This is a genomic window from Enterococcus plantarum, from assembly GCF_001730295.1.
Lineage (GTDB): Bacteria > Bacillota > Bacilli > Lactobacillales > Enterococcaceae > Enterococcus_L > Enterococcus_L plantarum.
Genome location: NZ_MIKA01000048.1, coordinates 110,203 through 162,885, shown reverse-complemented (window position 1 = coordinate 162,885; position 52,683 = coordinate 110,203). Strand labels below are relative to the sequence as shown.

Here is a 52,683-nt window from a genome sequence, read left to right as displayed (position 1 = left end):
TGCCGTGGTTTTGATTTGAACTTACTTTTGCTTTGAAGTTGACAGCTCGCTCATATTCAATTGCATCATACTTATCGAAGCCTTTCGCATCCATCCAGCCGATTACTTTTCCACCTAATTTGAATTGGTACCATGTGGCTTTTACTGTTTTCGCTTCTTTAATGATTTCAACATCTTTTCCAGCGTACGTTGGGCTACTTGCTAGTCTTGGGTTGTTGCCTTCCGTGTAATAGATTTTATTATAGATGCCGTGGTTTTGATTTGAACTTACTTTTGCTTTGAAGTTGACAGCTCGCTCATATTCAATCGCATCATACTTATCGAAGCCTTTCGCATCCATCCAACCAATTACTTTTCCACCTAATTTGAATTGGTACCATGTGGCTTTTACTGTTTTCGCTTCTTTAATGATTTCAACATCTTTTCCAGCGTACGTTGGGCTACTTGCTAGTCTTGGGTTGTTGCCTTCCGTGTAATAGATTTTATTATAGATGCCGTGGTTTTGATTTGAACTTACTTTTGCTTTGAAGTTGACAGCTCGCTCATATTCAATCGCATCATACTTATCGAAGCCTTTCGCATCCATCCAACCAATTACTTTTCCACCTAATTTGAATTGGTACCATGTGGCTTTTACTGTTTTCGCTTCTTTAATGATTTCAACATCTTTTCCAGCGTACGTTGGGCTACTTGCTAGTCTTGGATTGTTGCCTTCCGTATAGTAAATTTTGTTGTAGATGCCGTGGTTTTGTTTTGAACTTACTTTTGCTTTGAAGTTCACTGCCTTTTCATATTCAATCGCATCATACTTATCGAAGCCTTTCGCATCCATCCAACCGATTACTTTTCCACCTAATTTGAATTGGTACCATGTGGCTTTTGTTGTTTTCGCTTCTTTAATGATTTCAACATCTTTTCCAGCGTACGTTGGGCTACTTGCTAGTCTTGGATTATTGCCTTCCGTGTAATAGATTTTATTATAGATGCCGTGGTTTTGTTTTGAACTTACTTTTGCTTTGAAGCTGACTGTTTTCTCATATTCGATCGCGTCATAAGTGTCAAATCCTTTCGCATCCATCCAACCTACGACGACACCGTTTACTTTGAATTGGTACCACGTCGCTTTTACTGTTTTCGCTTCTTTAATGATCTCTACATCTTTTCCAGCGTACGTTGGGCTACTTCCTAGTCTTGGATTGTTGCCTTCCGTGTAGTAGATTTTATTGTAGATGCCGTGGTTTTGTTTTGAACTTACTTTTGCTTTGAAGCTGACTGTTTTCTCATATTCGATCGCGTCATAAGTGTCAAATCCTTTCGCATCCATCCAACCTACGACGACACCGTTTACTTTGAACTGGTACCACGTCGCTTTTACTGTTTTCGCCTCTTTAATGATCTCTACATCTTTTCCAGCGTACGTTGGACTACTTCCTAGTCTTGGGTTATCTCCCTCAGTATTGTAAATTTTGCTATAAATCCCATGATTTTGTCCACTTTTTATAATCCCTTTAACGTTTACATCTTTCTCATAATCTATAAGATCATAGGAATCTCCTGAACTTAGAAACAAATTATTATACGAAATATTGACATCAAATTTACCGCCTATTCCAGTATTAACATTTGGGAAAGTTACCTCTGAGGACCATTGCCATGCTGCATAATTTGTATGAAGTAAATTTGTATTTACAGGATTGTATGGATACTGAGCGACCCAACTATTCTGTAAACCTAGAACAGCTGTATCTAATATTTTTCTGTTGAACCAATCAAACATAGAATAATGAGCAACTTTATTATAGCCCCAAGCATTTAATCTATTTCGAAAAACTACTGAATTAGCCGTTACATTTCCTTCCGCCATCTGCGTTTGTTCTGCATCGTTTACCATCACCGTATTCTTAGACAGCCCTAACGCCGAAGCTTGGCTTGCAAAAAAGTCAGCTTCTGCTTCAGCCATTTTTGCATCAGAAAACCAACTATAATGATATACCGATACAGATAAACCAGCTTGTTTAGCATTTTCAATCTGAGTTTTTGCATATGGATTGACATAGGTCGTAAACTCCGTTAATTTTACAACAACTCCCGTTACTCCATAACTTTTCATTATATTGTAATCATTAACTGATATATTACCGTTGTGTGAAGATACATCGACAAAGTTGATTGACGGTCTATTCGGTTCTGTTGCCGTAAAATAAGGAACTGCAAGTGCATAAGAACGGAATTGTGGTGTTGCAACTAAGTCTGAACGTCGGTTAGGATCTGTCGGCAAAAAATCTGGATTTTTTTGCGCTTGTTTGCCCATTGGTGAATTATTGTTCTCAGTGATTTCTATATCTTGTGAAGAGTTCAGCTCCTCTTCTTTCGATTGATTGTCACTCTCCATTTGTGTTGAATTACTCGACTCTTCTGTCTCACTAATACTGCTTGTTGTTTCCGTTGTCTGTTCAGTAGAGCTTACTACTTCGGCATTTTCGTTTGCCCAAGCTTGAGAATTGAAACCAGTAATAGCAACAAGTACTCCTACTAAAATAAAAATTTTTTTCATCAAATATTCCTCTCATAATTATTTAACATGCCCATCAACTTATTCAAAATCCAACAGTTCATGATTTTATTCTTAAAATTAGTCGTATCAAATTTTTCAACTCGATTATTGGGTTCATTAAACATATTTTAGTTTGTTAAAAATTTTCGTATAAATGATATGGTACGGTTATAACTCAATGTTCATATGTATGTAGATTGGTCTTTAAACTATTTTATGTACAAGTTAAAACAGCTTCTAGCTACTCATAACTTTATGGTCACAATAATTCAATAAAACGTTAAATATTTATTAAATTAGAATCAGGATTCCTTATAAACAAGTGTATATTTTACAAGGAAATCCCTTCTAAAATGGCTGATAACACAACAGCGAAAGTAATCTTCTTATTTTAGCAACTTCTATCTTTAATTTCTAAGTTGTTTTTGATAAAACGAGCCTCTTAGTTTATTCGGCATTAAACTAATGATTATATGGACTAAAGAAACAAATAGTAAATCATTGATTTTCCCCAGACCCTTTTTGTAAATAATCCATCTAGCTTTTAGCCCTGGAATCAAGTAGGAAACTCCACCTCTTCTAGAATACATTTCAGCCCCTGTTCTTGCATAGACAAGAGTCTGTTGTAAGTTTAAACTTACTGAATTCTCTTTCAAAAGACGCACCCATAAATAATAATCTTCAAATCCTGGCAAAGGCTGATAATTTCCAACTGCTATGACTGCCTCTTTTTTGAACATTATTGTCATATGATTAAATGGATTTCTTCGTTTTGAATAGGTTCTAATTGCTTCATTACTTTCAGGCATATGTTTTCTTGCAAGCTCATTATCAGGAGTTCCTTCAAATTCAATAATATTTGAACCCAAGATCGTTAACTTGTCATTCTTCAAAAACTCTTGATATTGTACTTCTAAACGATTTTCTACCATAATATCATCTGTGTCCATTCGAGCTATCAAAGAATTTCTACACTTCTCTACTCCAATAGCTAAAGCCCTACCAAGCCCTTGGTTCTCTTCCAATGAAATCACTGTGAGTTGTTCCCCAAGCTTTTCTTTGTACTGCTGAATGATTTCATATAACTCATTCGTCAGTGGGCCATCTTCGACTAGCAGAATTTCTTCTGGTTGAGCCGTTTGGTTGATCGTACTTTCCATAGCTTGAATAAAGTATTCTGGTTTCTCTTTAACATAGATCGACATTAATACACTAACAGCTATCTTTTGCATTTTTTTCACTCGTTTCATTTAAATAAATCGATTTTGTTTTCGCTTAAAAAAGAAAGATCTTTCTGACTACGTTCAACCTCTTCTACACCTTGCGAGGATACCTTATCAAATAAAATTTTGATTGTTTGCAATAGTATTTTTAAATCCAACATCAAGGAATAGTTCTTAATATATAATAAATCGAAATTCAACTTACTATTGTAATCTGATGCGTATTTTCCATACACTTGAGCATATCCAGTAATTCCAGCTCGTACATTATGTCTTAGATAGTACTGAGGATTTTCACTATTAAATTGGTCAACGAAAAATGGTCTTTCTGGTCTTGGACCAACAATTGCCATATCTCCACGTATAACATTGATCAATTGAGGTAGTTCGTCGATTCTTAGTGCTCTTAAGTATTTACCCACAACTGTAACCCGACTATCATTACTTGTAGATAATACCGGACCTGATTTAGCTTCTGCAGTTGCAGACATGGTTCTAAATTTTAAGATAGGAAATTCTTTTTGATTTAATGTAATTCTCGTTTGCTTGTAAATGATTGGACCTGGAGAAGTTACTTTAACAAGAATAGCTGCTATTAGCATCAAGGGCGAGGCAATTACTAGTAGAACAAACGATAGAACAATATCAAATAATCGTTTAATAAAGTTGTCTTCCCCTTTTATTCTAAAGTCAGAAACTTCAATGATACTTTCATCTTCAAAGTTCATCATATTAGGTTTCAACATGATCAAATTCTCAAAACTTGTATTTAAAAACAATTTCTTTTCAGCCTTTGTAACGAGTTTATAAATTTTAAATTTTTCATTTTCATCAATGTGACTAGAAATATAGACAATGTCGATTTGATCCAGCAACTTCGTCAAATTATCATAATAATGATCTACAATAACCGTTGTCACTTGATGTTTTTTATTCTTATGACTAACGAAATTTTGAGCTGCTGATACAACACTTTCTTCCGTCCCTAGAATGACAACTTTTTTTATTGAACTAACTTTCAAATATAAAAAGTATACTAGAATTCGCCAAAGGCTCAGCAATACAATACTGACAATAAATGTATAAATCAGTACCGACCTTGGAAACGTAAACCAGCGACCAGCAAAGGTTATCGTCATTATGAACAGAATCGTTAGAAATTGCCCGATGACAGTCACAAAAATAATGTCATTGATCGTTCGATTATAAAAAACATATGCACCCAATAACAAATTTAAAAAGATAAAAAATAGCGAAATGTAAATAGCAGACTTTTCATATGAGACAAAATTATATGAAGGAATGTTAAATCCAAATTTAATCCAAAATCCAACCAATACAGAAAAATTGAAGACTAAAACATCTACAATAATAATCGCAATTCGCTTTGCATTATTCCATTCATTTTTAGTTGACATTTTTACCTTCCTTCCTAATGACTTAAAGTGTTGATATATTATGACTAAAATACTGTCTTTCATACAAAACTTCAAGTTTTATGTTACCATATTGCGTCTTAAAAAAAAACAACAATCTAATGATCAAACCAACTGGCTTAACGATGCTCCCTTAAATAAAACTTTCCTATTCTAAAGGGCTCTCTTCCGATTTCTGTAGTGCAATTCCTACAAAAGCATAAACAATAGGTATCCAGTAGTTGGCTAATAATGTTTCTTCCATCGTAGACTGGACACATATCGCCAAGAATCCTAGAAATAGGCTGACTTGAAATAATGAAAGATTTCTTTTTTTGCGTATATTTGAACTTAACAAGTACAACAGTACGCCAAAAATCAAGATATAGCCAATAATTCCATAGTTCCCTAAAACATAAATATAGCTATTATGCGTACCTAATGACTTCCAAGAAGCGGTAAAAGGTTCCATACCAATCAGCATATTTTGACTACTAGAGAACCACTTTTCAAAAAACTCTGCCCAAATTCTTTCTCTTCCCGTAAATAAATTAAGTGTATCAGATTTTGAAAAAGCGTAAAAAACGATTGGTCCTAAACTGAAAATCAGGCTAAAACAAGAGAGTAATACATAATTGTTTTGAAGTAATTTTTTAGGGATTACATTATCGATGAGTATAAATAATACCAACGCCCCCAATGAAGCTTTTGACTGACAGACCCAAATAGCCATCAATCCACTAGCATAGATTGGAATAACAAGCAATTTGAAATAGCCTACATTGAATGATTTTATTAAACTCGTCAGCATTATCACAGATAAAAGCAGTGTCATTCCAATTGTGTTAGTGTTGATCCAAATAGCTTCTAACTTATTGCTATTTTTCCAAATAGCGTCTGCTGGTACTAGTTTAGGCAATTCTGTATAGATCCTATATAGTGTTACCCCTAAAGATATACCTGTGATCCCACCAAGCAAGCCGAAATCTTGCTTGGTAAATCTTGCCTTTTTAAAGCAAAGTAGAAAAAGAATAATCAAAGGAATTGATACATTAATAAATCGATTACTATGTCTTATTGAGGAGGTCACTGTATAAAATATAAAAATACCACCTGCTAAAAAAATAAGTATCCAGTCATTTTTCGTAAGTTCTTTAACTTTTAACAACAAAACGAATACAATTGCCGCTGCTAAAAGATACACACTGTTTTCATAAATAAATGAAGTTGTTTTTGTTCCAATTCCCACCACCCACATTAAATATGAAGCAGCAATAGTAACCAGTAAAACTAGGTTACTTACCCTATTTAGGATTTTGTCCATATTAACATCCTTTCAACAGACCACTCAATTAGTAAATAACTTGATAAATATAAGCACCATTTGTGTCTGGTCCGTATAACTGTTTCAACTGAATTGTTTCTGTGGCAAATTTATCGATATTCTCATACGTTACTAAATACTTGATATTGTATTTTTTCAAGTCTTCCAATCCTAACCTAACCACAAAGGCATCCGCATTCAGCAATTCAAATTGTTGCTCGTTATTGCCAATTTCAACATAAATATGAGAGTAGCGATTATAAATATCTTCATGTTTCCCAGTTGGATCAAGTGGTTTCCAAGAATCCAGATTAGGGGTAAAAGCCGTTCCATTAAAAGTATGAACACCTAACATCGGTAAGTAGGCATGCATCATACGTTCACCTGCCCACACCTGGTTTGGATCTTTCTTCTCTATTTCCATCACTGATTGCGCAAGTTCCTTCTCATAAACAGCATTTACGCCCCTAGCCACAGGATTTACACCACTGCCGGTGAAAAGAACAACACCTACTAATACTAGTGAGAATAGATATTTTCGTTTATTGAGCAGAAGAAAAATAAGTACTCCAGCTAATACTAATATCATGATAATTTCAAGCTTACTCAAATACAATCTTAAATTTCCTGTATATAAGGCAAAAAAGTACAAGCCAAGATTAAAACCAACGATCAAAATTTGAGGCAGCAATGCTAATTTTTTCTGTTCCCAGATATAGTGAATGAACCAAATGCTTAGTAAAATCGCGGAAAAGCTGAAGGCTAGATAAGCTCGTTCTTCTGGCACATATGACCAAAGCGTAATCTTCGCAAAAAAAGTTGGGAAGCGAACGCTCATCCATATTAAATTAAATACACAGAATATAAATAAGAGGAATCCATAACTATTTTCCTTGATTTTCTTGTAAAATAGTACAGGTGACATCAATAATATAACGAAAAAGAAGTGATAAAAACTACTTAATTCTGAATTATTATTGTACACAACATCTTGAAACTGCATCTTCCAATTCGTTAAGAAGAGAAAAATATCTTTTTTGGCAAAATCACCACCAACAGATACTCTATTTCCAGGATAAATTGTATGCAAAACACCCATAAGTGAGTCCCAAGATGTAATCAGAGAAACTATAACGATCAAGCCTGTTATAAAAATAGCTAAACCAATCGAAACAGCATCAAATTTATCAAATTTCACTTTATGACGAAAGTCCATAAAAAATGCAATCAAGAAAAGCAAGATCAGATACCCAAACGGCACTTGAAGGGCTGGATATAATACCAGAATAAAACCTGATGCACAAATACTTGCAAGCAATGAAAAGAATATCCGCCAACGTTTATTTTCATGATAATAAAAATAATTATAAATCCCAACCAGAAAACCAAAAGTAAAAAAGACCAAATCTCCAACTGGAGAAACAAACCACCATTGAATCGCGGCTGAGAAAGGAATCCAAACACTTGTTAAAAGCGCTAAGTACTTATTTCTCTTTGTTAAAATAAGGCCTATTTCAAAGGACAATAACATCAATCCTATCAATTTGAGGCCCCAATACCATGATAATCCTCTTTCTTTTCCAAGAAGAACATAGCCCCAAGTAAAAGGTTTAGCAAGGGTTGCTAGATTTAAAGCTGGAGAGTTGTACCCAATGACCATATTTTGGCCATCTATTGTTATCATTTCATTATGATTTTTTAACCCAGTTTGCGTTTGCGATAGACTATAAGGTGTTTGAACCATCCATTCATCTGACCTTATTGGTCTTGGCTTGCCAAAGATTACTCCTTGTTTATCTGCCCCTTCAGTATAATCTGAAACATATTCATCCCACATATTGATTGAGCTACCATGTAATTTGAAGATCAAAATCAAAATAAACACGAGTAAAGCAAGCCAAAAACGAGCGTTGATCAGTTTATCTATTATTGTAATAAACTGATGCTTTAGATTGTTTCTTTTTTTCTCTTCTACTTGATTGAATTCCATCTCTAACTCCATTTCATCGTCACAAAAATTATTGATCCTGTGTCTAGTCTCTATATGAAAAATTAGGTATTTCTCTTGTAAGATTAGGATTATAAAACGGATCATTTTCGATCAAAGTCGACCATTTACGTTCCATCATCGCTTTTTCTTTTTCAAAGCGTTTTTTCTTTTTCCCTTTATCATCATATCCTCTGGTTTGAGATTCAAAATGATAGAGTTCCGCTTCATGTAACCAAACATTGTCTCGACCTAGTTCTTTTACTTTTAAGCAAAGATCGACATCATTAAATGCCACTGTAAATTCTTCATCAAAACCAGAAACTGCTTCAAAATCTTGTTTTTTTATTAAGAGACAAGCGGCTGTTACAGCTAGATAATCAACATTTAAGGCTAGCTTTCCAAAATAACCTAAATCCCCATGCGGATAGCCATAATGTCCATGCCCTGCAATTCCACCTAATCCTAAAATCACCCCAGCATGTTGAATCGTGTTATTTGGATATAATAATTTTGCCCCAACACAACCAATTCGTTCTTGTTGCGCAAAAGAAACCATTCGTTTTAACCAATCAGCGTTGATCACTTCAGTATCATTATTTAAGAATAAGAAATACTTCCCTCTCGCTTCTTTCGCTGCGATATTATTTATTTTAGAAAAGTTAAATGGAATATCAATCACGACTACACGAAAACGAGCATCAAGTTGTTGTGCGAAAGAGTCATACAATTCGTTCATTTTTTCATCTGTACTACCATTGTCTGCAATAATGATTTCATAATTTTTATAGGTCGTTTTTTCGATAATAGAAGACACACAACGTTTGACATCTTTATACCCATTCTTAGTTGGAATAATGATTGAAACCAAGTCTTCTGATTCAATATCGTAATAGACATCGTACAACCCATTTGCCCGACCATGAGTAGCATGCCCTTTGATTCCACGACGAACTAAAGCGTCTTGAACTGCTCTAAGCCCTGCTTCAAATGCGTACCCTTTTGATGATTGGTCAACAGCAGTTGACGTCGGCAACATACGCCAGTGATACAGAACTTTAGGAATATGTTTGATTCGAGCTTCTGTCGTCTTCTCAGTGAATCGAAGAACTAAATCATAATCTTGAGAACCTTCATACCCTTTTCTAAACCCACCGATTTCTTCAAGTATCGTTCTACGGTACACCCCAAGATGAGAAATGTAGTTTGTTCCCAACAATAAGTCAGGCGACCAATCTGGTTTAAAAGAGGGATCTGAACGATTGCCTTCCATATCGATTTTATCTTCATCGCTGTAAATTAAATCCAATTCAGGATTTTCGTTCAAAGCTTTGATAATTTCATAAAAAGCAATTCTTGGCAGCTCATCATCATTGTCTAATAATGCCACAAATTCTCCAGTGGCTATTGCTAATGCAGAGTTCGTTGCTTCACTGATATGACCGTTTTTAGGTCTGAAAACAACCTTGATTCGTTCGTCTGCATTCCTGTAATCTGTTAAAAGTTCTTTTACTTTAGGGTCTGTCGAAGCGTCGTCCGCCATACAAAGTTCCCAATTTGAATAATCTTGGATCAAAATAGAATCAATACAGCGTCGCAGCCATTTTTCTTCGACATTATAAACTGGCATTGCGATCGAAATTTTAGGTTGATAGCCAAAGGTACTGATTTCAGCTTTGATTTGCTCAAAATCGAACTGTTCATTTCGTTCTAACCAACTTGGATAAGAAGATTGGTTTCTGATTTTTTCGATTTTTACTCGTTGTATCGTACTTTTGATACCATTTCTTTTTAGATAACTAATGCCTTTATGTACTTTTGTCATCAATCTTGCCATCTTATCTTCAGTACCAGGAATTAAAGGATATTTTTTAGCTAAGTCTATCCATTCTGTTCTACTTGACTTTGAATCCTCTGAAACAAAATGAACTTCCAGTTTGTTTTTCTTTTGGATACCATCTAATTTTAGTTCAAATCCTGCTAAAACATCTGGATTTGCCTCATAAATCTGATTGACATCTTCCCTTAAAACACGCTTGATATCATAAGACGTTACTTGCTCTTGATTGTTGATTGAAATAACTGGAGAGGACTTTGAAGTTGTATTCAAAGCCCAGCCAGTTACCGTCAAATTATTTGTTTGTTTCTCTCGATAGATACTATCAATAATGATTTTTATCTCATCGTTCATGTTTAGCTCTCCTTGTATTTAGAGGTCCGACCTTCAATGCTTTAGCATTTAGCAATTGCTGCGATCGAAACGTAAGTGTAGTATCCGTTGTCTCTACGCAACTAAAGTGGCAGGAACAATGGCTCTCCTTATATTTAAAGATCTGATCTTACTGTCGTTTTGGATTTCTATAACAATCAACTAACTCTTGTTCAGACCATTTATCTGTTAACGCTTTGAAATTACCTTTTTTATCAAAATTTTGACTTTTTTCTTCTGCTTTGAAGATTGCATAAGAACAATAGATAATTTTTTTGTCTAGCTGTTTCGCAAATTTCAAGGATAAATCTACGCCCATGACATCTTTACCCAACTCTTCAGTGATACCAGAAACCGCAAGATAATCGGCTTTTCTAAAGATCATACAGGTTTCTGATGCCGCTTGAACGTTTCTTGGTAAAGCGATTCGATAATAATAACCTAAGCTCTTACCAGGTGTTCCTTGTTCTGGGTAAATCAACCGTTTTTTCTCCATATCAATAGACATACCAATATTTTCGATACGATAACGATAATCTACTACTCTCCCTGTTACGATACCCGCTGTCGGTTGTTGCACCATATTCATCATCTCAACAAGCCAGTTGCTTTTTGTTGGAACGAGACCAGCGTCCAAAAGAACTGTGTATTCACCATTCGTCGATTCAACCAATTCGTCTCTTGTTTGCCCTTCACTAAAAACGATCTTGTTACTCGATGACTTAATTTTTTCTTTCATCGATTTCGGCAAGACGATCTCGTAGTTTTCGTAGATTGTTTTTTCAAGTAATTTTTTTAGATAATCATTGATATCTGTCGTATCATTGGTAATCACGATTGATACTTTAGGTATCGTATCATAAATATAATTAATTTTATACGAGCCATAGAATTCAGCAATTTCCACAGTTGCTTTGATATTGCGACGATCCATTGCTGCTTGTACTGCACGTTGCCCAGCAACATAGGCGTACCCTTTACTTTCAGGATTCAAAGCGGTTGATGACTCAATCGCACGCCAATGGTACATCATACCTGGGATATGAGCGATATTTTCTGCATTCTCCGTAGCACGTAAGACAAAATCGTAATCTTGAGCACCGTTAAATTCTGTTTTTAACCCACCTGTTTTATCCAATAAAGAACGTTTTATCACAACGAAATGTGTAATGTAATTATGGTTTAAAATCAGCTCAGAATTCCATTTAGATTTATAGAATGCATTGAAACGCTTGCCACTCTCCGTGATTTTATCTTCATCTGTGTAGATAAAATCGATTGTTTGATCTTCATTTAAAGCTTTAACAACTTCGTACAACGCTTGTGGAGCTAATTCATCATCATTATCCATAAATCCGATATAATCACCCGTTGCAATCGTTAATGCTGAGTTTGTTGCTTCTGAGATATGACCATTTTCTTCACGATAAATGACTTTGATGCGATCATCTGCATCCGCATATTTTTTAAGTAAAGGCTTGATGTAGTCACTTGGTGATGCATCATCGGCTAAACATAGCTCCCAGTTTTCATAGTATTGATTTTGAAGGGAAGACACACAGGCATCTAGCCATTTTTCTTCGACATTATAAACAGGAACCGCTACAGAAATTTTAGGCTGAAATTGAAATGTTTTGATTTCTTCTAAAATAGCTGAAGGATCGACTGGTGTTTCTTGTTGTTCTTGACGTTTAAAATACCATTTCATCGAGCCGATAAGTCCACGTGTCTGCACAGAGCGCAGCGCGCGTTGAATCTTATTCCCAGGTTGAACCATATTAGGTTTTTCTAAGCGATATTGTAATTTCCGACCGTTATTAGCTGCAATATTTAAGAGGTAAGTTGGTTGATCGTCCGGATCGATCACCTCAATCACGAAGCCATACTCTTGATCGCCTTTTAGTTCAAACATGTCGATAACATCTCTTCGGTATTCTTTTGTTACAGAATATTCAATAGCTACTTCAGCCGATACATTAAAATCAATAGGTAACTTATCTTCTTTAGAATATGCCCAACCGCGAATCACAGTCTTCTTCTCTTCAACATGACGCACGATATCATCGATATTCAGTGACACGAGTGAATCAAATTTACTGATGGATACTTTTTTATACTTTGTCATTGTTTTTCCACTCACCATTGATCCTGTATTTTTTGCCTGATTATTTCCTGCTTTTTGCTCAATTGCATAATCAATCAGTCCATGAACTGTATCAGAAAAATTACCTTCGTATTTGTAGTCTATTGTGATTGTCATTGTTTTTCCAGCAATTGTTTTTCCATCTACTTCCATGACAGGTACTTGAATGTCAGAGAAAAAATAGCGTGCTTCTTTGTTGTAAACAGCATTTGTCGCACTAGGCTGTATAGCTGTTCCGGAAACCGTCAATTCGATATCTATTACTGCTCCCGTCAGGCTTGGGAAAATTTTCAATAACTTGATATTTTTTGGAATATCGATCGTGAATGTTTTATTTTCACCTGACACGTTATTAAGTTGAACATCAAATTCTTTTTGCTCTTCTTCACCGCAGTCATATAGGAAATGAATATTCTTCCTATAGCTTGAATTTTCAGGCACTGTACGAATCGGATGTGCCACAGGTTGGGCAGAAAGTGCGTAAAAATACTGATAGACTTCCCCAAATGGACGCGCTTTAAAAGCAGCACGAACTTCCACTGGCAAGTCTTCATAGGTAGATTCAAGTTCATTATAGCCCACTTCATTGAGTGTAAAATCCTCTTTGGCAATAAACAAACCAATTTCTTCGAAAAGTTTTTCAAAGCCGCTTTGAACGAAGAAAGACTTATGTGTTGCATCAAGTAAGCCTGTTTCACGCCAATCTAATTTATTATTAAATAGATCGATCAAAACAGAATTATGTGCAATATTTGGGAATGTGATCAAGATTTGTCCTTCTGCACTTAAAAAAGGTTTCACTTTCATAAGTGCATTTTTAGGATCCATTAAATGCTCTAACACATCCGCAAAAATAATATAATCAAAGGTTTGCCCTTCAAAATGTTTCGTCCAAGCTTCTTCATCGATATTGCCATAAAAACCATCATTAGAAAACTCTTTGACGTGATTATATAGCTCTTTATCAAGTTCAACGATTGAGACATAACAATTTTTCTCTTCGATCAAATACTTCGTCATTCGACCATTTCCTGGACCGAATTCTAATACTCGACTATTCTCTTTAATTTGGGCAACGATTTTACCAACACTGGTACTCTCGTCAACTTCCATTTCAAAATCATATTTCATCTTTAATAGTATCCTTCCATTCATGATCTAAAATGACAATGCCTTCGCCTGCATAGCGACCACTAATAAACATGTTAATGTATTTCGTTTTGTAAACCAAAGGTACTGTGGCGTGTTCTTCAAAGAAGGCAATATCAAAGTAATATTCACCTGTCAAAAGAGACATTTTCCCGTATTCAAGATAAAAGACATTTTTGCCTTTTTTCCACGGGATTTTGACGCCATCCAACAATGTATTCAGTCCACAAACATAATTATTGTCGACTGTTCGAATCGCAACACCACAAACAGGTGATTTGATGGCATCATTTTTGACAGTATACTCTAATTTTACAATGACCTTCTCATCTTGATTAACAATCTCTAATGGCTCCAAAGCGTAATTCAATAAGGTTGCTTTATCGATCTCGATAATATCTGGAACTGTTTCTTCATTTTGGATTGTTTTTTCGCGGTCAACCGTTTTGATTGATTTTTTCTTCAAGAAGTTTTCGTAGTTTGTCGTTACATCCATCGTATCTCCGTATTCAACAACTTCTCCATTTTTCAACCAAAATGTGCGATCACAAAAACGACGAACAGAATTAACATCGTGAGAAACAAAAAGAATTGTCTTACCGGAATTTTTGATTTCAGTAAACTTCTCCATACATTTCAGTTGGAATTCTAAATCGCCCACCGCTAATGCTTCGTCTACGATCAAGATATCAGGATCAACATTGATAGCTACAGCAAAAGCTAAACGGACAAACATCCCGCTTGAATATGTTTTGACCGGTTGATACAAATGATCACCGATATCAGCAAACTTGATAACATCCTCTACTCGTTCTTCCATTTCTTCTCTAGAAAAACCAAGAACCATTCCATTTAGAAAAATATTTTCATAACCAGAATACTCTGGATTGAATCCTGAGCCTAATTCCAATAATGCTGAAATTTTCCCGTTGATTTTCATAGAACCAGAAGTCGGTGTTAGGACACCTGTAATTATTTTAAGAATCGTTGATTTACCAGAACCATTTTCTCCAACAAATCCGATCATTTCGCCTTTTTCTATTTGCATCGTCACATCTTTTAACGCATAAAAGAGTTCGTGATATGTTTTTTTCATTGGATTCAGAGCTTCTTTAAAACGATCAGATGGTTTTTTGTACATATTATATGTTTTAGTTATATTCTGTATATCGATTGCATATTCTGACATTGTTTAATCTCCTTGTGTTTATCGATCACATATTTCAGTATGTTTTAGCTCTACTGGGTCCTGTTTATAATACATCTGAAAAATGTGGTTTCAAACGTCTAAAGACTGTAGACCCAATTAATAAAAGAACTATTGTAAAGCCCCAGAAATACAAGCCATACTGCCAATGTTCCCAGAACCAAGCTCCACCTGTAAAGGAATCACGATAGCCTTTGATAATATAATATAGCGGATTTAGTTTTAGCACTTGCTCAATCCAACCAGATGGCTGCCATAAGATTGGCAAGGTCCACATAATTGTTTGCATCGCTACATTAATAAATTGCATAATATCTGGTAAAAACGGTTGGGTAGAAGCTGTCAGCCATGTTACACCTGTCAAAAAGATAATGAGACAAAATAGATAATAAATCAACTGTAAGCTTTGCAACGTTGGGTAAATACCACTTAGTGACGTAATCCCAAAACCAATTACAATAAAGAATAGGTGTGTATATAAGCTAGATAAAATCTTTGATGTTGGTAGAATCTGTACGTTAAAAACTACTTTTTTTACAAGGTAGCTGTATTCCTTAAACACGTTGGTTGCAGACAGCAATGAATCCGAGAAAAAGAACCATGGAATCAAACCTGTAACGAGATAGACAATAAACGGAAACTCTTCATTAGCTCCCCGAGGTCGTATTTGCGAAAAAACAAACCAATAGGTCAACACAGTTACTAAAGGCGTAATAAATGCCCAGATGATCCCTAGTGCAGAACCTGCATATTTTGATTTAAAATCGTTAAACGAAAACTGTATTAATAGCTTTCTATTTTCAAAAATATTTTTAAAAATGGATAGTGTTTCTCGTATCATTGACTCTTTTCCTTTCCTATTCCCATCGCTTTTATATTTCTACTAAAAATAAGCTGCATAACATTACTAGTTTAAAGAATATGCGCACTTTTTTCAAGTTATGTAAGTATTTTCTTAAGATTTAAACTCTAAACGTTCATTTTAAAGGCTTTTTACTTGGCGATTTGAATAATAACAATCCCTAAAATAATCACACATGTCCCAATAACGGTCCCAAGGGAGACTTGTTCTTGCAGGATAAGTTTAGAACCTATTAACACAGCAATATTGGTAAAGGCAACGCCCATAGGAACAATATAAGATACTTCTGATTTGCTGATAATGACCATCCACAGAACAAAACTAAACATGTAACATAAAAAGCCTATGATTGTTGTGAAAGACATTGAAAAAGAAAAAACAGCATTCGTGATTTGAATTGAATTTGCCTGAGAACCTAATTTCACTAAAATCAAACCTGAAGTTGATAATACAACATATATTAAGAATAATAACATTATTTTTTCTCCTTTTTATCTTTCAATATTGAAAGTTCTTGAATTAACAGTTTTAGTTGGTTTTGCTGTTTTGATAACAACGCAGAATTCTTGATTTCAATAAACAGCAAAACAAAGATTGCAGCGATGATTAAAAAATTAGAGGTTGTTTCAAATCCTAACAATTTGGCAAACCATTCTGGTAATTTAGGAAAAAGAGCAAAAATCACCAAACCCGCCGATATAAACAACCACCTAATCGCATTTTTTAGCAAAAAAATATTTTTATTAATCGAACGAATAATATAAATAAAAAAGAGCAACGAGAATAGTAACATTTCAATTCTTAAAATTGGGCTCATTAGTCTCCCTCCCGCATAAAACCTGAAACAATGATTGCAATACTTACTTCAAACATATATTTGACCGAAGTAAACGAACGAATCGATGATTGACCACCTGATCGTTCCATCATATTAACAGCAACTTCCTTGATTTTGAATTTCTTTTTAAGCAGATGTACAGTTGATTCGGGTTCTGGATAACTCGTCGGATACTTTTTAGAAAAATAGCTGATGATTTCCTTATTGCAAGCACGATACCCAGAAGTTACATCATATATTTTTTTCCCTGACGATAGATAAATCAAAAAAGAAAGAATTCTAATCCCGATACGACGCATAAAGGTTGTTTGGAAATCTGCTTTTTGGTTTGGTAAAAACCTTGAACCAATTACGAAATCAGCTTCTTTTTTGATTATCGGTTGTACGACTAAGTCTAAACTGTTGATATCATGCTGTCCATCCCCATCAAATTGAACCGCAATATCATACTCGTTTTCTTCAGCATACTTATATCCCGTTTGAACAGCTCCACCGATCCCCAAATTCATCACTAAATGAACCGCATTAATTTCATTTTTTTCTATAATTGCTTGTGTTTTATCAGTTGAACCGTCATTGATTACGACATAATCAATTGTATAGGAATAGTGATGACTATTCTCTTTTTTAAATGATTCAATAGACGTAATTGTATTTAATATATTTGATTCTTCATTATATGCAGGAATAACTAAAAGAACGCGCAAAGTAACTCCTCCTTTACCAATTAGTAACTATTAAGAATAGTATTTTATTAAAATTTGAATAAAAACAAAGATAAGCAACAATAAACTGCTAAAAAAAGCTATTTTATCCATTGATTGTTCGCTATACTTAGATTCTAACTTTCTTGACGTCAACATGTACGTGGCTAAAAATGCCATTGGGGTTAGATAACGTGCCTGATATCCATCCACTTTGTCGGCTCCCACTGGTGTGAATGTCATGTAAAGTGCTGTTGCACTTAGAATAATCATACTTAAAATAGAAAAACCAACAATCATTTTTTCTGTTATAGTAAAATAAACATTTTTTTCTTTTTGAATTTCTTGATAATCGAACAAACATAAGAACACCCATACACATATATTTAGAAGAGTAACGAACGGATTAATCACGAGTACGTACCCCATTAAGCCAAATGTTGCAGATAAGTAACTTATGCTGTTTGATGAAAAGAAAAGAGTTAGCATTTTAAGATAACTGATTGGATTTTTTATAATTCCAACCGTTTGTTTATCAGAATCAACGTTCGGTAGTCTCCATTGATTGATCCCCATGTCAGCAGAATACTTGTAAACTAAAAGAGCGACAATAAATAATATTATAGATAGCGTACTATATAAAATCCACTGGGCTTTTTTATTTTTAAAATTTTCTCGCCTTAATAAGAAAAATAAAACTAACACAGGTGCATATACAACTTTGATAATGATCGCCATACTAAAACAACTGGCAATCAAGATAAATTCTGACAATTTTATATGGGACTTTTCATAACGAATTCGCATGATCTGGGCAAAACCTAACATGACCACGCCCACTAGTAGTGCATCTACCCCAACTGATGCTGCGAGATACAACATAACAGGTTGAACTGCAAAAAACGCCATTACCCTCTTACCATAAGGCATTTTTTTGATTGAAAAAAACGCTAGCAATCCGTATGCTACTACATTAAAGATTCTAGCAAACCACACATAAAAAATCATGGGTAGCTGAAAGAGCATCGCTACTTTTATCCCGATTCCGCTAAATATATAGGAGAGAAAGGGGTAGGTTACTGCAGAGGTCTCTTTTTTCTCTTCTATTGTTACTGAGGTTTCTTTGGTTGTATTTTTATTATACATATCTCTGAACTCTTCATAGGCAGTGTAAGGTTCTTCCTTATACATCGATTCAAACCCTGCAGGTAATTCCAGTTTATCTCCATTTTCGAAGAATAAATTTCCCTCTGCTACAGATATACTCTTCAAAATATGAGCCCGTTCATCCATTGTTTGTCCTACTGGCATAAGTATGGATAGCAATGAACCAAACAAAATGATCGTTAAGAAAGCAAAATACTCATAACGATTTTTAAATGTCCCCTTCGCAATCAAGACAACAAATATAACGAACGATACCAAAACAAAAAAGCGAATCACATTAAAATGAAACTGATTTGTTTTCTTCATTTCTGAAACTTGAAATTCTCTATCCCCGACGTCAATAAAGGATAGGGTTAACGGCTTCGTTTGATCTGTAAGTTTAATTACTTCTAGCGAATGTTGAATCTTTCGTTCACCGTAATTTGTTTCTGGACTAGTTATTTTTATTTTCGCTTCTGGGCCTTCGGCAACGGATGTAATGAAGGAAAGCCTGGTCGCCTTACTTTCAGTATTTGGAATAATTATTTTGCCTTGAACAGTTTTATCAATCAGCTTATAGCTATTTTCTCCTGTTTTTTTTATATTCTCAAGCGTTACATTCGTTACATCTTCACTAACATTTCCATATCTAAAATAGGAGAAATTAAATACAAACATCTCAATTAGCAATACAACAAACACACTACTCAATAATATTATCAGCCACTTATATAGATTCTTTTTCTTTTTATCCATAGAAATGTCAGCCATCTTACTCCACCCTTTTCATTCATTTACTCCTCAATTAGTAACAAAAATACCTAAAGAATAGAAATGCCCTAACCATTTCTATTCCTTAAATTCTTTTTATTATTTTGAAAGGGAGGCAAGCATACTTTCTAATGCCTTTTCCCAAGTCGGAATTTCAAAACCTAACGCCTTCGTTTTAGTAAGATCCATTACTGAATACTTTGGTCTAGTCGCTTTTTGTGGAAATTGGCTTGAATCTACTGGGAGAACTTCTACATCTGTATTCTTTAAGATTTCTTTAGCAAATTCATACCAGTTGCAACTATTATCATTTGAAAGATGATACACGCCATAAGGAGCTTCTTCTTTTACAACAAAAACCATAAATTCAGCTAATGTTCTAGTCCAAGTCGGACGGCCGAATTGATCGTCAACAATAGTCAATTGATTGCGTGTTTCCGCTAATTTTTGCATTGTGAAGACAAAATTATGTCCATATTGACCAAACACCCACGAAGTACGGATGATGTAATATTTTTCCAGGATATCCTGAACAATTTGTTCCCCTAGTAATTTCGTCCGACCATACTCGTTTTGAGGATTTGTCTGATCATCAGTTTTGTACATTTCATCTTTTTTAGTCCCATCAAATACATAATCTGTACTGATATAAACCAAGGTTGCATCAACTGCTTTAGCCGCAATGGCTACGTTGCGTGTACCCTCTACATTGATTTTCTCATCTAGTTCTTTGCCTTCGTCCTCCGCTTTGTCCACAGCTGTATACGCCGCACAATGATAAATCAATTTAGGCTTCAAATTAGTGATATAAGCCATTGTTTTCTCTGCATCTGTAATATCTAATTCTTTTGAATCTGTGGAAACGTATTCCATTCCTTGTTCGTCCAATAAATGACGCAACTCCGTACCAAGTTGCCCATTACCACCGGTTAAAAGTATCATTTTTGTTTCCTCCTCGTAAATTTAAAAGCATGACGGGCTCATTTTATCTTGACTGAAAACGGATAAAATCAACCTATTTTTGCTTCTATCCGCTATCCATTCGTATTTAGAGCGTGGAGCAAAACCAATTTTTAGGTTTGTTCCACGCTCAACAACTCATTATTGTAATCATACTCGGTTAAAATCTGATGTAATCGAAGTGTAGCAGAATAGTTACTGAATACACCGTTTATCTGGATTCTATAATCCAGTCACGATTTATTGACCGTTTTTCGCATAATTGGCTTCCACAGCAGCTTTGTCTGCTTCCCACCAACTTGAATTTTCTGTATACCATTTGATTGTATCAGCTAAACCATCACGGAAATTAGTAAATTCTGGCGTCCAGCCTAATTCTTCACGTAATTTTGAAGAATCGATTGCATAACGTAAATCATGACCTGGTCGATCATTTACGTGTTCGTATGCATCTTTTGGTTCACCCATTAATTCCAAAATTAATTCCATTACAGCTTTATTATCTTCTTCTCCGTCTGCGCCAATCAAGTATGTTTCACCAAGTTTTCCTTTTGTTAGGATCGTCCAAACAGCTGAAGAATGATCATTTGTATGAATCCAATCACGAACATTTTTACCCGCACCGTATAATTTAGGTGTAATTCCGCTTAAGACATTGGTAATTTGACGTGGAATAAATTTTTCAATATGTTGGTAAGGTCCGTAATTATTTGAACAGTTCGAAATTGTTGCTTTTAAGCCAAATGAACGTCCCCACGCTTTTACTAATAAGTCTGAACCTGCTTTTGTTGATGAATATGGGCTTGAAGGGTTATAAGGTGTTTCTGCTGTGAATTTTTCCCCTTCCCCTTCACCATGTCCTGGCAAGTCTTCACGTAAAGGTAAATCACCATAAACTTCGTCTGTTGAAACATGATGATAGCGTACATCATGTTTTCGACAAGCTTCAATCAAAGTATACGTACCAATAATATTTGTTTGCACAAATGGAAACGGATCATTCAGGGAATTATCGTTATGAGATTCTGCCGCATAATGAACCACTGCATCAGTATTTTGAACCAAGCGATCCACTAATTCAGCATCCGCGATATCGCCAACGACTAATTCAACACGATCTGTTGGTAGTCCTTCAAGGTTTTTCTTATTTCCTGCATATGTTAATTTATCTAATACCGTGACATGGACTTCTGGATGATTGTTCACGACATAATGAACAAAGTTTGATCCAATGAAGCCAGCTCCACCAGTAACAATGATGTTTTTCATCTTCAAGATCTCTCCTAAATTTTTTTAGATTTCACCGTAAACAAAAGGATTTTCTGATTCAAATTCTTTTAAGGTTGGATGATTTTTATCTTTTTCAGAGGTAATTGCTTTTTGAATATCTATCGGCCAATCAATCGCTAAATCTGGATCATCAAAGGCAATACCACCATCTGCAGGTGCATTATAGTAATTATCGCACTTATACATAAAGTTAACATTTGGAGTCAACGTTACAAAGCCATGGGCATAGCCCTTCGGTACCAATAATTGACGATGGTTATGTTCAGATAAAATATATCCTTCCCATTGTCCATATGTTGGACTACCTTTGCGGATGTCAACGATCACATCTAAAACCGCACCTGTTACAACACGAATTAGTTTTGTTTGAGCTGCTTCACCTTTTTGAAAATGCAAGCCACGTAATACGCCCGCTTCGCTTGAAAGAGAATGGTTGTCTTGTACAAAGTCAAAATCTAATCCTTTTTCAGCAAATTTTTCTTTAGAATAGCTTTCAGTAAAAAAGCCGCGGTGATCGCCAAATACGTCCATCTCAATGATTTTTACATCTTGCAATTTTGTGTCAATAACGTTCATTCTAATCGCTCCTAATCTGTTTCTGCCAATCTTAGTAAATATTGTCCATACCCATTCTTCTTCAATGGTTGTGCCAGTTCAATCAATTGCTCTCTTGTGATGTATCCCATTCGATAAGCAATTTCTTCCAAACAAGCTACTTTTAAGTTTTGGCGTTTCTCGATTGTTTCAATAAAAGTTGACGCTTCTAATAGGGATTCATGAGTTCCTGTGTCTAACCATGCAAACCCACGTCCCATCACTTCAACAGACAATTTATTTTTTTCTAAATATACTTTATTTACATCTGTGATTTCTAATTCACCACGATCAGATGGTTTGATATTTTTAGCGATTTCGATTACTTCGTTATCATAAAAATACAAACCAGTAACAGCGTAATTTGATTTTGGTTTCTCAGGTTTTTCTTCAATTGAAAGAGCAGTCATCTGATTATCAAATTCAACTACACCAAAACGTTCTGGGTCATTCACATGGTATCCGAAAACAGTGGCTCCGTTTTCTTTTGACGCTGCACGCTGCAACATATTCGATAAACCACCACCATAATAAATATTATCACCTAAAACTAAACACACACTATCATCGCCAATGAATTCTTCACCAATAATGAATGCTTGTGCTAATCCATCAGGACTTTCCTGAACCGCATATTCAATATGAATCCCTAGGTCTTTCCCGTCGCCGAACAAACTTTCAAAGCGAGGTGTATCATCCGGTGTCGAGATAATCAGAATTTCTTTGATACCTGCTAACATCAAGGTTGACATTGGGTAGTAGATCATTGGTTTGTCATAGATAGGCATTAATTGTTTTGATGTGGCTTTCGTTAATGGATATAATCTGGTTCCACTTCCTCCAGCTAAGATGATCCCTTTCATGAAAAAACTCCTTATACTAATTTATTTTATTGTTATTTACTAACTGTTATTATTGCATTATTAGCTATGATTGTCATTCATTTTAAGAATATTTTACAAAACTGTAAAATAGCAGTTGACTATGAATTTAAAAATATCCTTTTGAAGAGCACGTAACTAATAGCACACCGCCATTTCAGTTGCTGATAAAAGCTGGCTTTTGTATTGATTTCACTCGCATTATCGCTATGCCTACGATATAAAGTAAGCGGTTGTGCTATCAATGCACTTTTATTTCCATAAGCTGCAATCAAACCGATCCACATGTCATGCATCGGGACCTTAGCAGGAATGGGCAATATTCTTGTCTTTAACTCACTGCGAAATGCCATACCTGCACCGATATATTTATTTTTGACAATATTATGAAGAAAGCCTAATTTAACGTTTCGGTACTCAAAATAAGAAGGTTCGATTACATCCAACTTTTCGTTCACGATCACCAAATCACTGATTACTAAATCTATTCTAGGATGCGTGTGAAAAAATTCTAAGGTTATTTGAACTTTTTCAGGCTGCCAAACATCATCTTGATCTGCCAAAAAAATGAATTCGCCCTGACTTTGATTGATAGCAAATTCAAAATTCGCAATCACGCCTTTTCCTGGTCCGTTAAAAAATTTTACCCGCGAATCTTGTGCTCTATATCGTTTGATAATAGCCAATGTTGCATCTTTAGATCCATCATCAGATATAATCAGCTCATCTTGAGAAGCCAATTGAGGTAAAATACTATCGAGCTGTTCTTCTAAATATTTTTCTCCATTGTAAGTGGCAATGCAAACTGAAATCATTTATTTTCCTTTCATTAGCGATCGATATTCTAAAAATGTTCGTCGCCAAATTTTACGATTCTTGACCCGCAAAAATTGCTTGACCGTTCTTAAAAGCAAATGTCTTCTGTGGTTGTAAAATTGCTCTTGATCATACTTCTTATAAAATAGCGTTTCTCCTCTAATAATCGATTCATAACGTTTACTGTTGATTGTTTGGTAGTCCAACACAGATAGATCATGCGTTAGATGATTATTCAACACACTGATTTTTTTATCTAATTGATGGATCTTCCAAAAAAGCCAATGATCTAAAAAGTCCAACGGAAAATCCAAGTTAAAGGAACCAATACTACCCAGTGTTGCCTCAGGAAGTACAGTTCCAGAATTAATACTCATAATTTTTTCTGAATAGGTACCGGCTTTTGGCAGTTCAGATTGACCTCCGATATATTTATCAGAAAAAACCGGAGAAATTTGTCTGCCATGAGAGCTGACAATTGGAACATACGCTCCAACCTCAGGATCTAGAGATAAACTAAGTAGACGTTCAAGGTAATGCTCATCAAGCAAAGTATCTTGATCTAGCAATAACAACAAGTCGCCCTGCACTTCATTAAGACAGTGCCTTCCTGCGTTATATGCTTTAGCCAATCCTGGATTCGTTCCATCGTGAACGTAACGAACATTTTGAAACGAGAACAATGTATCCACTTGCTCGTTTTGACTATTATCGTAAATAAATAAATACACTGATTTTTTTTCTGATATCACTCTTTTTATATAGTCATAGCTAGGTGTTTCTGAGAATTTAGTTTGATATAAAACCATCGTAATGACCAACTTATTCTCCACTAGAAAAACCTCCAGCCCCATTTGTTGAAAAATTTTATCATTGAGTGTAAAAATATCTTAAATAAATCTTTATTTTTATGCGCACCCTTCTCATACAAGTGAATCACGGTTTCAAAAGGGGTGTATAAAATGTTATATCCAGCTTTGCCAAAACTCAAACAAAGATCATTGTCTTCAAAATACATGAAAAAGCGCTCATCAAAACCGCCGACCTGTTTAAATTTATCGATATCGATCACCATAAAACAACCAGAACCCATTTTTATATAGGAGGTACGATCATCAGGTAAGTCGCGACATTCATAATAACTTAAACGCTTATCAAATAGCTTTTTGACTGATTGAAATGGAACAAATCGTAGCATATAATCAAAGACATCTAATTTTTGACGGACTAAATACTGCGTTGTTCCATCTGAATTTAGGACTTTAGGACAAACAGCAGCCAATTGTTCCTCTGCTTTGATACGCTGAATCATTTCGTCCAAAGCTTTTTTTGTAATCAAAACATCTGGATTAAAAATGACCGCATAACGCGTAGCAACCTTTTTTAAAATCTGATTATGTCCATAACCAAAACCATTATTTTCCTCAGCTCTATGTAACAGAATAAATGAACCATACTGTTCAAGTTTCTCTATATAGCTTTGCTCAGAAGCATTGTCAAAAATATGTATATCATAGTTTGACTCTAGGCCCAATTCAGTTTTTAAATTATCAAGCACATCAAAAATATGACGGCTATTATGAGTAACAATGGAAATCGTTATTCTATCATTCATATTTTTTGCACCTCATTTAAAATCAAATTAATCAAACCAGTCGTTTTCTAACTTAGCCTGTCGTAACCCAAAGTCAAGGAACTATTGTTACCAAAGCTTTACTACCCAATTATTAGCAGTTTTTCATTCTGTATAAAACGTCATATCCCACAGGTTTTTTCATTATTTAACGAACTTCGTAGGAGAGCAGAGCAAAACTGTCACTGTTTTGTCCCGCCCTCTTTTTTACTCAATCAGGAAATTATAACACAGCTTATGAATCCAGCAACTATTGTCATGGAGCTATTACTTTTTTTTAGAATGTTTGCCTAGTCTTTTTTCTAATTGCTGATGACGAAATTCACGATTTCCAAACATGCGTAAAATGTACATCAATGGTTGATGATTTTCGCCAACTAATCCAATCATTTCTATAAATAATTCTAAACCAATTGCGCTAAAAACAATCAACAAAATGGATGCAACATTACTTGCATAACTAAATAATAGCGCTACAAAAGAGAACACCAGTGCTAACCCATAAATCGTCATTACCGCACCTTTGTGGGTAAACCCGAGTGAAAGTAAACGATGGTGCAAGTGCATCTTGTCTGCTGATGAAATCGGTCGCTTATTCATTAAGCGACGAATAATCGCGTAAACAGTATCTGTAATGGGTACACCTAAAATTATCATAGGTGTGATCACCGTAATAAACGTCGCATTTTTCAATCCTTGCAAAGACATGACTGCGATCATAAAGCCCAAAAATAAAGCGCCAGTGTCACCTAAAAATATCTTAGCTGGATAAAAATTGTACGGAAAAAAACCAGCAATACTCGCGACTAAAATAAAAATCACGATTGGGATATATACTGTTTTCGCATGAAGGAAAAAATAACCGATGACGCCAATTGTTGCTAAGCTAATGATCGAAACCCCCGAAGCCAGTCCATCTAACCCATCAATTAAATTAACCGCATTCGTAATTGCAAATATCCAAAACAATGTCAATGGTAAACTAAACCAACGTAAATCTATGTGACCTAGGAAAGGTAATGTTACGGCATCGATCCGAATCTCTGCCACAAAATAGATAACTAATGCACCAAGTATAATTCCTAGTGTTTTTTTCTTTGGGGATAATTCATAAATATCGTCGAGCAAGCCCGTTGCAACAACGATCCCAGCTCCCAAAATGATTGGCCAGATATAATTGATTGGTATAATAGACTGAAACATGACTAAACAAGAAAATGAAAAAACAAAATAAATACCTAATCCACCCGCTGTTGGCATATTTTTAGTATTCACTCTTCTTTCACCGGGAGCATCATATGCTCCTATTCTAAACGCCAATAATTTAACGATCGGCGTCGTGATCAAAGATAAGATAAACGTCAGAAATAGACGGATAACAATTTCATAAATAAACATCGACATGATGAACCTACTTTCTTAATGTACATCGTATATTATACCGAATCATTCTACATTTACAAGTTGGAACAGGTGTTTCCACTGGGTAGAAAAACGAAAAATTCTACTTGTTTATTTGAATCGAAAACGTTCGGTCTACTTCTTTAATTTTTCTTTTGCTTTGTCCACTAGTCGATTGATCAAACCATAGCGGTGTTGAATTTTTTCATTCGAGAGGTACTCTTTAACGACTGCATTGATAATACCACCTAGTATGATGATTGTGGCTGCAAAATTCAGCCACAACATTAAGATAATAAAGCTTCCTATAATTTGATAACTGGCGATTTTTGAACTGAAGTATTTGATATATAAACCAAACGCTTGTGACAATAACATCCAGCCCGCCGTTGCAAAAATAGCCCCTGGTATGATCGAACGAAATGTCAATTTTGCATTAGGAACAACGCGATAAATCAAACACATAATAACCAATAGGACCAATGATGTGATCGGCCACTTCAAGGCTTGAAAGGTATCAATAAAATCAGTTGAAAAATGAACTATTGGCTGCAGTAAATCTAAAATCGTTTTCCCTAAGCCCAATACCCCAACAACACCAACGATCGCTATCATAAATAAGAGAATCACAAGTAAAGACATGATACGAACAATGATAAAGTTTTTGCGTTGTTCAACACCAAACGCTTTATTCATTGCCGTTTGCAGTGCATTAATACTTTGACTCGCACTCCATAAAGCGGCTAAAGCAGAAATCGACAGTAAGCCACCTGAGCGTTGTGTCAGCAAGGATTGGATTGCTGGTTTTAAGTCCTCAAATATAGCCTTTGGAATTGCTTCAGCGATATAGGGTAGCACTTCGTTTGGATCAATATGTAAGTACGGCAGGAGGTTTCCTACCGCAATCAATAGAGGAAACAGGGACAAAAGTAAATAGTAAGCCACAACGACCGACGTATTTCCAATCTCTGAATCAATCATGCGATGTTGTGTTGTTTCAATGAAACGCATTAATTTTTCATTCCTCTTTACTTTGTCTACCAGTTTCATACCATTCTCCTCTAATTGATTAATAAGTCAGTTCTTCTCCTTGAGAAGTTAAAATTTTTGGTCCATCTTTCGTAATAGCCAGTGTATGTTCAAATTGGCAACTGATTCCACCATCTAAAGTATATGCTGTCCAGCCATTTGGATCCATTTTCATACGCCACGTTCCAGTGTTGACCATCGGCTCGATCGTAATGACCATTCCTTCTTTTAAACGTAATCCTTTACCCGCTTCACCATAATGAGGAATAACTGGACTTTCATGAATAGTCGGACCAATACCGTGACCCACGAAATCTCTTACGACAGATAAATGTTCACTTTCAACATACGTTTGGATTGCATGTCCGATATCACCGATACGATTGCCAACTTGCGCTTGCTCGATCCCTAGATACAAGGCTTTTCTTGTTACTTCCATTAAGTGATCTAATTCTGGTGTTGACTTGCCGACTACATAAGCCCAGCAGGAATCTGACATAGCGCCTTTTAAATCAATGCACATGTCTACTTTGATCAAATCGCCATCTTTTAATGGCTTTTTACGAGGAAAGCCATGACAAATTTCATCATTGATACTACAGCATGTTGCATATTTATAGTCTTCAAAACCGATTTGAGCAGCAATGCCGCCATGACTTTCAATAAAGTTTCTAACGAACACTTCAATGTCCCAACTCGTAACTCCTGGTTTGATAAACGTGCGTAAATGACGATGAACGTCTGCCAATAATTCTCCAGACTCATCCATCATTTCAATTTCTCTTGGTGATTTTAGTGTAATCATTCAATTTCGTCCTCCTAAAATATAAAAGCTGAAAGAGCTTGGCCAGCATTGACAGAAAATAGAAAAAATAAATGCAATGCTCTTTACCAAAATTATTTTTTATCTTTTCCGATACCTTCATTTTTTAAAGTGTTAGCTCTTATGAATCGATAAGATCGAAGCAAAGCATAACGGCTAGCTCTTGAAGCTAAAAAATCTTCATATAAGAGTATTTTATCATAATTTATGAAAATTTCACTGAAAAGTAGTTGTTAAAAATAGATTTCATTCTTTTTTAATCTTCTAACCATCAAAAACGTTGAAATGTAGATAATTTATCCATTTTAAGACTTCATTTTGTAATTTACACAGCCTTCGTTTTTCTGATATAATCAAAGTGGTATTATTTGAAGGAGGAAATCTAATGACCTTAGCTAAAATCGTTTATGCAAGCATGACTGGAAATACAGAAGAAATCGCAGATATCGTTGCTGAAGCTCTTGAAAATTTAAATATTGAAGTTGAAATCAATGAATGTACACAAGTTGATCCTGAAGATTTTGAAGAGGCGGATATATGTGTCGTTGCGACATATACATATGGTGATGGCGAATTACCGGACGAAATAGTAGATTTCTACGAAGAACTACAAGAAATCAATCTAGCTGGAAAAACTTACGGTGTTTGCGGATCAGGCGACACTTTTTACGATGAGTTCTGTAAATCAGTGGATGACTTCGACGCTGTTTTCACAAAAATTGGCGCAACCAAAGGAGCAGATAGCGTAAAAGTCGATCTAGCTGCTGAAGAAGAAGATATTCAAAATCTTGAAGCTTTTGCTAAAAAATTAGCAGAAGCTGCAAAATAATTATTAGAAATAACGATAATTAAACAAGAAAAGGCTGAAAGCAACGTCAATGAGTTTGCTTTCAGCCTTTTCGTTTAATTGCTCTTAACTATCGATATCAATCGGTTCATCGCGCTCTAAAATCTGCTCGATTGCATCTTTCATCAACTGTTCAATTTGTTGATCACTTGGACGAATGATTCCCGAAGTCATTAATGCCGCAATTCCCGTTGCAACGATCCAAGTTCCCATGTGAAGAGAATTGATTTCTGAGTCATTTAATTTTTCGTAGTCAGGGTCTTTTTTGACCGCATTGGAAAAATAGCTATAAGAAAACTCTTGCATTCTTTTTCCACCACCATATTCTTCTAAATATAATGCGCGGTATAATTTACTTTCGTTTTTAGCAAAGTGAATGTAATTTAACGCTAAGTCCACAATAGTATTATCTGTATGAGTGACAGGAAATACTTCTTTTGCTAAATATTCGTGAATCTTTTCAAATAATTCTTCTTTTAAATCATCCATATTTTTAAATTCTAAATAAATAGGTTGTGTTGAGCATTTCATTTTGGTTGCAATGTTTCGTGCGGTGAATTTCGAAAAGCCTTCAGTGGCCACTACTTCGTATGCAGCATTTAAAATCTGATCTTTAGTAATTGTTTTTTTTCTTGCCATAATCTTTCAATCCCCTCTACCTATCCTTTACAACGCTTCCATATCAATACTACAGTTATTGTAACACGATTTGTTTAATCTGCAAAATTCTAGTACTTCAATTTATATTATTTTATTAATTTGATTAGACGGGACTTTCAAGAGCTTTTTTTCAGAATTAAATAAGCTGTTAGACTTGCTCGTTTGTTTGAGTTCACGAACTCTACGTGTTATGATATGAACGGTTACATGAATGAAAACTAGGAGGTTATTCTATGACATTACCAAATTTTAATGAGATATTAAAAAAATATGCGAGATTAATTGTCGCAACTGGTGTAAATGTTCAAAAGGGACAAAGTATCGTTTTACAAATTAATGTTGATCAAGCACCTTTGGCTCGATTGATTACAGAAGAAGCATATAAATTAGGGGCTGGTGAAGTAATTGTTCAATGGAATGACGATATCATTCAACGTGAATTTTTATTACATGCAGACGAAAAGTACTTGGAAAGTATTCCTCAACATAAAATAGACCAAACGAATGACTGGGTCAACAAAGGAGCCAGCCGAATCAGCGTTGTCTCATCTAATCCTGATGCTTTAGCTGGAGTAGATCCAGATCGTGTAGCTGCTTTCCAATCTGCTTCTGGCAAAGCGTTAGTTAATTTAAGAAAGGCTACACAAGCGAATAAAGTCAGCTGGACAGTTGTTGCCGCCGCAGGTAAAGAATGGGCAGCTAAAGTCTTCCCAGACTTGAAAGACAGTGAGCAACAAGTCGATGCACTCTGGGATCAGATATTTAAAACAACTCGTGTTTACGAGGCCGACCCTGTTGCCGCTTGGCAAGCCCATGATAACAAGTTAGCTACAAAAGCAGATGCGTTAAATAAAGAACAATTTAAAGCATTACACTACACAGCACCAGGTACAGACTTAGTGATTGGTTTGCCCAAAAATCATTTATGGGAAGGTGCCGGCAGCGATAACGTTCGTGGTGAAAAATTTATGGCTAATATGCCAACAGAAGAAGTTTTCACCGCTCCTGACAGCCGTCATGTTGATGGTGTTGTTTCTAGCACTAAACCATTAAGTTATGCCGGAACAACTATCTCTGGTATGAAATTTACATTTAAAGACGGTAAAGTCATTGATTTTTCTGCCGAACAAGGAGAAGATGTATTAGCGAAATTACTTGAAACAGACGAAGGCGCACGTCATTTAGGCGAAGTAGCGTTGGTTCCAGACCCGTCCCCTATTTCTCAATCAGGTATTATTTTCTACAATACTCTATTTGACGAAAATGCTTCAAATCATTTAGCGTTTGGCTCCGCCTATGCTTTTAACTTACAAGGCGGAACTGAAATGACTGAGGAAGAATTAATAGCAGCAGGTCTAAACCGCAGTCATACTCATGTTGATTTCATGGTGGGATCAGATCAAATGGATATAGACGGCATTAGAGAAGATGGCACACGAGTTCCGATTTTCCGTAGTGGGGATTGGGCATAGCATAAAAAAAAGCTGAAACCAACATCTTTAACATGATTGGTTTCAGCTTTTTTATTATTAATAAGGGAAATAAAATTCAGCAGTGTAGCCGATAGTTGTAAGCCCTCTTCTGATTATATATGTTTGATAAGCAATTGCTTTGCGATTAACATCTTTCAACTCTTTGTCAGCATAAGCGTTCATTGATTTAGCATTTTTGAATAATTTCAAAGAATTACTCAACATTGATTTTGGTACGCCTACTGATTTATAGTTGATCTCACCAGCGAATGTTTTATTATCTCTATAAGATATTTTTCCAGAGTAGTTGATTGTTGCGTAGTTTTTCTTAGGAACTAGTTTCACTTCAATTGCTTCTAAACGATAAGAATATTTTGATGTTCCTGAAGGGACTCCGCCTTTTTCCCAACCCATCCAGCCAAACTCTTGGGCATGAACACGATAAAATACATCATATACTTGACCCAATTGACCTGTTAGCTTGATTTGAATGGCTTCTAAACGTTTTTTCTGACCAGACGTTCCTGATGATTGGCCATTTTTCTTCCAAGCTTGCCAACCAATATCTTGTACGTGTGTACGGTATTCAATATTTCCACTATAAGGTGAATTTTTAACTTTCAATTGAATGGCTTCTAAACGTTTTTTCTTACCTGATGTTCCTGATACTTGAGCATTGCTCTTCCATCCTTGCCAGCCGATATCTTGTACACGTGTACGGTAAGTCACAGATGCTGATTGTGCTGCACGTTCACTTCGCGCAAATGATTCTGCTGTTTCTGAATCATTGCTTGGCAAAATCTCTGCAGTTTGTAAATCTCCATAAGGTGCTACTGTGATCTCTTCTTCTGCCGCCCTAACATTTGATGCTCCCCCAAATAATGATAACGACAATGATAAACCTAATAATACTAAACTAACCTTTTTCATTTTCTCACAATCCTTTCTTTGTAACATCATAATTATATAATATATACTAGTTAAATTACAATAGTCATTTAAAAACATTTTTAAATTTTTGGTAGTTTTTCCGTATCTAGTGAAACAACTTCTATACTAATAGTGTGAAAACAAAAAAACACCTATCAAATCAACGTTTGACAGGTGTTTTTTACGTTCCCGACTAACTAACCCTACCTATTATATAGTTAGAGACTGATAGAACTTTCTTATTTTTATTGAGTTTGTCTCTATATAAATAGACTGCGTTTTATAATAATTTGGCACAAAATTTGGCACAAAAAATAGTAACACCTGGTTAAGTATCTCATTCTAGACAAAGGGAACAAAAGTTCTTATAATATTTCCAAGGTGATGATAATGAGATATGTAAAGACTGTGCATCTAAAAGAGCATATACGACCAGCGCAATATTTTTACTCGTTACATCTGGTCCCGTTCCGCAAAGTAAGCTCCAAGAGAATAAATATCGAGGGTATCATTTATAATCTTTGGTCATTCCCGCCTGTCAAAAAGAAGGACTATCTAGCTGCATTCCCGCTTGAAAAAATCGATCACTTTATTGTTTTAGAGTATACAGATCCCTATCAGTATCTAGCTTTATCTAGTAAAAAAGTTTATAAACGGACTGATTTCAAAATGGAAACAAGGCGCGTAGAATACATATTTGATCGGTGGAATTACGATGAATGGAAGTGAAATGATAAACTTAATCGATGAATACGAAGCCGGACAACTAACTTACGAAGAGTTCCAAATGTATATATGGGGATGTGGCCAGAGGCTAATCAATGATGTTGGATTGGAAAAGTTTATATTTTACTTAAATGCCGAGGAGGGCGAATATTATGCAAAAGAGTAGCTATGTAGGTATCGTTGATAAAATTAGGGTTATAAAGTCGTTTCCCGATATGCTAGTGCGTTTTACACTGCATACCCCTTCCGCTGATATCAATTGCCTAGTTGGCAGAAAGGAGCTGGCTAATCTCATTCTATTTCTTGAGGATGGAAAATTTGAACTTGCTACCTTTGGGCACTATAATAATCGTAAGCAATTCGTGATAGAGAAATTTGCAGTCAAAAACCCTGATACCTTTGTTCGTGAGTTTGTTTTAAAACATATGGCAAGCATAGCTTAGTCCCTACTTTCTTATAGTAGGGAATTTTTTATAGTCATCTGACTCCTAATGTTTATATTTGACAAATAACACAATAAAGCATACATTAAGAATAGTTAAAAAGGAGGATTTCTATGAAAAAAATTAATTATTTATTTATTGTTTTCGGGTTTATTGTTTTAATCTGTTTTGGTTCTCAAGAAGCTTTAGCCACAGTTGAATTCTATGATCAAGTCAACGTAAACAAAACGGAATTGTACCGCTATCCAGAAGGCAGAAGTACAGTTCATCATCGCGTGAATGGTTTGACAATCACCGGATATATCCCAAATCCTTCTGGAGGAGTCAATCTTCCGAACGACAGATTGTCGGGTCTTTGGGTTCCTGCGGGGTATAGAGCTATCGTAACTGAAAATGATAATTATAAAGGAAGAACTCTAACAGTAGAAAATCGTTCTGGCAATCTTAATAGAACTTGGATTAACAGTGTCTTATCCTCTACCACAATAGATTCCGGAGGAATTATTAACCTTTCAGAATATGGACTTAGCAGAAAAGTTTCTTCTATCATTGTTGAGCAAATAAAAAATGATGCTACAAACCCTATCGTATACGAAGATCATGGTTTTGGGGCTAGATCACAAATCTTAAATGTTGGGAATTATCGGAAAAAGAACTTATCTTTTGGTAATGACAGAATTTCATCTATAAGAGTTCCTAAAGGATATACAGTTCAAATGTGGGATGACGATAAATATAAGGACCGAAATTATACGTTCGTAGGACCTATTAATATTCCTTTTTTAGAAGGTTTTAACGACAAGGTTTCTTCATTAAAAGTTTGGAAAAACTAAATAATTTTCTCCCCTCCTTGCGTATATTATCGTAAGGAGGTTTTTATATGAATCAGATAATTATATTAGATGGTAATGTAGTAGGATTGGTTAGCGATGATGGTGCGGCTCGATGGGAGTTTGATAGTTTGATGGATGCTGCAGAGTTGTATAGGTTACTGGTGTTGAGTATGGATATTGAGGATAGGATTGCAGTGTTGTGCGAGGATAGTTTATAATCAAAAGTATCACAAAGGGGGATTCGTAACATGAAAAAGACTATATTAGTAGGTTTTATATCTTTTGTTTTAGGTGGTTTAGCTTTTACCGCAATATCGCAAACCGTTGAAGGTGCAAAAGACAAAGTAAAGGCGTCTGACTATTCCATTTACGGTTATAGAGTAGGTCGCTCCAAGTCTGACGAACTTATAAAGCAATATAACGACGCTTTGAAAGCTAAGGGTCCAGAAGCGACAAGAATGTATCAAGAAATATTAATTGAGCAAAATTTTGTAATAATAGGTCAAAATTTAGAAAGCCAAAGCCAGAACGCAGATATAATTAAAGCGCTAGGTAAATTAAGATAGTTTTCTCGACTTAAATTAGCCCCCACAATCGTGAGGGTTTTTATTTACACAAAAAAACGCCTCGTTAGAGACGGAATACTGAATTACTCTTGCACAGTGGACACGCATATAATACCTACTAATAGTACAACTTATTAGCAGTTTTTCATCAAAAATAAAACACCGCCCGATAGTATGGACGGCATTTTGCAAGGAGTATTCATAATACTACTTTATTAGAATAAGATTAGCATATACTAATAAGTTTGGCTGTGCAAAGAATATACACGCTTACTTTTATGTACCTTGCAGGACTCGAACCTGCGACCGGACGGTTATGAGCCGTCTGCTCTGACCAACTGAGCTAAAGGTACGAAAACCGCCCCATGTAGAGGCGGCACGATGATTGTGACGAACACATAGAAAGGTGTTCTTTTTTAGTTTATAGTGTTGGGTGGAGTTGTAGTGTTTCTATTTAGTATCATTTCCAATATATTTATTAGTAATGATCCTATAAATTTCTGTCATCGAACTATCTGTTTCTGAGTGAAATTTACTAAATTCATCATTAGTCATATTCACATCAGAACTTTCGACATATTTATTTTCTAGACTTTGTAATTTAGAGTATATTTGGTCATAATATTTATTATCTTCAAATTTAAAGAAAAGAGAGTCTTGTCTTATATTGTTTAAAACTTCTATCATTTGATCAGTACCAATTATTTTCCCATTACTAAAAACAATTGGTTTTCTCGCTTTAGGAATTTCATTGACAAGATAATCCAAATAAATTTCTTTAAAGTACTCAGATTCTAAATTTGCTTTATGATGCTTATTTTCTTTATAGTTTTGCCAAAATAAAGAAACGACAGAGACGATTACCGCAATAATCGATAACCAAGATTCAATTTTCAATTTTCGCTTCTCCTCTTTTATAAAAAATTTTAGGAACATACTCACTTTTAGTACAAACGTTTTTTTATTGCCTTTGAAAGTTCATCTGAACTCGACTTAATTTCTACGTTTTTTTCTATTCCTTCATATCCTACTTCCAAAACAAGTTCCGAAAAAAATCCTTGAACAAAAGATGAAGCTACTTTTTGTATGTTATTTGGAAATTCAATTTCTATTTTCTCAGAGTGATTTGTATAAACCCCTTTCACTTGATCCTCATATATTTTTTGCCCATAAGGAAAACCAGCTAATCCAGAAATAGTATTATCAAATTTCAATTTTACAATTTTCATTTATTTTCCTCCTTTTTCATCACAAAGTTTAAATTATACGCTGTTCCTGGCATAAATACAACAGATTCTGCTAAAATCTCACTATCTGGTGCATAATTGTAAAAATTTTTCTGTGTATTAAATCCTAACCAACCTTCTGAATCGAATTCTATGAATTCCTTTTTAAAAAAAATTACTTCGTTTCCGCTTAGCATATAACAAGTATCGTTTTCAGCTTCTTGCTGTAAACTATTTATTAATACTGTAAGTCCTGTACCTCCACTGGAAAGTAGATTTTTTCGACCTGATATTTTATCCTGTAGTGCCGCAATATTCCAAAAATACTCCTCTTTATAATTGGTATCCTCTTTCATCATTCTTAGATGATTCAAGTATACTTCAGATAAATATTTATATCTACCTTCCTTGAACTTATTTTCTAATATCTTACTCTTAATATCATCTCCAACTAACTTATCGGAAAAACTAACAATAGCTATATTAATTCCGTAGTACTGACCTTTTTGTTCAACATCATCAACTAGTTTAGTATGATTATCAGTTATATCTATGTCAATCAAACAATCCGAATCTCCGTGTTCGCCAGCGTTTCCAACTAGTTCAGTCATAACATTCGAAATTTTATCTATATGAACCTTTGATAAATTAAATATTTTTAAAAAAAGTTCTAACTCTTGTTGAAACTTACCTAAATAATTAGTTTTTAAATCCCGCTCCTTATCAAAAGCAATGAGACTTCTGTAATGTTGATTATACATTTCTGCTTTGAATTTTGTAGCATACTTGTTATTACTTTTTTGGTCAGAGTTATTCAGTAACTTAAGTGGTGAAGAGAAAATTCCTTGTGTAATTATTATATCTATCGGGTCCCAGTATACATATACTCGTCTATGATCTTTTTTTAACTGATAACATACACACTCAAAAAGAATATATACTAATTTATCTTGTACTTCTATTCTTCTTGTTGGAAATTCAAAATAGAATGGTATCTTTTGTGTCTTATATTTTCGCAATACACTATTTACAAAATGAATAATGTCTTGCAAAATTGTACCATTGAAAACTTTAGTGTAGTTGATATAATGCACACCGCCATGTTTGTCAATAGTTACAACACTTCCACTTTTAGGATTCTTCTTAAAAAGTTGTTCTAATCTTTTCATTCGATCACTCGCATTCCAAACAATATTTCACATTATGTTCAATTGTATCACATTATTTGAAGCGACAATAGAAAAAAGAACAATGACTATTAACAACGAACTGTTCACTCCTTTCTTTTTATACAATTTAGACCTTGCTTATATGCTATTATAACTATAAAACAAAATTATACCTTTCAAATTCTACCCAAATCACTCCCACATAAACAAAAAAATCCCACCTCAAAAGAGATGGGAAAAGGGAGATTATAAAAAAGTCTCGTTATTAGGGTAAGTTAAGTATATTAACTCTTGTCATATTTTGCAAAGAAAAAGAATTATTTAACTTCTTTTGAAGCTTTCTCTAACTGTTTCAATTGGAAATTATCATAGTTAAAGCGCATACGAGCGGTAGAACGACCATATTTTTTCAATTGTGCTTCTGCAGTCGCTACTGCTTCATCTGTTGGTAAGTACCATCGAGTTGCTCCGTTCATGAACCAAATTTCCGTATTTCCTTGTCTGCGTGTCACTTCATAAATATACATAATATCATCCTCTTCTATTTTTTGTGTTGGTCTAGTGCTATCCGCTGAATTGCTGCTGAATCCATTCGCTAAATCACGTTCAAACTGATTGACAGTAACTCCCCACTGGTTTAAATAAGGATACGGGTCAATGTGGTCACTTCCATTATTGGGTTGGTTGTAAGTACAATACATGTGAGTTTTAATCCCCGCTAAATCCTTAGTATCTAAAGTTAGTGGTATGCCTGCTTCTTTAGCTAATTGTCGAAGCAACTCCACATATAAACGATAATCTCGTTCAAATTCTGCTCTCGTGGCATGACTTTGGATTAACTCAACTGCAGCATACGTTTCGTAATTCCACCCACCACCAACATCATAAGCCCCACGTCCTACTTCAGCTGTTTGGATGACTTGTCCATTCCCAACTACGTGAGTGTAGAACCCGCTATTCAAATCTTTTCGACTCATAAAGTCCGCTTCATTCTGTGCGGTGGAATTAGGATTTCCAGTGCTGTGGGGATGGATTTGCCTATAAGGTGCATAGCCTACTTGTGGAGTAGACCTAATCTGGCGTTTAATCTCCATCCTCTTCACTGCCCTTCTTTAAGTTGCTTGCTCCTAAATCATAAAACCCACCTGCTGCTAAACCAGCTATAGCGCCACCCCACATGAAGTTAATTAAATTTTCCGGGTCATACGAAAGGCTCCAACCAATGCCAAGTGCTACTCCTAAGCCCAAATTGATTAATGGTAACCACTTATTATCAGTTCCCGTGTACTTCTTTACTAGTTGCGTTGCCGCTAATACAAATGCAACAATCGTTGTAGCTGATGCTAATATACTGTCCATTCTTTTTCCTCCTAAAAAAGAGAAAGCCGCTAAGCTTCCTCTTTCGTTTTTTTGATATTCTGTTCTTCTTTTTTCTGTTCTTCGAGAATTCGTAATACTTGATCGTTTAAAACATTTTTTACTGCTCGTTTTCCTTTACACCAGGGATTCCACCATTGGCAATAGCTCATATTGTTCACTCCTTTCTAGAAAATAGATAACTTATTGTTGCAGTAGCTACCGCCACATACAAACCGTTCGTTTGCATAAATTGATTAGCAGTCTCGCCTATTAGCGCCGAAAAGATAATCAACAGTAAGAAAATGCTAATCGTTATCACAAAGACCCTCACAATACGAGGTAAGGATTCCCAAACTTGTCTAAACAAAACCTTCTTTGCAATCTCTACGTCCGTTGCTAAAAGAGCAAGCTTTGCTTTTTGTTGGCTTTGGTCTTCTTGTATCGAGATAACAATTTCATAGATTTTGTTTAACATTTCAGTGTTCCTTGTCTGTTCAACTTGCATTGCTTCAATTTTTCCAATTGCTTCTAATAAATCTTGTTTACTTGCGTACTTTTTACTAGCAACTTCATTTACCTGCTTTTCTAAATCTTCTTTTTTTATATAGCGATCATCGAAAATGTCCTGTAATTCTTCGAGTTTCACATCATTCATTTGTTCACCTACTCTCTAAAAATCTTAATAAAAAACAATATAATAACAAACCAAAAAGGAATGACCATCAAACAGCCATTCCTTAATCCTTTTATAAAATTCATTTATTTGACTTTACCTTCCAGGGCAGTGACTCTGCTTGCCAATTCGTCAAAACTGCTTTTAGATACTAGCTGTTGCCAATCACCGCGCCAAACACTACCGCTGATAATGCGAGAGTATACGTTACCTGATGTATCTTGTGCAATTACACTACCAGCTGTAGTTACAACCATGTTTATAATCAAACGGACGTTTGATCCAGTTGGCGAGTCTGATGTTTTACCGGTCGCTTCCCCGTTCCTAAAACCAGCACCAGTGCTAATGACTCGGTCTAGTATTTTTTCCGTATCACTTACCTTTAAATAAGATTCTCCGTTATCTGCAGTAATTTTTTGTAATTGTGCAGTTGCTGCTATTGTATTTTGGTATTTATTAAGATCGCTATTTTTAACAATGTCTTGTTTAGTAATTTGCTTTTCTAAAACACCGATTTTTTGTTTTGCTGATTCTAACTCCGTTTTTATTTTATCAAATTCCGCATCTGCTTTAATTTGTAATTCAACAATCACATCGTCTAAAGATTTAAAGTAAAACCGCTCTATTTCCGGAACGGCTTTATCGATCGCGGAACGTACCATAGTGAAACCATACTCCGCTAAATCGACTCGCTGCCCATTATTAAGATCAAGATAAACATTCATGATTACTTTACCTTGATACCCTTTTAATCGATTAGTGATGATATAGGATATTTGCTTTCTGTGGCTTTTTTCTTTGGTTGCAGTATCTTGTATCTTCTTGATTTCTCCGTCTTGTTCTACGGTCAGTAGTACCTTTATTGTCTCCACGTTTTCAAAGTCTAATTCCTTTCCATCTGGAACAAATACGGGAATGATTAATTTAGATATATTTTCATCATAAGAATAGATGACGCTCTCAAGATTTTGTCTCTTGTGAGCACCAAGTGTAATCTGTGCATCTGGAGTGACAAATTCCTGTTTTAGATAATTACTACCCATTTAAGCCACTCCCTCTATCATTCTAATTCTTAAATTACTTGCAGTGTCTTTCATCGTTCCGAGGTCAAGACCTTTGTTCTGCTCCACTGTCAATTGATTATTTGAGTTCCTAGTGATGCGAATTTCAAAGAGTATTGCACCTGCCGATCCGTTGAATACGTCAAACTCTCTCAAATTAAAAGACTTATTTGCTTCAAATTCTTTGCATATCCACGAATCCCCATCAGCTAGTTCATACCACACGCGAATTGACCTAAAGTGAGTCATGTGTTGATTTAAAGCTATGACAGTACCTTTGTCTTTCGCAGTGCCACGCCAGACTTCTTCAATTCGGGGAAGTCTTGTCCATCCTTCCGGATTGTAGGAATTGCTATCAGTATGCATTGTGTAATACCACAATGTTCCATTATAGCCTTCTGTTAGCCAAATTTGTTTTCTGTTTCCTAGACCACGTTCAATTCTCAACTGGATAATAGAACTCGTGTTACTCAATCCGTTAGGTAAATCACCAAAATCAGCATACGTCTCATAGAGACCCGACGGAATATCGAAAACTGATTTGTATTGTTTAAGAGCACCTCTGAGACGTATGTTATTTGCCCCCTTATACATACCAGGTGTAGCAAATCCGTGCGTAAATTCATTTGCAGCCTTATGAGCTTCTTTTTCATTGGACCCGATATGATTTTCCACCAAATCAACTAATCGATCTACTGTCTTTTTCAAATTTAAGTTTTTCCAATCAAATAGCATTTTCTAGCCCCCTTAATAAGTAAATGATCGATCAGTTGCCCGACCAAATCCATATACATTTACTTTTTTTCCTACAGTATCGACAGATAAGACAGACCAGCAATCCTCTTGAGGTGTATCAATTAATGTCGGATCGCTGAAGCCTCCATTCAAGCAACGCATTTGTGTGAATTTAATACTATTACCTATTTGGTTAAACCCCTCATCGTGCCAGTGACCGCAAATGTAACCAATTAAAGTTGCTGGTCCTTGTTTCGTGAAGTTTGCAGTAAAATTGACTAAGTGATCCGGATAAACACTTTTTATCGGCACAGACGTGCCAAGCTTAAATGCTTCCAAGATTTTGATCAAGCATTCTCGATTATCAAATATTGTCTCTTGTAGCGGGCAATGACCAAATACGATGACATGGTAATCAGTCGGCACTTTAAGTGCTACGTCAGCCAACCATTTGAGCTGTTCTTGCTGCATCGCGAAATGATCATGTGATCCGTATTTATAAGTGCCGTCTGCGCTAAAGACAGTTTGATTATTATCATTGGTATTTAATCCGATAACTCGCACTTTCTTCTCCGGAAAATCTTTATAAAAATATAAACTATCGCCATTTCGAACTTCATCAAATAGTTTTGATCGTGCGCCATAAAAATCTTTAAACTCCTCATTTGTTATGATATCACCCGGCATAACTTTACCGATGTCTCGTTTAAATGGCGGTGAACCATTATCGTGATTACCAATATTGACAAACGTAGGTATCTTAGCTTTGCGTAATGCCTTGATACCAAATTTACGCTGCTGAATCTCTGATTGTTCTTTATCTTTGATATAGCAATCTGCGTTATCTCCGTTGTGTATAGCCACATCAGCCACATCTTCCAAAGACTGCATATTTGTTATGTGTGAAAAGAAATACTGCGCATATTTCCACGATGTCGCACCATAACCGTAATCGGTGTGTAAATCTGTCATGTGTAATACGTTAAATTTTGTTTTATCGATCTTTGAGCGTAACGTTTTTAAGGCTTGCTCAAATGCTGGACGTGGTGTCTCGCCCCCTATCTGTAGTTCTGCGTTTATTGTCACTGTCCCGTCTAACTCTTCTTGTTTCTTTTTCATTTCATTTAATTGGTTTAATAATTTGCCACCTGGATCAATCGATTCTAATATCTCTTTATTATCTTGGATAAACTTATCCCACTGATCTTGTAGACTTAACATGGTATTTTCGCTATCATTGACAAAATTGGCAAACATCCTCAGCAAATCCTCGAACGTCCAAACATATCCAGAATCATATACAGTACCTTGCGTGATACCTTCCGTAACTTGATAAGTAAAATCACGAGTGCTGTACATTTCACTCCATGTATCATCATTGTTTAATTTTCTAAAACTAATGTAGGCAGTATTTTTCCCAATCCATTGCCAATCTCGATTGTTTAGCGTATATTCCAAACACCCTTCTTTTGGATAAATTTTCATACGGTCAGCTTGTTCAACCGGCTTTCCATCAGCTATTTTTGTCTTATTAATGAAAAACGGGGTTAAACCTGTAAAATTAACAGGCTCCCCATTTGCTTCTACTTCGACGTCAAAGATTTGACTATTGGTGTCTTCTTGTCTAACTTTAATCACACCTACATTGTTATTAGGTTCTGTGGTAGACAGGGTCATTGTATGCTTTATTGGCAAAATTAATCACTCCTTATTAAAAATTAATAACATCTCGTGGATTTATGCGGAAGTTTGAACTCTGTCCGCCTTTTCGAACCTCAAAGTGAAGGTGTACTCCTGTAGAACCTCCAGTTGTCCCCATCGTTCCTATGACTGTATTGTTAGTTACTTTGTCACCTTGCTTCACTTTGACACTACTTAAATGACCATAGTAAGTATAGAAGCCTTCCCCATGATCAATCATAATATAATTCCCTTCCACACTTCCGACTCCTGTAATCAGGATAGTTCCAGATTTAGCAGCGTATATATCCGGTGTGCTACCCGCCGGTACAGAAGCCAAATCAATACCGCCGTGGATTCCTGCACTCCCTCCACTCCAGTAATCTGGAGCATCCCATTCTTGGGTCACAACATAACTGGATCTTACTGGATTCTTCCAGCTACCATCACCAGTTAAACCGTGTAATTTATCATACCAATGTTGAGCTTGTGTCGCTCTAATCGGCTGATTGGGATTAAGTGGGCGCTCATAATTCGTGATAAATGCATAGGCACATTCAGATATATTTTTTTTGCTTGTGAATGCTTTGAAGCTGTAGGGGTAAGAGTTCGTAGCGATCCACTGTTGTTCATTCTCCATCTCCCATTGAATTCGTTGACACTGTGCATCGATTGTACGGTAATTAAGCCCTCGAGCATTACACCAATCAACAAGTTTTGATTTTGGTGTCCACTGTACAAGACCATATCCACCTCCACCGCTTAACTCGTCTATATCTGCCACAATCCCTGACTCTGATTGCATGTTGCCGAGCATTCCAGCGATTGCTTCTTCCGTCCATCCACGAGCTTTGAAGTAAGACCATATAGCCCATGCATTTTTTTCTTGTTCGGTCGTTAATCCTGGTGGAGTTCCACCGCCACCACCGCTTCCTTGTCCAGGCACGACTTCTTTTCCGCCCACAAATAATCTATCGACATGGAGTTCGCCTTTGTGAGTGTGTTTACCAAAGGTATTTAGCGCAGGAGATTTTTGAGTTGAATTCACAGGGATTTCAAAAATCATCGTTCCCTCACCGTCGTGAAAAGATAAGTATTTTCCTTTTTCAAGTGTAATACTGATTCCTTCTCCCTCTTTGGCACTAGATGGCGTTAAACGGCCAATTCTGCTTTTACTGTCAAATCCAATGAAACTAATTCTCCCTTTTTCAATTTCGATTCCTGTTGCACTTTTTTCAAACGTGGTTCTGAATAGAATGCCTTCTAGAGTACCCGCTTTAATAAAATCAGCATTGAACACTCCATCAATTGTCCAAGCGGTTTTAAAATTATCAAGATTGAAGTCCCCGTCAATAAAACCGATGCCTTCACTGTTAGCCACAAGAAAATGATCACTTGTATCTAGCGAATCGCCATTCATCCAAACCATTTGATAGGGTTCGCGACTTTGTGAAACTCCTAAATCCGAAGGAGACATAAGAAGAATAGATCCACCTTTAGCACCACGAATAATATCTGATTGCCATTTGGAAATCTCTTCTGAACTATAAAAGTTCATCTTATTAGACTCTAAACTTTGTAACCCACTAACCATTTGTGAAGTTTTTCTCGAAATATTTGAGGTTAAATTATCACCAATACTAGCCTCTGTCACTCCGGTCAATCGATCGAGTTTTGTTTTGAATATACGAGTTTTGTAGTGATAGCCTCGATCGTATCTATGGATCGTTACTGTATTTCCGATAACATCACCTTCAGTAATTGTAGCCTTGAATTGAACCAGCGGACGAGAACACTCAATCAACTCAGAGTAGGTATTAATTAATAATGATTTTTTGTCTTCTTCATCATCGAAAACAACAACTTTTTCTCTCTTCCGCATTTTCCCATCTTTCGTGGGAATGCCGTATAGTTTTGTCATTTCAGGATATTCCAGCCAGTTTTGCCCTTTTGGCTTGTCTAGAGGATCTCCCTTTGATTTCTTCCACTCAAGGTCGGAAAATTCTAAACGCCTACCGTATCCGTCTCCCACTTCTTCACCTTTACCACGACCAATAATTGATGTAAAAAGCTGATTTCTATCTAATTCTTTCACAACAGTTAATGCTTTATCACCGTATGTGTAACGAGTAGTACTATCTGTTCCAATCCTTTGATAAATGTTTACCCGCTTTTCTGATATACCATTTGCATTCAAATTACAGCTGAATAGAATTTCGCATCCCAGAGCTTGTAATTGCTTTAAAGCGTCCTTTACAGAGATATAGTAAAAAGTTCCACTCATGTTTTTGATAGCACTATCAACATTCCCTAAAGCCCATTCAGTACCTTCTAACAAGCGTTTAGTAATGCTTCTTATAGATTCATTCTTCGGTCGTATATCTTTTACAATATAGCCCTCTAGTTCATCTGGCGCAAAGTCAACGCCGACAAACATCAGTTGATTTTCAGGATCATTGATTTTCACGATTCTATAAAGCGCATAGAAATTGTCTTTTTCTTTAACAGCCATAAATGCCGCTTCTTTTAACTCTGCGTCAAATGTAATTGTTACAGACAGTGTGCTATTTAGTAGCTCTTCTTTGCTTGTGGTAATTTCTTTATCTTGTATAGATTCCAAAATCTTATCTTCATTCACGATTTTTATTAATTGCTGGCAATCGTCAAAAAAGTAAATATGTTCACTCATAAACTCACCTCTCGATAATATACATCCATAACTCCATTATCACAGCTAAGAACCTGATTATTTTTCAATTCAAAATTTTCAAAATCGCTGCTCAAATCCAGCCAATTTGTTCGATTGATTCCATTAACCAATACCTTTCCTTCTTTGAAATCGATGATTACTTCATCATTAGGAGATAGTTTCCCGCTCACGACTTTCACGCTTTGTGCGCCATTCGTCACGGTTAAACTGGCATCCTTTTCAATTTTTACGACAATCTTTGTTGGCCTAGTTTGATAAAAAAAACGACCGCGAATTACTTTTTTCGGTTGATAAATTTTCGTACTGTATTTCCTCGGATCAGCACAAAAAATGTCTAAATTAGCGGTTACTATATACCTATCTCCTGGGATGTCATCACTTCCTGAAAAACGACCATAATAAAGGACGTCCTGTTCATCGTTAAAATAAATAGGGACGTCCTGCTCTCTAAATAAATATTCCACTAATCGTCTAAAATTGACTAATATCATTTCTGGATCATCATTTTTTATTTGATAGGTAATTTTCAGTGTTCTAGAAGGGAGCCTCTGACTAGATATGATAGATCCAACATTTACATTTTCAGATTGTATTTCGGGTGAAATCATTTCTCTGCCTGTCACATTAAGTGTTCTGTATCCTTCAATTGCATCTTCCAACCAGACACCATCATAGTTCATTGCTGAAGTCGGCAATGGTATATCCGATTTACGTTTTCGTTTGATCGTATCTTCAAATGCGTACATTTATATTCTCCCTTCTAAAAACTAAGATTGATATCTGATTCTCCACCCATCACGTCAGAGATATCGGAAACAAAAGCTTTAAACTGCTGGTTTCCTAGTTTAATGTTAAAAGTTGCTGACTGTTTATTATTTCCGTAACTGACGTCATGATTTATTTTTCCGTTGATGTCACTGTTAATTTCCGAAATACTGCTTCCAATGTCCAAATTAGGGGTTGCTTTTTCAGCTAGGATTTCAGAAGCTTTTTCTACTTCATCAGCTCCATCTAAAATGCCGCCAGCCAAACCTTGTGATGTGAATCCGCCCAGTTTAAACATTTCCCTAGATGGTGAATTTATATCGAGAATCTTTTTGATTTTACCAGTTATAGAATTCGCTACGTCTGTTACTGCTTTTCTAACATCTTCAATCTTTTGCCTAATTCCATTGACTAGTCCGTCTATGATATCTTTTCCTATCTGTAGCAAATCAATGCTTTTCAACGTATTAAAAATTTCTCCAACTCTTTTTACAGCATTGCTAACACTGTTTTTTAAGTTTTCCCAAGCGTTTTTAGCACCATCAACAATGTTATTTACAGTGTCAAAGAAGAATTTCTTGATTGCCTCCCATGCATTTATAGTGCCGTTTTTTATGTTATCCCACGTTTGTTTAGTCCCATCCTTAAGAGATTGCCAACCATTAACGAAAAAGTTTTTTACTGATTCAATTGTATCGGCAGCTCCTTGTTTCAAATTAGCCCACGTTTCAGCGATACCATTCTTAGTATCGATCCATCCTTGTATAGCATTTTCTTTGATTGTTAGCCACAGATTACTAAAATAAGCTTTAACACTTTCCCATATATCATTAGCATGACTTAATATCTCTGTCCAGATATTAATAAACGTATTCTTCAATCCATACCAAACATTCAATCCTGACATTTTGATGTTCAAGAAGAAATTAGAAATAATATCAGTAATGGACTTCCAAATGTTATTAGCTGACTCTTTTATATTGTTCCAAACATTAATCATATTATTTTTAGCTTCTTCCCAACCACCTGAGATAAAAGAAGTAACAAATAACATAGGAGCCATAATTACATTTTTTATAATGTTAAAAGAGTTTTTAGCCATATTAATAATATTTTTCCATAGGTTTTTAAGAAACAGACTCATATGAATAAAAGCGTTCTTAACTCCATAGACAAGCGGACTAACGTACTGCATTATACCGTCTATTAATCCACTCGCTGTAGAGATTGCGCCAGCCCATAAATCAGCAAACCACTGCTTAACAACGGCCCATGCATTTTTTATTCCTTCAACTGCAGCACTAGCAGTTTCTTTAGTACCATTCCACAAACCGACGGCAGCATCTTGAATCCCTTTAAATTGATTAGAAAACCAACCCATAATATTGCTCCAAACTTCTTTTATGCCTTCTGCTGCATTTTTTGCGGTATCTTGCAGTCCTTTCCACATATCAGAAAACCATTGGACAGTAGCATCCCAGGCTTTTACAACTGCATCAGCCGCATTGCTAATAGTAGCCGTGATACTTTTCCAAATATTTATCACTGCATTTCTAAAATCTTCATTTGTATTCCACAAATAAACAATCGTTCCAACAAGTAAGATTACAGCAGTGATGATTAACCCAATTGGATTCGCGTTGAGTAATGCATTAGTTATCGCTAATGCGCCATTATATGCTGCTTGTGCCGTCCGCGCGACACTCATCACACTTTGATAAGTGGTGTAAGCTGCTATTAACCCTAGAATTACCGGAGTAAAAGGTTTAATCGTATTGATTAGATCAGAAATCATTTTTAATGCAGGCGGTACAGCTGCAATAATCGCACCAAACATATCATTTACTAATCCTTTTACTTTATCTAGGTTGTCTGCGATAGAGCCGAATCCAGCTCCTTGTAAACCTTCGTCAAACGCACGAATCACTTTCTCTACGTTTTTTACAACAGCAGTTCTGATGTTTGCAAATGAGGTCGCAATCCCTTTACTATTTTTCTGAGCTAAATCAGCAAAACCGCCAACCCCATCATTCAATTCAATCAAACGATTGTTAAACTCATCAAAGGTGATATTCCCGTTCTTAAGCGCATCATACAACTCGTTGGTTGAATTCACTCCTTGATCTCTGAATGACTTAGCCACTTTATCCATTCCGATTGGCATTGTATCTAATACAGAACGCCACGATTGCATATCTACTTCGCCACGAGCCAGCATTTGTCTGTATTGCTCTGCACCTCGTGCCGCATCAGCAGAACTAGCACCACTAGCAAGAAATGCATTATTTAAAGCAACTGCTGTATCAGTCCCTTTCTCCAAACTACCTGTAGAAATAGCAAATTGCTGGGTACTGGCTACAATTTCATCAAGTGACGTGGGTAATCCATCAATACCATCAGATAGTTTTTGCATCGATTTATCAACATCTTGAGCGGAATAACCTAAAGCTTGCATAACTGTTGGATATTTATTTAATGTATCAAATCGACTAATTGCACCGCCGAGCGATTCTTTAACCATACCTACCCCAGCATCTACCAATTTAAAAACCCCGACACCTTTTGCGATGTCGAGGATTGAAGTATTAGTTTTTTGAGTATCTTTTTCCAGCCCACCCATTGATTTGCCTGCGCTGTCCATAGTAGAGGTAAAATTCTTATCGACAGCAGATAAAATCGCTTCAACAGAATAACTTTCCATTATTTGCCTCCTTTCTTACGGATTGACAAACTTAGGAACTTCTTCTTCTTTACCTAAAATTGCCTTTTCTTGCTTTTCCATATCAAAGAATTCGTTGAATTTTTTAAAATACGGAACTTCTTTTTTGCCTAATTTTTTCTTTGCTTTTATTTGATTATTTGCCCATGCTTGTTCATGTATTTCTCGTGATTTGTTTAATCGTTTTAAACGATAAGAAATCATTCGAAGCTCGTATTCAGCGAGGTTCATTCTATCTATTTCTTTAAACTCTGAAAAACCTAAGTAAGTAAGTGCGTTAATTTGAATATCTCTATATAACTCTTCAAAGCTTTGGCAAATTATTTCTGACCTTTTTCGATTTCCTCGACCAGCTTTAAGGTCTTTCGTTTTGTAAACCCCGACTCTTTTAACCCGTCCATCACTTTGTCAAAAACCGTATCAACATCACATTGACCAATATGCTCGATTATGTCCTTCTCCGAAACACGAGGCTTCTCTGTTAAATTCGCGACTTTCAAGACTTCAACCAATATTTCGATGTCTCCCATATACAGATTTGTTACGACAGTATCGATGCCAGCATTCATTTTCATTCCTCGACCATCTATAGCAAACCGTTTATTCATTTCTTTTACAAAACCAAACCCAAATACAAATTGATATACTTCTCCATTAATTTCTAATTCCATATGACATCCTCCTTAAAATTAAAAGGACAAGCAAAAAAGCTTATCCTTCAGGTGTTTTTTTCACTGTGTCTTCAAACGCATATTGTACAGCTTTTTCTTGCTCTTGGCTTAACGTTGCATAACCATCTTGATGAACTAATTGAACTCCATATTCTAGGGATACTTCGACATTATCCTCAGAGTTTGCAGTTTCTTCATAACTAGTAATATCTGCATGTAAATATTTTGCAGCAAACTTTCCACTTTCGTCTTTATCTAATTTGTCAACGATCCAAACTTCAATAGTTTCATTGTTCATAAATGCATCGTATAACATTTTGATTGTTTCGCTGCCACGTTCATACAAAGCCGTAGAACTAAAATCATATTCAATTGCTCCTGTAGATTGGACATTTCCATCTTTTGTGGGTGTACTATCAGAACTACGAGACATAGTGAAACTATGTTCTGTTTGATAGGTGACTGTTTTTGCATTTTCGTTGGCTTGATCTTTCAATACTCTGTATAAAAGAATCACGTCAATTCCTTTTTTTAACATTCTATTACCTCCATTTATAAAATTCTAAATTCAAGCGTTACTACCGCCCGTTTAAGCGGCGTGTTAGTAGATAAATCATCTATGATTTTAATGTCACTCGATTGTACATTTAGCGACCAAGAATAGTCGATAGTCTTGTCAATCTGCAAAGCTCCATCAAAAAGAGCAGCTGCCATATCGGACACCTGCTTTCTTTTCCTCTGTAAGCCCCAAACCGACAAAACCAGTATCACCGATCCTTTAATATCAGTTTTATTAGGTTGATGAATGGTCTGAGTGTCTTCAAATTCAACGAACGGATAAGGAACATCATCCATCGGTTTAAAGTCATAGGTTTTGAAACCCAATTTCTCGGAACACTTAAACATTGCATCAAAGATCGATTGATCCCTAGTTTTAAACACTATTGCATCAACCTTTCTAAATCTGATTTAAACTTCTGCTTTTGCTTTCGAAGCGGTGAAAAGAAAAAATCTCGTTTAACCATGTATCTGGTTCCACGAATCAAATAAGGTGAGTATTCTGTTTTCGGCCCTGTATGCCCGGCTAATCCATTGTTGGATATGTGCATAGTAATACTACGCTTGGTTGCTCCTGTTGGTTTGACAAACTTCTTACCCTCCCAGTGACCAATTAATACTAGTTGAGCCTCATTCTGCATTCGTGTTGTCAATTCAGCAGTATTGGTTTTTACAATGGTTTTTACATCATCCATTGTTGCGTTTTCCTTTAGCTTTTTAGACAAAGCAGTAAGTCCATTTACTTTAAATGATGCTCTTTTAGCCATCTTTAATCACTTCTTTCAAAATAAACGTATTCTTTTGAGGTAGACTACGTTTCGTTACCAGTTCAAATCTCCGATTATCTATCATTACATAATCCCATTTTTTATTGTAAGGTCTTAGTAATCTGATAACCTTGGCACTTTCATCTATTTCGCCAAATATTTTAACTGAACGATCTGTTCCTAAATCAGTCATATTTACACGTTTTGTTTTTTCTGTTTTACTTGGTTCTATATGTTCGCCAATTTCAGGGTCATAATAACCATTTTTTTCAGTAACAAATGTGACTTTAGTGTTATATCTCATATGAAACGAGCAACTCCTTTTCGAGGAGAAACATTCTGCTCTGCTTCTTCTTTAGCTTTCCAAGCATCAATATCATCTTGAAATTCATCCAAAAGTTTTCCGTAGTTAATCGTTTCTCCTTCTTGGCCGTAGGAGTTCATTCCTTCATTCCCTTTGCGGTTGAATCGTTTAATAGTACATTCAACTACGATATAAGATAAAACGTCAGGAACAGATTCTAAGAAGCCTAAACGGACATTCAATTGCTGAGTTGTTCGCTTTATAAAATCTGTCAGCTGACTATCTAAATCAGCGTCTTCAATTTCAAGAGTTCGTTTGACTTCTTCTAAAATATTTTGATCACTCATGACTGCCTCCTTTCAAAAATAAAAAGGCTAGTCATTGACTAACCTTTCTTTGTTTTTCCTGCTGATGCTGGTAATACAGTAGCTTGGAATACATTGTCAGCTTCCGGGAAACTTGGTAAAGCTGTTCCCGCTGCTTTTGTCCATGTGCCAACTGGATCAAGTGTTTCTTCATACACCATTGCAATGATGTTTCCGACTGTATAATCGTTAGAACCACCAGAAAGTAAACGAGATTCTTCAGGTGTGACGCCAAAGATAGATTCTCCTGGGTTTTCAGATCCAAACATAACCAATTTATCTTCTGGGAAATAGCGTTCTTTAACTAAAATACCTGCTGCATTTTCTTTGTTGTATTTCGCGTCATACGTAGCAATAGTTGGTAATCCAAACTGTTGTAGCATTTGATTTAATGATCCAGGAGTTGGTAATAGACCTGCATCTTTGAAATATGCTTTTACGCCTGTATTTTGTAGAATAGCATTTCGAACTTTAGTTGATGTCAG

Annotated in this window: 53 protein-coding genes and 1 tRNA gene (1 of these 54 only partly in view); 7 read left to right on the top strand and 47 right to left on the bottom strand. The window is 35.6% G+C overall.

Translation table 11 applies throughout. The features are described 5' to 3' along the window. From BCR22_RS13610 to map, 23 genes are all read right to left on the bottom strand, one after another. A partial coding sequence (locus BCR22_RS13610; protein ID WP_069655423.1) for a GW domain-containing glycosaminoglycan-binding protein occupies nucleotides 1-2,554 on the bottom strand: 2,554 nt, incomplete at its 3' end. A gap of 407 nt (nucleotides 2,555-2,961) precedes the next feature. Continuing rightward, nucleotides 2,962-3,786 (bottom strand): glycosyltransferase, encoded by an 825-nt coding sequence (locus tag BCR22_RS13605; RefSeq protein WP_069655422.1) that lies wholly within the window; start codon nucleotides 3,784-3,786, stop codon nucleotides 2,962-2,964. 14 nt (nucleotides 3,787-3,800) lie between these two features. Further along, entirely contained in the window at nucleotides 3,801-5,195 is a 1,395-nt protein-coding gene (locus BCR22_RS13600) for a sugar transferase (RefSeq protein WP_069655421.1), read from the bottom strand. Nucleotides 5,196-5,361: 166 nt separating this feature from the next. After that, complete coding sequence (locus BCR22_RS13595) at nucleotides 5,362-6,516, bottom strand: EpaQ family protein (RefSeq protein WP_069655420.1); 1,155 nt, start codon at nucleotides 6,514-6,516, stop codon at nucleotides 5,362-5,364. A 28-nt stretch (nucleotides 6,517-6,544) separates the two neighbouring features. Next, the gene (locus tag BCR22_RS13590) at nucleotides 6,545-8,506 is read right to left on the bottom strand and encodes a YfhO family protein (protein WP_240485890.1); all 1,962 of its coding nucleotides are present in this window, start codon (nucleotides 8,504-8,506) and stop codon (nucleotides 6,545-6,547) included. A gap of 43 nt (nucleotides 8,507-8,549) precedes the next feature. After that, nucleotides 8,550-10,694 carry a glycosyltransferase family 2 protein gene (locus BCR22_RS13585; RefSeq protein ID WP_069655419.1) on the bottom strand — a complete coding sequence of 715 codons (2,145 nt, stop codon included), beginning with the start codon at nucleotides 10,692-10,694 and terminating at the stop codon, nucleotides 8,550-8,552. A gap of 148 nt (nucleotides 10,695-10,842) precedes the next feature. Then, the gene (locus BCR22_RS13580) at nucleotides 10,843-13,986 is read right to left on the bottom strand and encodes a glycosyltransferase (RefSeq protein ID WP_069655418.1); all 3,144 of its coding nucleotides are present in this window, start codon (nucleotides 13,984-13,986) and stop codon (nucleotides 10,843-10,845) included. Next, entirely contained in the window at nucleotides 13,976-15,193 is a 1,218-nt protein-coding gene (locus tag BCR22_RS13575; protein WP_069655417.1) for an ABC transporter ATP-binding protein, read from the bottom strand. Before BCR22_RS13575 ends, BCR22_RS13580 begins: the two co-directional genes overlap by 11 nt. 64 nt (nucleotides 15,194-15,257) lie before the next feature. Continuing rightward, complete coding sequence (locus BCR22_RS13570) at nucleotides 15,258-16,052, bottom strand: ABC transporter permease (protein WP_069655416.1); 795 nt, start codon at nucleotides 16,050-16,052, stop codon at nucleotides 15,258-15,260. Between the two features lie 152 nt (nucleotides 16,053-16,204). Then, the gene (locus BCR22_RS13565; protein WP_069655415.1) at nucleotides 16,205-16,549 is read right to left on the bottom strand and encodes a hypothetical protein; all 345 of its coding nucleotides are present in this window, start codon (nucleotides 16,547-16,549) and stop codon (nucleotides 16,205-16,207) included. Further along, nucleotides 16,549-16,890, bottom strand: coding sequence for a DUF2304 domain-containing protein (locus tag BCR22_RS13560; protein ID WP_069655414.1), 342 nt, complete (start codon nucleotides 16,888-16,890; stop codon nucleotides 16,549-16,551). Before BCR22_RS13560 ends, BCR22_RS13565 begins: the two co-directional genes overlap by 1 nt. Beyond that, a complete protein-coding gene (locus tag BCR22_RS13555) occupies nucleotides 16,890-17,618 on the bottom strand; it encodes a glycosyltransferase family 2 protein (protein WP_069655413.1) in 729 nt (242 codons plus the stop codon). The genes BCR22_RS13560 and BCR22_RS13555 overlap by 1 nt, the downstream gene beginning before the upstream one ends. Nucleotides 17,619-17,648: 30 nt before the next feature. Next, a complete protein-coding gene (locus BCR22_RS13550; protein WP_069655412.1) occupies nucleotides 17,649-19,532 on the bottom strand; it encodes a DUF2142 domain-containing protein in 1,884 nt (627 codons plus the stop codon). A gap of 99 nt (nucleotides 19,533-19,631) precedes the next feature. Continuing rightward, a complete protein-coding gene (rfbD, locus tag BCR22_RS13545) occupies nucleotides 19,632-20,474 on the bottom strand; it encodes a dTDP-4-dehydrorhamnose reductase (RefSeq protein WP_069655411.1) in 843 nt (280 codons plus the stop codon). 258 nt (nucleotides 20,475-20,732) lie between these two features. Next, nucleotides 20,733-21,761, bottom strand: coding sequence for a dTDP-glucose 4,6-dehydratase (gene rfbB, locus BCR22_RS13540; RefSeq protein ID WP_069655410.1), 1,029 nt, complete (start codon nucleotides 21,759-21,761; stop codon nucleotides 20,733-20,735). A 24-nt stretch (nucleotides 21,762-21,785) separates the two neighbouring features. Then, nucleotides 21,786-22,358: a dTDP-4-dehydrorhamnose 3,5-epimerase gene (gene rfbC, locus BCR22_RS13535; protein ID WP_069655409.1), complete on the bottom strand. Its 573-nt coding sequence runs from the start codon at nucleotides 22,356-22,358 to the stop codon at nucleotides 21,786-21,788. A gap of 11 nt (nucleotides 22,359-22,369) precedes the next feature. Next, a complete protein-coding gene (rfbA, locus tag BCR22_RS13530; RefSeq protein WP_069655408.1) occupies nucleotides 22,370-23,239 on the bottom strand; it encodes a glucose-1-phosphate thymidylyltransferase RfbA in 870 nt (289 codons plus the stop codon). Nucleotides 23,240-23,358: 119 nt separating this feature from the next. Beyond that, complete coding sequence (locus BCR22_RS13525; RefSeq protein ID WP_069655407.1) at nucleotides 23,359-24,072, bottom strand: glycosyltransferase family 2 protein; 714 nt, start codon at nucleotides 24,070-24,072, stop codon at nucleotides 23,359-23,361. Continuing rightward, a complete protein-coding gene (locus tag BCR22_RS13520; RefSeq protein ID WP_069655406.1) occupies nucleotides 24,073-24,906 on the bottom strand; it encodes a glycosyltransferase in 834 nt (277 codons plus the stop codon). Beyond that, nucleotides 24,906-25,688: a glycosyltransferase family 2 protein gene (locus tag BCR22_RS13515; protein WP_069655405.1), complete on the bottom strand. Its 783-nt coding sequence runs from the start codon at nucleotides 25,686-25,688 to the stop codon at nucleotides 24,906-24,908. Before BCR22_RS13515 ends, BCR22_RS13520 begins: the two co-directional genes overlap by 1 nt. Nucleotides 25,689-25,973: 285 nt before the next feature. Beyond that, nucleotides 25,974-27,110, bottom strand: a complete 1,137-nt coding sequence (locus tag BCR22_RS13510) for a glycosyltransferase family 4 protein (protein ID WP_069655404.1) — start codon at nucleotides 27,108-27,110, stop codon at nucleotides 25,974-25,976. Between the two features lie 132 nt (nucleotides 27,111-27,242). Then, the gene (locus BCR22_RS13505) at nucleotides 27,243-28,157 is read right to left on the bottom strand and encodes a YihY/virulence factor BrkB family protein (protein WP_069655403.1); all 915 of its coding nucleotides are present in this window, start codon (nucleotides 28,155-28,157) and stop codon (nucleotides 27,243-27,245) included. 19 nt (nucleotides 28,158-28,176) lie between these two features. Beyond that, on the bottom strand, nucleotides 28,177-28,941 hold the full coding sequence (gene map, locus BCR22_RS13500) for a type I methionyl aminopeptidase (RefSeq protein WP_069655402.1): 765 nt from the start codon (nucleotides 28,939-28,941) through the stop codon (nucleotides 28,177-28,179). Nucleotides 28,942-29,344: 403 nt separating this feature from the next. Between map and BCR22_RS13495 the strand changes: the two genes are divergently transcribed. Then, complete coding sequence (locus BCR22_RS13495; protein WP_069655401.1) at nucleotides 29,345-29,788, top strand: flavodoxin; 444 nt, start codon at nucleotides 29,345-29,347, stop codon at nucleotides 29,786-29,788. 84 nt (nucleotides 29,789-29,872) lie between these two features. Here BCR22_RS13495 and BCR22_RS13490 read toward each other — a convergent pair whose 3' ends face one another. Continuing rightward, nucleotides 29,873-30,445 carry a TetR/AcrR family transcriptional regulator gene (locus tag BCR22_RS13490; RefSeq protein ID WP_069655400.1) on the bottom strand — a complete coding sequence of 191 codons (573 nt, stop codon included), beginning with the start codon at nucleotides 30,443-30,445 and terminating at the stop codon, nucleotides 29,873-29,875. Nucleotides 30,446-30,699: 254 nt separating this feature from the next. Here BCR22_RS13490 and BCR22_RS13485 point away from each other — a divergent pair, with 254 nt between their 5' ends. Beyond that, the gene (locus BCR22_RS13485; RefSeq protein ID WP_069655399.1) at nucleotides 30,700-31,938 is read left to right on the top strand and encodes an aminopeptidase; all 1,239 of its coding nucleotides are present in this window, start codon (nucleotides 30,700-30,702) and stop codon (nucleotides 31,936-31,938) included. Between the two features lie 57 nt (nucleotides 31,939-31,995). On the opposite strand, the gene BCR22_RS13480 is transcribed toward BCR22_RS13485, so the two are convergent. Then, nucleotides 31,996-32,868, bottom strand: coding sequence for an Ig domain-containing protein (locus BCR22_RS13480; RefSeq protein WP_069655398.1), 873 nt, complete (start codon nucleotides 32,866-32,868; stop codon nucleotides 31,996-31,998). Nucleotides 32,869-33,583: 715 nt separating this feature from the next. Between BCR22_RS13480 and BCR22_RS15525 the strand changes: the two genes are divergently transcribed. From BCR22_RS15525 to BCR22_RS13460, 5 genes are all read left to right on the top strand, one after another. Next, nucleotides 33,584-33,760 (top strand): hypothetical protein, encoded by a 177-nt coding sequence (locus BCR22_RS15525; RefSeq protein WP_167351534.1) that lies wholly within the window; start codon nucleotides 33,584-33,586, stop codon nucleotides 33,758-33,760. Then, nucleotides 33,747-34,037: a hypothetical protein gene (locus BCR22_RS13470; RefSeq protein ID WP_069655396.1), complete on the top strand. Its 291-nt coding sequence runs from the start codon at nucleotides 33,747-33,749 to the stop codon at nucleotides 34,035-34,037. Before BCR22_RS15525 ends, BCR22_RS13470 begins: the two co-directional genes overlap by 14 nt. 113 nt (nucleotides 34,038-34,150) lie before the next feature. Next, nucleotides 34,151-34,870: a hypothetical protein gene (locus BCR22_RS13465; RefSeq protein WP_069655395.1), complete on the top strand. Its 720-nt coding sequence runs from the start codon at nucleotides 34,151-34,153 to the stop codon at nucleotides 34,868-34,870. 47 nt (nucleotides 34,871-34,917) lie between these two features. Next, nucleotides 34,918-35,088 carry a hypothetical protein gene (locus tag BCR22_RS15520; RefSeq protein WP_167351540.1) on the top strand — a complete coding sequence of 57 codons (171 nt, stop codon included), beginning with the start codon at nucleotides 34,918-34,920 and terminating at the stop codon, nucleotides 35,086-35,088. 30 nt (nucleotides 35,089-35,118) lie between these two features. Further along, a complete protein-coding gene (locus BCR22_RS13460; RefSeq protein WP_069655394.1) occupies nucleotides 35,119-35,436 on the top strand; it encodes a hypothetical protein in 318 nt (105 codons plus the stop codon). 279 nt (nucleotides 35,437-35,715) lie between these two features. Here the strand turns inward: BCR22_RS13460 and BCR22_RS13455 are convergent. From BCR22_RS13455 to BCR22_RS13355, 22 genes are all read right to left on the bottom strand, one after another. Beyond that, a tRNA-Ile gene (locus BCR22_RS13455) sits at nucleotides 35,716-35,789 on the bottom strand. Nucleotides 35,790-35,886: 97 nt separating this feature from the next. Continuing rightward, nucleotides 35,887-36,333, bottom strand: a complete 447-nt coding sequence (locus tag BCR22_RS13450; protein ID WP_069655393.1) for a hypothetical protein — start codon at nucleotides 36,331-36,333, stop codon at nucleotides 35,887-35,889. Between the two features lie 47 nt (nucleotides 36,334-36,380). Beyond that, nucleotides 36,381-36,665 (bottom strand): STAS-like domain-containing protein, encoded by a 285-nt coding sequence (locus BCR22_RS13445; RefSeq protein ID WP_069655392.1) that lies wholly within the window; start codon nucleotides 36,663-36,665, stop codon nucleotides 36,381-36,383. Further along, nucleotides 36,662-37,831: a hypothetical protein gene (locus tag BCR22_RS13440; protein WP_069655391.1), complete on the bottom strand. Its 1,170-nt coding sequence runs from the start codon at nucleotides 37,829-37,831 to the stop codon at nucleotides 36,662-36,664. The genes BCR22_RS13445 and BCR22_RS13440 overlap by 4 nt, the downstream gene beginning before the upstream one ends. A 317-nt stretch (nucleotides 37,832-38,148) precedes the next feature. Then, a complete protein-coding gene (locus BCR22_RS13435; protein WP_069655390.1) occupies nucleotides 38,149-38,925 on the bottom strand; it encodes a peptidoglycan recognition protein family protein in 777 nt (258 codons plus the stop codon). After that, complete coding sequence (locus BCR22_RS13430) at nucleotides 38,915-39,190, bottom strand: holin (RefSeq protein WP_069655389.1); 276 nt, start codon at nucleotides 39,188-39,190, stop codon at nucleotides 38,915-38,917. The genes BCR22_RS13435 and BCR22_RS13430 overlap by 11 nt, the downstream gene beginning before the upstream one ends. 29 nt (nucleotides 39,191-39,219) lie before the next feature. Next, nucleotides 39,220-39,360 carry a hypothetical protein gene (locus BCR22_RS15515; protein ID WP_167351539.1) on the bottom strand — a complete coding sequence of 47 codons (141 nt, stop codon included), beginning with the start codon at nucleotides 39,358-39,360 and terminating at the stop codon, nucleotides 39,220-39,222. Nucleotides 39,361-39,365: 5 nt separating this feature from the next. Beyond that, entirely contained in the window at nucleotides 39,366-39,845 is a 480-nt protein-coding gene (locus tag BCR22_RS13425; protein WP_069655388.1) for a hypothetical protein, read from the bottom strand. A 104-nt stretch (nucleotides 39,846-39,949) separates the two neighbouring features. Next, a complete protein-coding gene (locus BCR22_RS13420) occupies nucleotides 39,950-40,906 on the bottom strand; it encodes a BppU family phage baseplate upper protein (RefSeq protein ID WP_069655387.1) in 957 nt (318 codons plus the stop codon). Continuing rightward, entirely contained in the window at nucleotides 40,907-41,659 is a 753-nt protein-coding gene (locus BCR22_RS13415; RefSeq protein ID WP_069655386.1) for a hypothetical protein, read from the bottom strand. Between the two features lie 12 nt (nucleotides 41,660-41,671). Next, nucleotides 41,672-43,354: a BppU family phage baseplate upper protein gene (locus BCR22_RS13410; protein ID WP_069655385.1), complete on the bottom strand. Its 1,683-nt coding sequence runs from the start codon at nucleotides 43,352-43,354 to the stop codon at nucleotides 41,672-41,674. 16 nt (nucleotides 43,355-43,370) lie between these two features. Then, nucleotides 43,371-46,028, bottom strand: coding sequence for a phage tail tip lysozyme (locus BCR22_RS13405; protein ID WP_069655384.1), 2,658 nt, complete (start codon nucleotides 46,026-46,028; stop codon nucleotides 43,371-43,373). Further along, nucleotides 46,025-46,795, bottom strand: coding sequence for a distal tail protein Dit (locus BCR22_RS13400; protein WP_069655383.1), 771 nt, complete (start codon nucleotides 46,793-46,795; stop codon nucleotides 46,025-46,027). The genes BCR22_RS13405 and BCR22_RS13400 overlap by 4 nt, the downstream gene beginning before the upstream one ends. Before the next feature lie 14 nt (nucleotides 46,796-46,809). Continuing rightward, nucleotides 46,810-49,515, bottom strand: coding sequence for a tape measure protein (locus tag BCR22_RS13395; RefSeq protein WP_069655382.1), 2,706 nt, complete (start codon nucleotides 49,513-49,515; stop codon nucleotides 46,810-46,812). A 15-nt stretch (nucleotides 49,516-49,530) separates the two neighbouring features. Next, nucleotides 49,531-49,764: a hypothetical protein gene (locus tag BCR22_RS13390; protein WP_069655381.1), complete on the bottom strand. Its 234-nt coding sequence runs from the start codon at nucleotides 49,762-49,764 to the stop codon at nucleotides 49,531-49,533. Nucleotides 49,765-49,853: 89 nt separating this feature from the next. Beyond that, nucleotides 49,854-50,204, bottom strand: coding sequence for a tail assembly chaperone (locus BCR22_RS13385; protein WP_069655380.1), 351 nt, complete (start codon nucleotides 50,202-50,204; stop codon nucleotides 49,854-49,856). 40 nt (nucleotides 50,205-50,244) lie between these two features. After that, the gene (locus tag BCR22_RS13380; RefSeq protein ID WP_069655379.1) at nucleotides 50,245-50,742 is read right to left on the bottom strand and encodes a phage major tail protein, TP901-1 family; all 498 of its coding nucleotides are present in this window, start codon (nucleotides 50,740-50,742) and stop codon (nucleotides 50,245-50,247) included. 14 nt (nucleotides 50,743-50,756) lie between these two features. Next, nucleotides 50,757-51,146 carry a phage capsid protein gene (locus BCR22_RS13375; protein ID WP_069655378.1) on the bottom strand — a complete coding sequence of 130 codons (390 nt, stop codon included), beginning with the start codon at nucleotides 51,144-51,146 and terminating at the stop codon, nucleotides 50,757-50,759. Further along, nucleotides 51,146-51,529: an HK97-gp10 family putative phage morphogenesis protein gene (locus BCR22_RS13370; RefSeq protein ID WP_069655377.1), complete on the bottom strand. Its 384-nt coding sequence runs from the start codon at nucleotides 51,527-51,529 to the stop codon at nucleotides 51,146-51,148. The genes BCR22_RS13375 and BCR22_RS13370 overlap by 1 nt, the downstream gene beginning before the upstream one ends. Next, nucleotides 51,522-51,833: a hypothetical protein gene (locus tag BCR22_RS13365; protein WP_069655376.1), complete on the bottom strand. Its 312-nt coding sequence runs from the start codon at nucleotides 51,831-51,833 to the stop codon at nucleotides 51,522-51,524. The genes BCR22_RS13370 and BCR22_RS13365 overlap by 8 nt, the downstream gene beginning before the upstream one ends. Then, nucleotides 51,830-52,180, bottom strand: a complete 351-nt coding sequence (locus BCR22_RS13360; protein WP_069655375.1) for a phage head-tail connector protein — start codon at nucleotides 52,178-52,180, stop codon at nucleotides 51,830-51,832. Before BCR22_RS13360 ends, BCR22_RS13365 begins: the two co-directional genes overlap by 4 nt. Nucleotides 52,181-52,218: 38 nt before the next feature. Then, a protein-coding gene (locus tag BCR22_RS13355) for a major capsid protein (RefSeq protein WP_069655374.1) crosses the window boundary here: on the bottom strand, nucleotides 52,219-52,683 show its end. The gene runs 564 nt beyond the window's last position; the window shows 465 of its 1,029 coding nt (coding positions 565-1,029); its start codon lies off the right edge, out of view — the gene reads right to left on this strand; its stop codon occupies nucleotides 52,219-52,221.

Bases quoted from the DNA above. Each gene is read 5' to 3' on its own strand.
- BCR22_RS13605 (WP_069655422.1), bottom strand. From the start codon at position 3,786: ATGCAAAAGATAGCTGTTAGTGTATTAATGTCGATCTATGTTAAAGAG.
- BCR22_RS13600 (WP_069655421.1), bottom strand. From the start codon at position 5,195: ATGTCAACTAAAAATGAATGGAATAATGCAAAGCGAATTGCGATTATT.
- BCR22_RS13595 (WP_069655420.1), bottom strand. From the start codon at position 6,516: ATGGACAAAATCCTAAATAGGGTAAGTAACCTAGTTTTACTGGTTACT.
- BCR22_RS13590 (WP_240485890.1), bottom strand. From the start codon at position 8,506: ATGGAATTCAATCAAGTAGAAGAGAAAAAAAGAAACAATCTAAAGCAT.
- BCR22_RS13585 (WP_069655419.1), bottom strand. From the start codon at position 10,694: ATGAACGATGAGATAAAAATCATTATTGATAGTATCTATCGAGAGAAA.
- BCR22_RS13580 (WP_069655418.1), bottom strand. From the start codon at position 13,986: ATGAAATATGATTTTGAAATGGAAGTTGACGAGAGTACCAGTGTTGGT.
- BCR22_RS13575 (WP_069655417.1), bottom strand. From the start codon at position 15,193: ATGTCAGAATATGCAATCGATATACAGAATATAACTAAAACATATAAT.
- BCR22_RS13570 (WP_069655416.1), bottom strand. From the start codon at position 16,052: ATGATACGAGAAACACTATCCATTTTTAAAAATATTTTTGAAAATAGA.
- BCR22_RS13565 (WP_069655415.1), bottom strand. From the start codon at position 16,549: ATGTTATTATTCTTAATATATGTTGTATTATCAACTTCAGGTTTGATT.
- BCR22_RS13560 (WP_069655414.1), bottom strand. From the start codon at position 16,890: ATGAGCCCAATTTTAAGAATTGAAATGTTACTATTCTCGTTGCTCTTT.
- BCR22_RS13550 (WP_069655412.1), bottom strand. From the start codon at position 19,532: ATGGCTGACATTTCTATGGATAAAAAGAAAAAGAATCTATATAAGTGG.
- rfbD (WP_069655411.1), bottom strand. From the start codon at position 20,474: ATGATACTTTTAACCGGTGGTAATGGGCAACTTGGTACGGAGTTGCGT.
- rfbB (WP_069655410.1), bottom strand. From the start codon at position 21,761: ATGAAAAACATCATTGTTACTGGTGGAGCTGGCTTCATTGGATCAAAC.
- rfbC (WP_069655409.1), bottom strand. From the start codon at position 22,358: ATGAACGTTATTGACACAAAATTGCAAGATGTAAAAATCATTGAGATG.
- rfbA (WP_069655408.1), bottom strand. From the start codon at position 23,239: ATGAAAGGGATCATCTTAGCTGGAGGAAGTGGAACCAGATTATATCCA.
- BCR22_RS13525 (WP_069655407.1), bottom strand. From the start codon at position 24,072: ATGATTTCAGTTTGCATTGCCACTTACAATGGAGAAAAATATTTAGAA.
- BCR22_RS13515 (WP_069655405.1), bottom strand. From the start codon at position 25,688: ATGAATGATAGAATAACGATTTCCATTGTTACTCATAATAGCCGTCAT.
- BCR22_RS13510 (WP_069655404.1), bottom strand. From the start codon at position 27,110: ATGTCGATGTTTATTTATGAAATTGTTATCCGTCTATTTCTGACGTTT.
- BCR22_RS13505 (WP_069655403.1), bottom strand. From the start codon at position 28,157: ATGAAACTGGTAGACAAAGTAAAGAGGAATGAAAAATTAATGCGTTTC.
- map (WP_069655402.1), bottom strand. From the start codon at position 28,941: ATGATTACACTAAAATCACCAAGAGAAATTGAAATGATGGATGAGTCT.
- BCR22_RS13495 (WP_069655401.1), top strand. From the start codon at position 29,345: ATGACCTTAGCTAAAATCGTTTATGCAAGCATGACTGGAAATACAGAA.
- BCR22_RS13490 (WP_069655400.1), bottom strand. From the start codon at position 30,445: ATGGCAAGAAAAAAAACAATTACTAAAGATCAGATTTTAAATGCTGCA.
- BCR22_RS13485 (WP_069655399.1), top strand. From the start codon at position 30,700: ATGACATTACCAAATTTTAATGAGATATTAAAAAAATATGCGAGATTA.
- BCR22_RS13480 (WP_069655398.1), bottom strand. From the start codon at position 32,868: ATGAAAAAGGTTAGTTTAGTATTATTAGGTTTATCATTGTCGTTATCA.
- BCR22_RS15525 (WP_167351534.1), top strand. From the start codon at position 33,584: ATGAATGGAAGTGAAATGATAAACTTAATCGATGAATACGAAGCCGGA.
- BCR22_RS13470 (WP_069655396.1), top strand. From the start codon at position 33,747: ATGCAAAAGAGTAGCTATGTAGGTATCGTTGATAAAATTAGGGTTATA.
- BCR22_RS13465 (WP_069655395.1), top strand. From the start codon at position 34,151: ATGAAAAAAATTAATTATTTATTTATTGTTTTCGGGTTTATTGTTTTA.
- BCR22_RS15520 (WP_167351540.1), top strand. From the start codon at position 34,918: ATGAATCAGATAATTATATTAGATGGTAATGTAGTAGGATTGGTTAGC.
- BCR22_RS13460 (WP_069655394.1), top strand. From the start codon at position 35,119: ATGAAAAAGACTATATTAGTAGGTTTTATATCTTTTGTTTTAGGTGGT.
- BCR22_RS13445 (WP_069655392.1), bottom strand. From the start codon at position 36,665: ATGAAAATTGTAAAATTGAAATTTGATAATACTATTTCTGGATTAGCT.
- BCR22_RS13440 (WP_069655391.1), bottom strand. From the start codon at position 37,831: ATGAAAAGATTAGAACAACTTTTTAAGAAGAATCCTAAAAGTGGAAGT.
- BCR22_RS13435 (WP_069655390.1), bottom strand. From the start codon at position 38,925: ATGGAGATTAAACGCCAGATTAGGTCTACTCCACAAGTAGGCTATGCA.
- BCR22_RS13430 (WP_069655389.1), bottom strand. From the start codon at position 39,190: ATGGACAGTATATTAGCATCAGCTACAACGATTGTTGCATTTGTATTA.
- BCR22_RS15515 (WP_167351539.1), bottom strand. From the start codon at position 39,360: ATGAGCTATTGCCAATGGTGGAATCCCTGGTGTAAAGGAAAACGAGCA.
- BCR22_RS13425 (WP_069655388.1), bottom strand. From the start codon at position 39,845: ATGAATGATGTGAAACTCGAAGAATTACAGGACATTTTCGATGATCGC.
- BCR22_RS13420 (WP_069655387.1), bottom strand. From the start codon at position 40,906: ATGGGTAGTAATTATCTAAAACAGGAATTTGTCACTCCAGATGCACAG.
- BCR22_RS13415 (WP_069655386.1), bottom strand. From the start codon at position 41,659: ATGCTATTTGATTGGAAAAACTTAAATTTGAAAAAGACAGTAGATCGA.
- BCR22_RS13405 (WP_069655384.1), bottom strand. From the start codon at position 46,028: ATGAGTGAACATATTTACTTTTTTGACGATTGCCAGCAATTAATAAAA.
- BCR22_RS13400 (WP_069655383.1), bottom strand. From the start codon at position 46,795: ATGTACGCATTTGAAGATACGATCAAACGAAAACGTAAATCGGATATA.
- BCR22_RS13395 (WP_069655382.1), bottom strand. From the start codon at position 49,515: ATGGAAAGTTATTCTGTTGAAGCGATTTTATCTGCTGTCGATAAGAAT.
- BCR22_RS13390 (WP_069655381.1), bottom strand. From the start codon at position 49,764: ATGAACCTCGCTGAATACGAGCTTCGAATGATTTCTTATCGTTTAAAA.
- BCR22_RS13385 (WP_069655380.1), bottom strand. From the start codon at position 50,204: ATGGAATTAGAAATTAATGGAGAAGTATATCAATTTGTATTTGGGTTT.
- BCR22_RS13380 (WP_069655379.1), bottom strand. From the start codon at position 50,742: ATGTTAAAAAAAGGAATTGACGTGATTCTTTTATACAGAGTATTGAAA.
- BCR22_RS13370 (WP_069655377.1), bottom strand. From the start codon at position 51,529: ATGGCTAAAAGAGCATCATTTAAAGTAAATGGACTTACTGCTTTGTCT.
- BCR22_RS13365 (WP_069655376.1), bottom strand. From the start codon at position 51,833: ATGAGATATAACACTAAAGTCACATTTGTTACTGAAAAAAATGGTTAT.
- BCR22_RS13360 (WP_069655375.1), bottom strand. From the start codon at position 52,180: ATGAGTGATCAAAATATTTTAGAAGAAGTCAAACGAACTCTTGAAATT.